Source organism: Curtobacterium sp. MCBA15_007, assembly GCF_001864905.1.
Taxonomy (GTDB): Bacteria; Actinomycetota; Actinomycetes; order Actinomycetales; family Microbacteriaceae; genus Curtobacterium; species Curtobacterium poinsettiae.
Map to the genome: position 1 here is coordinate 1 of NZ_MJGM01000006.1, position 43483 is coordinate 43483.

Genomic DNA, 43483 nt, shown 5'->3' on the forward strand with positions numbered 1-43483 from the left:
CCGCACCGTGCGGGCTTCGCCACCCGGTGCGAGCTTGCCCGCCCCGTGCGCGCTCACAGCGCCGCACCACGCAACCAACCCCGCACCCAGTCACCACACACGCACCGTGCGCACCGCCGGACGGGAGGCCCGTGGCGGGCCCGCACCGCGCGCGATCAGGTGAGGGCGAGCAGGTTGTTCACCTGCTCGTTCACCCCGGTCAGCGTCGAGACCGGCTTGCCGTTCGCGTAGACGTCGTCGAAGGCGGGCTGCAGCAACGCCTGCACGTCGGCGGGGTTCTTCGTGACCGGGAACAGGAACGTCGTTTCCTCCTCGACCTGCCGGGTGAACGCCGAGACGTCCAGTCCGCGCTTCCGGAACGACGCCACCGCGGCCTCGGTGCCCGCGGGACGAGCGGGGAACACGATCCCGCTCCGACCGACGATCCGCTGCGCCTCGTCGCTGCCCAGGAACGCCACCCACTTCGCCGCGGCCTCGGGGTCCTTCGCCTGCTTCGTGATCGAGTCGCCGAGCCCGTTGAACATCGACGCGCGGTGTCCCGCCGGACCGATCGGGGTCGGGGCGACGGCGACGTCGAGGTCGTCCATGCCGAGGTACGAGCCGATCATCCACGAGCCGTTGAACGACAGCGCGCACTTGCCAGCGCCGAGCTGGACCTCGGGCCCGGTCGTGGTGGAGAACACCCCGTACTTCGCCATGTAGCCCTTCTCGGCCAGCCGGTAGTACCAGGCGAGGGTGTCCTGCACGACCCGCTCGTCGTAGCGGAACTTGTCACCCCAGGGGTTCTCGTTCGTGTAGAACCAGTCGACCGACCCGGTGAACGGCGACCACTGGGTCTGTCCGAAGCCGTCGCCGCCCGACCCGTTCGACGAGATGCCGTAGACGGCGACGTCGTCCTTGTCGAAGCCGTCCTCGTCGCCGCGTCGACCCTTGGAGTCCACCGTCAGCCGGGCGAGCATCCGCTCGAACGTGCCGCCGTCGTCCGGGTTCCACTCGAGCGACCCGAGTTCCTCCGCGGAGACCCCGGCCTTCGCCATCGCCTTCTTGTCGTAGAACATCGCGACGGTGTCCCAGTCCTTCGGGGACCCGTAGCGGTGGCCGTCCTGGCCCTTCCACAGTTCGGCGAGCCCGGACTGGTAGTCGTCGTCGCGGATGCCCTTGGTCGCGTCGAGCTCGTCGAGCTTGTAGAGCACGTCGAGGTCGGCGTACTGCGGGAACTTCGTCAGGTGGTCGGTGAAGACGTCGGGCGCGGTGCCGGCGATGAACCCCGCGGTGAGCTTGGTCCAGTAGTCGTTCCACCCGAGCTGGGTGATCTTCACGGTGATGTCCGGGTTCGCGCGGTGGAAGGCGTCGGCGACGGCCTGGTAGGCGGGTTGCTGGTTCGCGTCCCACAGCCAGTAGCTCACGGTCCGTGCACCCGATCGGCTGGTCGTACGCCGACCGGGCGACGAGCAGGCGGCGAGCGCACCGAGGGCCAGGGCAGAGGCGCCGCCGGCGAAGAGCGTGCGGCGGGTCAGTTGGTTCGTCATGGTGTTCGTCCTGTCCGACAGCCGGGTCACTTGATCCCGGAGAAGCCGATGGAGTTGACGATCCGCTTGGCGAAGACGCCGAACAGCAGGATCATCGGGAGCGCCGCCACCAGGGTCGCGGCCATGAGCCCGGCCCAGTCGGTGCCGGACTGCGGGGTCTGCGACTTGAAGACGCCGAGCGCGACGGTCAGCACCCGCGAGCTGTCGGTGTACGACACCATGAGCGGCCAGAAGTAGTCGTTCCAGCTCGTGATGTACGTCAGCACCGCGAGGGTGGCGATCGGGGCGGCCGCCATCGGGATGACGAGCCGGAAGAACACGCGGACCTTGCCGGCGCCGTCGATGAGCGCCGCCTCTTCGACCTCCTTCGAGATGCCGAGGAAGAACTGGCGCAGGAAGAACACCGCGAACGGGGTCATGAACATCGTCGGCAGGGCGATGCCGAGCAGGTTGTCGACGAGCCCGAGCTGCTTGATGAGCGTGAAGTTCGGCAGCAGCGTGAAGATCGCGGGGACCATCAGCCCGGCCAGGAACACCCCGAACACCTTGTCGCGGCCGGGCCAGCGCAGCCGGGCGAAGGCGTAGGCCGCCGCTGCCGAGAAGAACACCTGGCCGACGGTGACGAGCGTCGACACCAGGATCGAGTTGAGCAGGTACCGCCAGAAGTTCAGCGCGGCGCCGGAGCCGCCCTGCGCCAACGCCTCTTCGGTGGACTGCAGGCCGAAGACCCGCTCGAACCCGCCCAGGCTGAACCCGACGGGCAGCAGCGAGGTGGGGTCGGAGTTGATCGCGGTGTTCGACGACAGCGCGGTGCGCAGGATCCAGTAGAACGGGAACAGGGTGACGACGATGACGAGGATCATCGCGACCCAGGCGAGCACCCGGCCGAGCGACGGGCGGCGACGGTGGCCGGCGCCCATCCGGGGCGGGCGGGACGTGGAGACGGAGCGGGTGAGGGTCGTGGTCATGGCGCTTCCGTTCAGTCCAGGTCGGACTCACCCGAGCGGGTGAGTCGGTACTGGATGATCGTGATGATGCTGAGGACGATGAGGAGCGCGACCGAGACCGCGGACGCGTAGCCGAACTGGAACCGACCGAACGCCAGGTTGTAGATGTAGTTCTGCACGACGTTCGTGGCGTTCGCGGGGCCGCCCTGCGTGGTGACGGCGACGGTGTCGAACACCTGGAACGACCCGATCACGGTGATGATCAGCACCAGGGACAGGATCGGGCGGAGCAGCGGCACCGTGATGCGCCAGAACATCTTCCACTCGCTCGCACCGTCGATGCGCCCGGCTTCGTACACGGTCTCGGGCAGGGACTGCAGGCCGGCGAAGATGAGCAGCGCCGTGTAGCCGACGTGTCGCCAGACGTTGATGAGCGCGATCGAGGGGATGCCCCAGACGTCGCTCTGCAGGAACGGGATGCGGTCGAGGCCGAGCGCTGCGAGCATCTCGTTGCCGATGCCGAGCTGGGTGTCGAGGATCCAGAGCCAGACCAGGGCGGCGACGACGTTCGACACCAGGTAGGGCGCGAGCACGATACCGCGCACGAACGTCGACTTGGTCAGCCGGTGCATCATCACGGCGATGAACAGCGCGACGACGGTCTGGATGACGATGTTGATGAGGACGTACTCGATCGTCACGACCATCGAGTGCCAGAAGATCGAGTCCTGCACCAGTCGGGCGTAGTTCTGCAGGCCGGTGAACTCGGGCTCGGTGAGCAGGTTGTACGACGTGAAGCTCAGGTAGATGCCCCGCACGGTCGGCCAGGCGAGGAACACCGCGAACCCGACGGCTGCCGGGGCGATGAAGACGAGCGCGAGCCACAGGTCGTTCCTGGGGCGGCGCCGCGGTGCGGTGGTGCGGGCACGGGCGAGGTCGGCGGACCGACTCCTCCGTCTCGTGCTGGCGGTCGTCAAGGGTGACGACACAGGGCTCTCGGTTGCCATCGCGACTCCTTCGTCTGCGGTGGACTGACGTGCAGCAGTCCGTGAGCCGGGAATCTACACGTGGGGACCCCGGCTCGCAAGAGGCTTTTTCCGGGCTGTGGACAGGGGTTGTCACGTGTAGACAGCGTGTGTCAGGATGGCGCTCGATCGCATCGGAGCGACCCGCTCGGCGACGCATCCCACACCCCTGGAAAGGTCACTGATGATCTCTGTCGGAATGGTCGGCGCGGGCCAGTTCGCCCCCCAGTTCGCCAAGCTGTTCAAGCTCCACCCCGACGTCGACCGGGTCTACGTCACGGACCTGGTCGACGAGCGGGCGTCCGAACTCGTCGAGACGCAGCACCTCGACGGCACCTTCGACGACTTCGACGCCGTCCTCGCCTCGGACGTCGACGCCGTCGCGATCTTCACGCAGCGCTGGACCCACGGCCCGCTCGTGGTCAAGGCCCTGCGCGCCGGCAAGCACGTGTACTCCGCCGTGCCGATGGCGATCTCGGTCGACGAGATCCGCGACATCATCCAGGCGGTCCGCGAGACCGGCCTGACCTACATGATGGGCGAGACGAGCTACTACAACCCCGCGACGGTGTTCGCCCGCAAGCAGGTCGCCGCCGGCGCCTTCGGTCGGGTCTTCTACGCCGAGGGCGACTACGTGCACGACATGGACCTCGGTTTCTACGCCGCGTACCAGTACAGCGGGGGCGACGAGTGGAAGCGCACCGCCAGCTACCCGCCCATGCTCTACCCGACGCACTCCGTCGGCGGGGTCCTCGGCGCGATCCCCGGGCACGCGGTCAGCGTCAGCTGCATCGGCGTCAAGGACGACCGCGGCGACGGCGTCTTCGACAAGGACGTCAGCCAGTTCGACAACGACTTCTCGAACGCGACCGCCCTGTTCGAGCTCGACAACGGCGGGGTCATGCGCATCAACGAGATGCGTCGCGTCGGCTACCCGTCGCACATCCGCGAGTCGCGGTTCCGCTACTTCGGCACCGAGGCCAGCTTCGAGCAGCTCGCGAAGACGAGCGTGTGGCAGGACAAGGAGGACTCGTACGACATCAGCGACAAGATCGACACCCAGGCGACGATGTCCCTCGACGACCCGCGCCTGGCCGACGTCGACCCGTCCCTGCGTGACGCGTTCGTGTCCGGCTACGCCGAGGTGCACGACACCGACCGTCTGCCCGCCGAGTACGACGGCGTGCCGACCGGGCACGAGGGCAGCCACCAGTTCCTGGCCGACGACTTCGTCCGCGCCGTCGTCGACCGGATCGTGCCGCCGGTGAACGCCTGGACCGCCGCGCGCTTCACCCTGCCGGGCATCATCGCCCACCAGTCGGCGCTGCAGGGCGGCGCCCGGCTCGAGGTGCCGGACTTCGGCGACGCCCCGGAGACGACGAACGCCGGAGCGACGAGCGCGACGCCGAGGAGCGCACCGACGTCAGCCAGCAGCACGTCGTCGGCTACGATCGCGTCCGAGTAACACGTGTCGTTCGGGTGCCGGTCCGTCGTGGCCGGCACCCGAACGACGCTCCCGGACCCGACGAAGGTGGCACCCGTGACCGTCCCGACGAACCCGAGGGCGGTCACCCGCGCGGACGTCGCCCGCTACGCCGGTGTCAGCACCTCCGTCGTCAGCTACGTCGTGCACGACGGCCCCCGCCCCGTCGCCGCCGCCACCGCCGCACGTGTCCGCGAGGCCATCCGCGTCCTCGGCTACCGCCCGAACGCGAGCGCCCAGGCCCTGCGCACCGGCTCGTCGAAGATGCTCGGCCTGATCGTTCCGGAGCTCGACAACCCCTTCTGGTCCGAGCTCGCCGTCGCCGTCACGCACGCCGCCGCAGCACGCGGCTACGACGTCCTGCTCGCCAACAGCGACGGCGATGCCGCCCAGGAGCGTGAGCGGCTCCGCAGCCTCTCCGCCCGCCAGGTCGACGGTGTCATCGTGACGAGCATCATGACCCACCCGGACCTGTCGACCGTCACCGACCCCGGCCTGCCGATGGTCCTGCTCAACACGTTCTTCGAGGTCCCCGAGTACGCGAGCATCGGTGTCGACGCCCTGCGCGGCGCCCTCGACGGGACCCGCCACCTGGTCGAACACGGCTACCCCTCGATCGGCCTCGTGATGGGGCACACCGGATCGATGGAGCTCCGCGAGCAGGGCTGGATGCGTGCCCTGCGCCAGGCCGGCCTGCCCGACGGGCCCATCGTCCGTACCGACTTCACCCGCCGCGGTGGCTACGAAGCCGGACTCCGCATGTTCGCCGACGAGACCGGGCCCCGAGCCGTCTTCGTCAGCTCGGACATGCAGGCGATCGGCGTCATGCGGGCACTGTGGGAGCTCGGTCTGCGGGTCCCCGAGGACGTCGCGATCGTTTCGTTCGACGGCGCGGCCGAAGCGGACTACACGAACCCGCAGCTCACCACGGTCCGGCAGCCGATCGAGACGATGGCGGTCGCCGCGGTCGACCGCGTGCTCGGCCTCGACGCCGACAACCAGTGGCACCGTGACCTGGTCCCCGCCGAGTTGGTCCTCGGCGCGAGTTGCGGCTGCGACGTGCGTCGCTGACGCACCCAGAAAAGCGGACGGGAGGCGCGGGGCGGGGCCACCACGGGCCTCCCGTCCGTCAGCTGGTCGCGTTCAGGGCGCCGGCTCCATGACGGCGCGCAGGCGCGCGGTCGGGATGCGCTGCTGCGCATCCACCGTCACGGCGGCGGCCTCGACCGCCTCGCCGCTGTCGGCGTCGACGAAGCGCAGGTCCGACGGCCGCTCGGACGGGCGGTGCCGGTCCGCCCAGCCGCCGAGGGCGAGCAGCACGAGCGACAGGTCGCGGCCGGCGCCGGTCAGGACGTACTCCTCGCGGGCACGGGCTCCCTCGGGCTTGTAGGTCGTGCGCTCGAGCACTCCCCCGTCGACGAGTGAGGCCAGGCGTGCGGTCAGGACCTCGCGCGGGATGCCGAGGCTCTGCCGGAACTGGCTGAAGCGGGTCGAGCCGCCGAGGGCGTCGCGGACGATCATGAGCGTCCACTTCTCACCGAGGACGTCGAGGGAGCGTGCGATGGGGCAGCGCTCGTCGCCGCCGAGGATGCCGAGCATGTGTTCATCCTAGCTGGGTTCGATTTCCGGACACATCGTGCTAGGTTCGATTTCCGTACTCAACTTCTCTTCTCTGGAGCACTCATGACCAACCTCACCAACGCCGTCGTCCTCGTCACCGGAGCGAACGGCGGCCTCGGCGCCGAGTTCGTCCGCCAGGCACTGGAGCGTGGCGCCACCAAGGTCTACGCGACCGCCCGCAACCCGCGCACCTGGGACGACGAGCGCATCGTCCCGCTCGCCCTCGACGTCACGAGCCAGGAGAGCGTCGACGCCGCAGCCCGCGCCGCTGCTGACGTGACCGTCGTCGTGAACAACGCCGGGATCGCCGGCTCCGACCCGCTCGTCGACGTCTCCGTCGAAGAGGTCGAGCGCATCTTCGCCACCAACGTCTTCGGCGCACTCCGCGTCGCCAAGACCTTCGCCCCCTCGATCGCGAACGGTGCACTGATCGACGTGCACTCCGCGCTGAGCTGGGTCGCCCTCGCCGGCGCGTACTCGGCGTCGAAGGCTGCGTTCTGGTCGATCACGAACTCCCTGCGCCTCGAGCTCGCGCCCCAGGGCACCCAGGTCGTCGGCGCCCACCTCGGCTACACCGACACCGGCATGATCGCCGACCTCGACGTCGAGAAGTCCGACCCCGCCGACATCGTGCGTTCGATCTGGGACGCGGTCGAGGCGGGCGAGCACGAGGTCCTCGCCGACCAGGTCAGCCGCGACGTCCGTGCCGGCCTGAGTGCCCCGCTCACCGCGCTCTACCCGATGCTCACCAGCGCCTGAAGCAGGTTCCCGTTCGGACGGTGACGGTTCTGGTTCGCGAACACCCGGATTCGTCAACCAGAACCGCCACCCGCCCCGATCGCGTCAGCCGCCCGCGCCGCGGTCCGTGATCCGACGGTTCGTGGCGGTGATGGCGGCGCGCTCGTCGTCGGACAGGCCACCGACGCGCAGGATCCGTCCCAGCACCTCGCTCTTGCGCTCGATGTAGTCGTCGATGTCCTCGGCCTCCGTGGCTGCCCGGCGCTTCACGGCGGCGTACTCGTCGCGGAGCGCCGGGTCGGCACGCAGCACGTCGCGCACGGCCAGGTGGTTCCGCAGTGCGAGCGACCCGGCCGCGACGACGTAGGTGTTGGTCGGGGCGAAGCGGTCCGGCGCCCGGAACGCCTGCCGCCAGGGGACGCCCAGTTCACCCCGCGGCTCGAAGCCGATGGTCGCCATCGCCGCAACTGCAGCCGGGACGTCGGCAGCGTCCACCACGACGTCGACGTCGAGCACGGGCTTCGCCGCCAAGCCGGGCACGGACGTGCTGCCCACGTGCTCGATGCTCCGGAACCGCACGTCAGCGTCGTCGAGTGCGGCGGCGTACGCATCGCGCAGCTGCCGGAACCGCTCGGGCCACGACGACCGGTACTCGACGACCTCGATCACGGGACCGGCGTGGGGGCGAGGAGCTGGAACATGACGTGGTCGCGCCAGACCCCGTCGATCTTGATGTACTCCGGCGCGAAGCCGTAGCGGGTGAAGCCCGCCGACTCGAGCGCGCGCTGCGAGCCGACGTTCTCGGGCAGGGTCTCGGCCTGCACGCGGTGCAGACGGAGCACGTCGAACGCGTGATCGGCAGCCGCGCGGACAGCGCGGGACGCATGGCCCTGGCGCGTGCGGTCGGCGCGGATCCAGTACCCCATCGCGCACGACTGCAGGGCGCCACGGACGACACCGCTCAGCGTGATGCGGCCGAGGAGTTCCCCGTCGGTCGACTCGATGACGAAGGGCACCGCGTTGCCGGACCGCTGCGCGGCGAGGGCCTGCGTGATGACGTCCCGCTGCCCGGACTCGGTGAAGTACGACGGCGCTCGGGACGGTTCCCACGGTCGCAGGTGGTCGGCGTTCTCGGTGATGACCGCAGCCAGGACGGCCGCGTCGTCGAGGCGGAGTGGGCGCAACCGTGTGTCCATCGCGGAGGGTGTGGGATTCGAACCCGCCCCGGAACCGTGTGGGAGCCGGGTCTCGTCGCCGCGGGCCCGGTTTTCGGACGGTCCTGGGTGTTGCTCAATCACGAGTGCGCGCTCCGATCACGGGCATATGTGGGCAAAATAGTGGGCAGAAGCAACGGTCACTCCCCCGGCTCGAAGTCCACACCGTCGGTTGCGGCGTCGAGCTCTTCGCGCAGCTTGGCGACGAGCCGCTTCTGGGTCGGCTGAGAACCTCAAGTGCGCGACGAGCGACACTGGTGGACCGCCGAAGCCTGTCCAGCAGATCTCGCCGCTCGCGGAGGTCCGCCGTGCGCTTGGCACCGACGATCGACCGGAGTCGGTCGAGGCGTGGTCGTTCGCGTTTCTCGAACCGGGCTCGGACGTCGTCCGGTGACAGGTGATGGTCGACGCCGTCGGGCCCGGTGATTACTGTTCCGTCGATCAAGTCGTCGTTGAGCTGCTGCTCGGCCTTCTCGATCTCCCGGAGGATCCGGTGCGGGTAGCGGGCCGCTGCGGCTCGAACAATTGCCACGGTGGTCTGCCACGGCACGAGCAGGTCGCCCTCGTGCTCGTGGGCCGGCGCCGCAATGAGATCCGACACTGGCAGGCCGACCAAAGCGGCGAGCGCATCAACGTCGTGAATCGTCGCCGTGCCGGCCGTATCGGCGTTGTACTCAGCGATGTCGAGCGGTACGAGCAGGAACAGCACCTCGTCCGCTGCCGACCGCTCCTCCTTGGAGGGCGATGCGCGACGGAGGGCGAGCAGGTTCCGTTCGGCCGCGATGTGTTCGTCACGCGCGTCCCACTGCACCTCGAGGCGGGCCGGTGACACCCACTCTCGCTTGCCCTCCCAGCGGTCCGCGACGAGCTCCACCTGCACCTTCTTGTCGCCGACCTTCGCGACTGCAGCTTCGCGGACCGTGGCGGACGACCGCGCGATTCGGTACGCCCACCGCTGCCCGCGCTGCAGTTCACCCAGCTCCGCCATGCCAGGCATCGTCGCAGCAGATACGGCTCGGACGCTAGCGCTGTGCCGTGATCCAAGCAACCGCGGCTTCGGGGAGGCGGAACTCGTAGTCTTGGCCCTCCCACGAGGTTCCGGGCACGATGCCCCCTGCTGCCACGACGCGATGGAGCACTTCAGTCGGGATCCGCTCCTCAGCGTGCTCGAGGAGCGATGTGCGGGTGCGCTCATCGAGCCTCGGCCACCAGTTCTGGACGTCGAAGATGCCGCGATCGTGCCACTCGCCGTCGACGAGCTCCGAGACCACGTTGCCGGCGAAGATGCTCACCTTGTCGCCCTCGTCGCGGACCACGATGTTCGCTAGCCCTTCCCTAGCCGCCAGCCGGTCGCCAGCAGCCTTCGCTTCAGCGACTGTGTTGTACACGCCAGTCCGATAGGGGCCGTCTGCTTGGCCGTCACGGTTGTTGTCGTGTTCGACTGCGTAGCTCATGCTCGAAACCTAGTCGGAGGCACCGACGGCATCGGAGGCGAGTCAGCGGAGCGTCGGCGTGACCGAGTTCTTCTCGTTGACGTCGATGATCTGGCCGTCGAGGGTGAAGACGTCGACGAGAACACCGATGCCGAAGAGACCTCCGGTGAACGTGTAGAGGATGCCGGTGCCGATCTTGCCCATGTAGTAGCGGTGCGCACCGACGATGCCAAAGAAGAAGATCCACTTGTATGCGGTGCCGATGTGCTTCTGCGGGCGGGCGTTGGAGTAGGCCTGCTGGGGTGCGGGAGCGGTGCTAGTCATGAGTTCTCCTGGTCGGGTCGCTGGTGAGCGATCCCCACCTCGGGAAACGTACAGCGAACTCGGTCATCGATCGACGCCCCCAACAGGGGCACCTTCTGCGCCGAAGTGTCGGAGGCTGCTCCCTACCGTCATCCGGTGCCGAAGCGACGACGGGACCCGTGGAGCCTCGGACCAGCGCTGAGTCTGCCCGAAGCGGCCTACGGCGGCCCCGTCTACGACCTAGCAGAGCCGACCCAGTGCTGGCGTCGGTGACGTTTCCCGATCGGTCTCTCGAGGTGCAGGCGCGCGTCATCGCGTGGGCAGAGCGTGCGGTGCTTGTCGAGTGGGGCTTTCCGCAGGCCGCCGAGTGCACGTGGGTGTGGCGGGATGCTGTACGGCGTCCAAGCTGAGATAGGGTCAAGCGTTTTCGACCGATCCTGAGGATGGCATGACGCAAGCCGCAACGTCGCCGCGCGCTCGGCTGCACGAGACGCTGGACAGTGTCTTTGATCGCTTCCGGTTCGCCCCATCGGTCGCGATCGGCCTCCTGAACATCGGGGGAGGTGTGTGCATCGGTTTGATCGGGGACCTCAGCACTCTCGGTCAACGCATCCGCTTGGCCGTTGGGATCGTCCTGCTCCTTCTGGGGCTCGGAGTCAGTGTCTTGGTCGAGTGGTGGCGTCGGCAGACCGAGCTGGGCCAAGGAATCGAAACTGCGCAGTTCACTGTCGCTGTATCCAACGTGCTACAGCCGCTCTCCTCGCGCATCAGCGCGCTCGCCCTGAACGACTCCGCGACCCGCCAACGCCAGCTCGAAGGGATCATCAGCGAGGCGGCGAACTCGCTGCTGCTGCTCTTCAAGAACGCCGACACGCCTCGTGCCACGGTCTACAAATTAGACTCGACCGGTCGGAAGATGACGTCGGCGTTCCACTGCGGGCGCACTGACAAGCCGGGGTCGTTCAAGAACGACGGCGGAGCTCGCGGTGCCGGCGCGTTCGACATGGTTCTGCACGGCTCCTCGAAGCTCGTGCCCTCCATCAACATCGCCGGCAAGAGGTACCACGGGTACGTGTCTGCTGCGATCATCTGCGAAGACATGGGCTACGGGATGCTCACGATTGACAGCCTCAGCCCCGACGACTTCACGCCCGCAGACGAGCAACTCGTTGTGCTTATCGCGACGCTTCTCGGAGCCGCGTTCGCAGGAACCTACCGGTCACGCGACGCGCTAAAGTTGTCGGGCAATCCGTAGAGTCAAGCTCTACAGTTAGTACGACAGTCCTTCACGTAAATGAGGTGAGCAGCATGGTTTCGATCAAGATCAAGCCGAAGGCAGCGCCGAAGCGTCGAGACGTCAGCGATCCTGAAGTTCAGAAGCAGATCTGGGACGCCGCTGGACGAGCAGCACGTGCTGAGGTTCAAGCGAACGTTCGCCGGGCACTCGCCGCGCGCCACCGCCACCGTCACGCGCACTGATTGACCCCGAATCGACACAGACCCCCTCGAGCTCCCGGAGGAACCCGAGGGGGTCTTGTTGTTGCCCGACTACTCCTTGGACAAGGCGGCCAGGTGCCACTCTCTAGAGAGGTCAAACCGAGCACCTTGCCAGCAGCCGCCAGGATCTCCCGGATCTCGGGGTGGACGTCACCGAACCCGGCCCGCTCGACTGATGGGCTCAATTGAGCCGTACACGACGAAGGCCGGCCGCCGGTACCGAGTCCGCTACCGAACGCCTGAACGAACGCACACCGACAAGCGCGGGTTCACGACGAAGCGCGACGCGGAGCTGTTCCTTGCCTCGGTCGAGGTGTCGAAGGCCCGTGGCGAGTTCGTACGGCCGGAGGACGCAGGGAGACTATCGGCGCACTCGGCCCGGTATGGCTGGCGAACCAGACGCACCTGAAGCCGTCGTCGTTCCGACCCCTCGAGATCGCCTGGCGGCTCCACGTCGAGCCGGTGTGGGGCGCGAAGAAGGTGTCCGAGGTGAAGCACAGCGCGGTGCAGACCTGGGTGACGTCGATGAGCTCAGTGAGCGCGACGACGGTGATCCGCAATTACGGGGTGCTCGCCAGCATCCTGGACACCGCGGTGAAAGATAGGCGGATCCTGAGTAACCCTGCGCGCGACGTGAACTTGCCGTGGAAGAAGCGCAAGGCGCACGTCTACCTGACGCATGAGCAGGTGTCGGACCTCGCGCTCACTGCAGGTGACTGATCGACGCTTGTCCTAGTGCTGGCGTACACGGGCCTGCGGTGGGGAGAGGCCGTCGGACTCAGGGTGAAGGACGTGGACTTCGCTCGTCGGCGCCTCAACGTGACGGTGAACGCGGTCGAGATCGCGAACGTCATCACGGTCGGGACGCCGAAGACGCACAAGCGGCGCTCCGAGCCCTCCCCTGCTCTGTTGGCTGCGGCGCTACGAGAGCGCTGCGCCGGGAAGGGCGACGAGGAGCTGGTGTTCGCGACGAAGAACGGCACGCACGAGCGCCGCTGGCACAACGACCACGGGTGGTTCCCGGCGGCGGTGAGGGAGGCGGGCATCCCCTCGACGACACCTCACGGGCTCCGGCACACAGCCGTGAGCCTCGCCGTCAGCGCCGGCGCGAACGTGAAGGCCGTGCAGCGGATGCTCGGCCACGTGCCCGCAGCGATGACACTCGACGTGTACGCCGACCTGTTCGAAGACGACCTGGACATCGTTGCGGGGCCGCCTCGATGACGGCTCGCACGGACGGTTGTGGGCAAGATGTGGGCAGAGGCCGCCCGGAACGAAGACGAGGCCCGCTAGATCCGCTTATTGCTGCGGATCAACGGACCTCGGTAGTGGCGGAGGGTGTGGGATTCGAACCCACGAGACATCTCTGCCCACCTGTTTTCAAGACAGGCTCCATCGGCCGCTCGGACAACCCTCCAGTGACGCGACCACGTGGCGAGACGTGATCGCGTCCCTGGAAGTCTAACGGGCCTCCAGGCAGGGGTGCGCGCGCAGGCGGACTAGCGCGGAAGCGAATCGAGCGCCGCTGCCAAGCCGTCGTCGGTGATGCCGCCGGTGAGCTCGTTGCCGGCGTCGACGACGTCGTCGGGGGCCTGGCCCATGACGATGCCGCGGCCGGAAGTCGAGGCCCAGCGGAGCATGTCGATGTCGTTGCGGCCGTCTCCCGCGGCGAAGACGCGGGAACGCGGGATGTCGAGCCACTCGCGGACGCGTTCCATGGCGGTGGCCTTGGTGACGCCCTCGGGGGCGATGTCGAGCCACGAGGTCCAGCCGACGGAGTAGGAGACCTTGTGCAGGCCCATCTGCTCGACGATCTGCAGGAAGTCCTCGGTGTCGTGGCCGGGCGAGATGACGACGACGCGGGTGGCCTCGACGCCGAGCAGCTGCTCGAACGGCACGTGCTCACCCTCGACGGTCATCGTGTCGTCGGGGAAGTTGCCGGACAGCAGGAAGTGACCGGTCTCGTCCTCGACACCGAACGCGGCGTTCTCGAGCGCACCGTGGATGGTCTGCAGCACCTCGGACGGATCGAACCGCTCGACGTGTTCACGCACGTAGGAGCCGTCGGCGCGACGGGCCAGGACGAGCGCACCGTTGGCGCAGACCAGGTACTTCGGCCGGATGCCGAGGGTCTCGAGCAGGGGCACGGTCATGCCCTCGCTGCGGCCGGTGGAGAGCATGACCTCGTGCCCGGCGGCCTCGGCGTTCCGGACGGCGGCGACCACCGCCTGTGTGATGACACCGTCCTCGCGCATGGTGGTGCCGTCGATGTCGAGCGCGACCAGCCAGCGCTTGGTGCGCGCGGGTGCCTCGGCGCCCGCGCCCTGCTCGGATCCGTCCACGAACCGCCCCTGGGTGCTCATCGGGGCTCGATCACCTCGACGCCGCCCAGGTAGGGGCGCAGGACCTCCGGCACGACGACGGAACCGTCGGCCTGCTGGTGCGTCTCGAGGATCGCGACGATCCAGCGGGTGGTGGCGAGGGTGCCGTTCAGGGTGGCGACCGGGGCGGTCTTGCCGCTCTCGGTGCGGTAGCGGATGTCGAGGCGGCGGGCCTGGTAGGTCGTGCAGTTCGACGTCGAGGTGAGCTCGCGGAACGTGCCCTGCGTCGGGACCCAGGCCTCGATGTCGTACTTCTTCGCGGCGCTCGTGCCGAGGTCACCGCCGGCGACGTCGATCACGCGGTAGTGCAGCCCGAGGTCCTGCAGCATCTGCTCCTGGTACCCGACGAGCTTCTCGTGCTCGGCCTCGGCCTGGTCGGGGTGCACGTAGGTGAACATCTCGAGCTTGTTGAACTGGTGCACGCGGAGGATGCCGCGGTTGTCCTTGCCCGCCGACCCGGCCTCACGCCGGTAGCAGGTCGACCAGCCGGCGTAGCGGTGCGCGGTCTTCTCGATGTCGAGGATCTCGTCGGCGTGGAAGCCGGCCAGGGCGACCTCGCTCGTGCCCGTCAGGTACAGGTCGTCGGCCTCGAGCCGGTAGACCTCGGCAGCGTGCTCGCCGAGGAACCCGGTGCCGGCCATCGTCTCGGGGCGCACGAGCGTCGGGGTGATGAGCGGCTCGAAGCCCGCGGCGATCGCACGGTCGAGGCCGAGCGACATCAGCGCGATCTCGAGCCGGGCGCCCATGCCGCGCAGGAAGTAGAAGCGTGAGCCGGAGACCTTCACGCCGCGCGGGATGTCGATGATGCCGAGGTGCTCGCCGAGGTCGGCGTGGTCCTTCGGCTCGAAGTCGAACTCGGGCTTGGTGCCGACGGTGCGGAGCGTGACGAAGTCGTCCTCGCCGCCCTCGGGGACCCCGGGGAGCACGACGTTCGGGATGCCGCGGACGACGGTGTTGAAGGTGTCCTCGGCCGCGGTGACGGTGGCCTGCGCCTCCTTCACCTTGGCGGCGAGGGCCTGGGCCTGCTGCACGAGCGCGGCCTTCTCGTCCTTCGGGGCCTTGGCGACGGTCTTGCCGAACGCGTTCTGCTCGGCGCGGAGCGACTCGAACGAGGTGATCGCGCTGCGGCGGGCGGAATCGGCGGCCACGGCTTCGTCCACGACGGCCTCGGAGGCACGGCGTGCCCGCTGTGAAGCCTTGATGACGTCCGGGTTGTCGCGGAGCAGCTGTGGATCGATCACCGCTCCATCCTAGACAGGGGCAACCGCACGCAGCCTCGATCGGTAGCGTGGACGTATGTCGAGCCCTTCGGAGACCGCGCCCGCGGACCAGGACGCCCTCCCCACCGAGCAGCGGACGGCCGCGGTGGTCTACAACCCGGTCAAGGTGCACCTGCCGACCCTCAAGCGCACGGTCCAGGAACACCAGGAGCAGGCCGGTTGGGCCGAGACCCTGTGGTTCGAGACCTCCGAAGAGGACCCGGGCGGCGGCATGGCCCGCGAAGCGATCGAGGCCGGTGCCGACGTCGTCGCGGCGGCCGGTGGTGACGGTACGGTCCGTGCGGTCGCCGAGGTCGTGCACGAGGCCGGTTCGACCCTGGCCCTGCTGCCGAGCGGTACCGGCAACCTGCTCGCGCGCAACATGAAGCTGCCCCTCGACGACCTGGCTGCGAGCGTCCGGACGATCTTCCACGGCGACGACCGCAAGATCGACTTCGGCATGCTCAAGGTGGAGCGTCCCGGCGGCGAGCGCGAACGCTTCGGCTTCCTGGTGATGGCCGGCCTCGGGCTCGACGCCCGGATGCTCGTGAACACCCGGCCCGAGCTGAAGAAGAAGGTCGGCTGGCTCGCCTACGTCGACTCGCTGTTCCGCTCGGTGCGCGACGCGAACGCGTTCGAGTTCCGCTACCAGCTCGACGACGACGGCAACCACTCGCTCCGGGCGCACTCGCTCATCGTCGGCAACTGCGGCATGCTGCAGGCCGGCGCGATCCTGCTGCCCGACGCCGAGATCGACGACGGCGTGTTCGACATCGCCGTGATGCGTCCCCGCGGGTTCTTCGGCTGGGTCCGGATCGGGGCGCGGGTGTTCTGGGAGAACGGGATCCTGCGGGCGTTCCGCCGGTCGAACCTGGGCAAGACCGCCGTCGGCAAGAAGATCGTGTCGCGTTCGCGCGAGGAACGGCCCCTGCGCTACCTGCGTGGGCAGGAGTTCACGGCGCGGCTCGAGCGCCCCGACGAGTTCGAGATCGACGGCGACCCGGTGGGCGAGGTCATCGCCTTCCGCTCGCGGATCGATCCGATGGGGCTCTCCGTGCGCGTGCCGGACCCGGCGGACGACCGCCACGGCTCGCGCCAGGTGCCCTGAGCCTGACCCTGTCGTGCGGGCCGCGGGCCGCGGTCCGCGCTACCGCGCCCCGGGCTCGCCGGACACGATGGCGCGCAACCAGTCGCGCGCCTCGACGAAGGCGGCGTCCGAGTAGCGCGCCGGCACCTCGGGGCGGGCACCGTCTGCCCGCGGGTACGACCCGAGGAACGTCACACGCGGGCTGAACCGCCGCAGGCCGAGCAGCGCGTCCGCCACCCGCTCGTCGCGCACGTGCCCGTCGAGGTCGATGACGAACCGGTAGCGGCCGAGCTCGTCACCGATCGGCCGTGACGACAGCAGCCCCATGTTGATGCCCCTCGTCGCGAACTGTTCGAGCATGTCGACCAGGGCGCCGGGGTGGTCGGCGGGCAGCTCGACGATGACGCTCGTCTTGTCGGCTCCGGTCGGTTCGGGCAGCGCGAGCGTCTTCGACACGAGCACGAACCGGGTGACCGCCGAGGCGTTGTCGCCGATGGATGATGCGAGCACGACGACGTCGTGGTGGTCGGTGATGCCGGGCGGTGCGACGGCGGCGTCGGCGGTGGGGTCCGCCTCGAGCAGGGCGAGCGCCGCGGCGACGTTCGACGACGCCGGGATGTGGCCGTGGCCGGGCAGGTTCGCCTCGAGCCAGTTGTGGGTCTGCGCGTAGGCGACCGGGTGTGCGTTCACGGTGCGGACGTCGGCCAGGGTCGTGCCGGGTCGGGCGACGAGCACGAAGTCGACCGGGACCAGGTACTCCCCCACGATCCGCACGCCGGGGATCCGGGCCAGGGCGTCCTGCGTGGCGCTGACTCCGCCGTCGACGCTGTTCTCGATCGCGATGACGGCCCCGACGGAGCGGCCGGACATGACGTCGTCCAGGGCCTCACCGACGTTGTTGACGCTCCGCCAGGGCTTGCCGGCGGCGGCCTCGACGAGCTTCAGGGCCGCCTCGGTGAAGGTGCCGGCGGGTCCGAGGTAGGAGTACGTGTCGGACGGCGCGGCGGGGTCGGTCATGGGGCGAGCCTATTGCAAGCACCACGACCGACGATCGGCCGCAGCGCACCGCGCAGGGCCGCTCAGTCCGTCGCCGCACCCGTCAGCCGCTGCTCGCAGATCGCGGTGTCGTCGTCCTCGCGCGGGTAGGTCAGCGCCGCGAACCGCCCCTCGGGGTCGAGGCGCGTCAGGAGCGACGCCGCGATGCCGTCGAGCTGCGCGACCTGCTCGTCGGAGAGCGCGTCGATGACCACCCGGCGGGCGGTGCGGACGTGGTCCGGAGCGGCGTCGACGATGGTGGCGTATCCGGCGTCGGTCAGCCGGACGTCGGTGGCCCGGCGGTCGGAGGTCGACGGGCACCGGGTGACGAGCCCGCGCTTCTCGAGCCGGGACACCACGTGCGACAGCCGCGGCAACGAGGCGTTCGTGGCCGAGGCGAGCGCGGACATCCGCAGGGTCCTGGTGTCGGTCTCGGAGAGCATCGCGATGACCATGTAGTCGAAGTGCGTCAGGTCGGCGTCACGCTGGAGCTGCTGGTCGAGCGCCGCCGGCAGGAGTTCCATGACCGCGACGAGCTTCATCCACGCGCGCAGCTGCTCGCGGGTGAGCCACGGGGTCTCCTCGGTCATGGCCTGATCATACCGAAAGGTTGTCCCTTTAACCAGTGCTGCGTACCGCGGACGAACCGGCCGAACCAGACGGCCCACCTGCGCGACGCGACCGCAGCACCCCGACCACGAGCACGACCACCACGACGACGACGAGCGCCCCCTCGACGAGCAGCAGCCGCGTGCCGTAGTCGAACGGCAGCACAGTGGGGTTCTTCTGCCCGTGGTCCTTGGCCGCGATCTCCGGCAGCACCACCAGGGCGAGCACGCTGCCGAGCACGATCGCCGCCTGCACGACGACGAGCACCCAGGCCCGCAACGAGCGTCCGGCCCGACGCAGCAACAGCCCGGCACCGACCACGAACGGCGACAGGATCGCGTCGTGCAGCACCACCGCCGCGAGCAGCCACACCCCGAGCCCGCCGATGCGCTTCGGCGTGACGGACGTCACGAGCACGTACGCCCCGAACGCGATGACCAGCACACCGATCACCACGAGCACGATCCGCGCGGCCTTCACCGGAGCACCTCGATCTTCTCGATCCACTTGGTCTGCAGCACACCGGGCCGCCCCGGAGCGATGATCCGCGCCGGGAACCCGTGGTCCAGGTCGAGTGTCGCGCCGTTCAGTTCGAGGGCGACGAGCGTCGTCGGGTCCTCGGCGTACTCCGGCCCCATGTCCATGATCCGGTAGCCGCCGTGCCGTTCCAGGCTCGTCACCCGCACGTGCGATCCCTGCGGCGCCTGCACGGCGTCGAGCAGGTCGCGCATCCGCACGCCCTTCCAGGTACCCATCTGGCTCCAGCCCTCGACGCACGAGATCGGCAGGTCGACCTGCGCGGTGCCGAGCGCCACGAGTTCCGCCCGGACGAAGGTCCGGCTCACGTCGTGGCCGACGACGGTGAGCGTCCAGTCGGCTGCGGTCGCGCTGGCGAGCACGCCGGCGGCACGCGCGGTGCGGTTGACCGGCAGGCCGTTCGCGCCGATGCCACGCCCACGGGCGCCGAAGACGTTGAACGGCTCCGCGAGTTTCGAGGACTGCCCCGCCGTGAGCGCGACGACCCCCACGGTCGCCGCCGTCACACCGGCGAAGAACCCGCGTCGGGCGATGCGCTGGCGTCGTCCGGTGGCTGCTTCCGGCGTCGGCCGGGAGGCCCGGTCCGGCTCCGGCACGTCGGCCGTCGGCTGGGCGGGACTCGGCTCCTCGGACACCTCGCGGGTCTCCGGGGCCGTTTCCGGTCCGGTGGGACGGGACTCGGCGCCGCCGGCGGCGTCGACGCCGTCGACGCCATCGATCCAGCGGAACACGCGGCCCAGCAGGCCGGGGGCGGTGGACCCGGCGGTCTCGGCGACCGCAGCGCTCGGGGCGGACGCACCACGATCCTCCAGGCCCGGTGGGAGCAGCTCACTGCCGGACGCGGGGTCCGCGATGAACCGGCCGTGCACGTCGTAGGAGTCGCGCTTCCGCCAGTAGCGGGCGATGACCCGCAGCTTGGCCGCGATGTGGATGGCCAGCGAGCCGATGATCACGTACGCCATCGCGTTGTGCACCTGGCGGAACGGGAACGGCCACGGGTACCACTGGTACGTGTTGAGCAGGCCGGTGACGACCTGGATGATCGACGCGGACACGAGCACCGCGATCGACAGCCGCTCGAGCAGGTGCAGCACGCCGCGCACCGGCGGTACCTGCACCAGGGCGGGCATCACGGTGTTGAGCTTGGCGAGCAGCAGCGGGATGATCGCGATCCCGGTCGTGATGTGCAGGCCCTGCGTGAACTGGTACAGCTGCGTCGGCCGTGTCGGGAACCGCATCCAGCCGAGCGGTTCCTGCAGCAGGTGGCTGTAGATCCCGGTACCGAAGCAGATCAGGAACGCGATGCCGAGCAGGCGTCCGAGCACCACCGCCGAGCGGGCGTTGCGGTTGGGGGACGCCAGAGCTGCTCGTCCGTCGTGCAGCAGACGCTGGACGCCGGATAGCCTCGACGCACCATGAGCGACCGACTGCGTGCCCTCCGACCGTCCCTGGCCGACGGCACCGCCGCGCGGATCGGCACCGTGCTGGCCGTCGTCGGAGTGCTGGCCCTGTCGGGCGTCATCGCCGTCGGCGTCACGCATCTGGGGTTCCTCCGATCGGGCCATCGTTCTGCATTCGTTGCGTGGACGCTGATCGCTTGGACCGTCTTCGTCATCGCCGTGCTCGCGGTGCGCTTCGTGCCCGTCCGGTGGATGACCACCATGGTCATCGGCGGAGCGGTGGTGATCGGCATCGCTGCCCTGGTCGGCCCGCCGAACACGAGCACCGACTCCGCTCGGTACGCGTGGGACGGCATCGTCCAGCATGCCGGTGTCTCACCGTACGCGCACACCCCCCAATCCGCGGCACTGTCCGGTCTGCGACCCGACTGGTTGTTCCCCGACAAGGTGGACGGCACGTGCGACCCGCTGAAGCCCCGGTTCCGCGGACTCGGCGACGGCGCCGACGGACACTGCACCGCGATCAACCGGCCGGACGTCACGACGATCTACCCGCCGATGGCGCAGCTGTGGTTCGCGGCGGTGCGGTTCTTCGTGCCGGCGACGGCGCAGTACCTGCCGTTCCAGGTCGCCGGCCTGCTCGTGTCGCTCGGCGTGACCATCGGGCTCGTCGTGGTGCTCCGCCGGATCGGCCGTCCGACCTGGTGGGCGGCGCTCTGGGCCTGGTCGCCGCTCGTCGCGTCCGAGGCGGTCACCAATTCGCACGTCGACGTCGTCGGCGCCGCACTCGCCACGGCCGGTGTCGTGCTCGTCGCGTTCGGCCGGCCGATCTGGGGCGGGATCGCACTCGGGGCCGCGACCGCGACGAAGCTCATCCCGGCGATCGTGTACCCACCGTTGCTCGGCCGCGGGCGGGCGTGGTGGGCGATCCCGATCGGCATCGCGGTGTTCGGGCTGCTCTACGTGCCGTACGTGCTGACGACCGGACTCGACGTGCTCGGGTACCTGCCCGGCTACCTGAACGAGGAGGGCTACGAGGACGGCTCCCGCTTCGCGCTGGTGTCGCTCGTGGTCAAGGGCGACGCCGGGACCCTGGCGGTCGGGCTCCTGGTCCTGCTGGCGGCGTTCGTCGCGTGGCGGTTGTCGGACCCGGCGCGCCCCTGGTCCGGCGAGGTCCTGATGATCGGCGTGACGTTCCTCGCCGTGACCCCGCGCTACCCCTGGTACGCGCTGCTGCTCATCCCGTTCGTGGTGCTGTCCGGGCGGTGGGAGTGGTTGTCGATCGGTCTGGCCATCGCGCTGCGCGGGGTGTGGCCGTCGGCGGACGCCTACCGGTGGTGGCTGCTCGCGGCCGTGGCGGTCATCGTGGTCGTCACGCTGCTGCGGACGAGCCGGTCGGACTGGCGCCGGTGGTGGGAGCGGCTGACGTTCCGACGCGTGGAGCACGTACGCTGACGACCATGGCACCCGCGACCCTGCTCGGCACGACCGGCTCCGTGGACCCGGCTCCCACCGGGCTCGTCGACCGCTTCGGGCGTCGCGCCGTCGACCTTCGGGTGTCGCTCACCGAGCGCTGCAACCTGCGCTGCACGTACTGCATGCCCGCGGCAGGGCTGCCGTTCGCCCCCGACGAAGCCCTGATGACGGCGACCGAGATCGAGCGGCTGGTCCGGATCGGCTCGGCGCGGTTCGGTGTCCGCAAGGTCCGGTTCACCGGCGGCGAGCCGATGCTGCGGCACGACCTGGTCGACGTGATCGCCCGGTGCGCCGCACTGCCCGACGCCCCGGAGCTGTCGCTCACCACGAACGCGATCGGCCTGGCCCACCGCGCCCAGGGCCTGTACGACGCCGGACTGCGACGCGTGAACGTGTCGCTCGACACCGTCGACCCCGACGTCTTCACCACCGTGACCCGACGCCCGTTCCTCGACAAGGTCATCGCCGGGCTGTCGGCCGCGCACGACGCCGGGCTCGACATCAAGGTGAACGCGGTGCTGCTGCGCGGGATCAACGACGAGGCCGCCCCGGAGCTCCTCCGCTGGTGCCTGGAGCGTGGCTACGAGCTGCGGTTCATCGAGCAGATGCCGCTCGACCCCGACCACGCCTGGGACCGCACCGAGATGATCACCGCGGCCGAGACCCGCGCGCTGCTGGCGACGTCGTTCGTGCTCACGCCGGACGACGCCCCGCGCGACGGCGCCCCGGCCGAGCGGTACCGCGTGCACGATGCCGTCACCGGCGAACCGCTCGGCACCGTCGGGATCATCGCGAGCATCACCGAGTCGTTCTGCGCCGACTGCACCCGCACCCGGCTCACGGCCGACGGCCACGTGCGCAGCTGCCTGTTCTCCGACGAGGAGACCGACGTGCTCGGGCCGATGCGCTCCGGGGCAGACGACGACCAGGTCGCCGAGCTGTGGCGGCTCGCGATGTGGGCGAAGCCCCGCGACCACGGTGACGACAGCGACGAGCTCGTGCACCCGACCCGCGGCATGAGCGCGATCGGCGGCTGAGCCATGACCACGATCCGGTTCTTCGCCGCGGCCCGGGCTGCCGTGGGTGTCGACTCGCTGACCACGTCGGGCGCCACCATCGACGCGGCCCTCGGAGCGATCGACACGGCTGCCGTGGCAGACCCTGCGCGCTGGAGTGCGTTGCAGGAGCGCTGCTCGTACCTGGTCGACGGTGTGACCACGCGCGACCGGGCGACCTCGCTGTCGGGCGTGGAGGTCGTCGACGTCATGCCGCCCTTCGCCGGGGGCTGAGTTCGGCGGCTGAGCGGCGCGCCCGTTCCTTCCCAGAACACCCGCGATGCCTGGTGCTTCCGGGCATACCTGGTGCGAACTTCCGACCAGGTACGCCCGATTCGACCAGGTACGCCCGCCCCGCGCCCGCCCCGCCCGCGCCCTACGGCGAGACGGACAGCACGATGAACGCGGCGAAGATCACCAGGTGCACCCCGCCCTGCAGTCGCGTCGCACGACCGGGCAGCACCGTGAGCACCGCCGCGACGATCGTCAACGCGAGCAACACGATCTGCGACGGCCCGAGCCCGAGCAGCAGGGTCCCCGGCATGAACAGCGACGCGACCGCGATCGACGGGATCGTCAGCCCGATCGACGCCATCGCGGACCCCATCGCCAGGTTCAGGCTCGTCTGGATCCGGTTCCGTGCGGCGGCCTTCGACGCCGCGATGCCCTCCGGCAGCAGGATGAGCAGCGCGATGACGACACCGACGAACGACGGCGGGAACCCGACGGCGGCGACCCCGGCCTCGATCGCGGGCGACTCCACCTTGGCGAGTCCGACCACGGCGACGAGCGCGACGACGAGCAACCCGAGCGACACCATCGTGGTGCGGCCGGACGGGCGTGCGGCGTGGGCGTCCTCGGACTCGACGAGCACCCCGCCGGCACGGTTGACCGGCAGGAAGAAGTCGCGGTGCGCCACGGTCTGCGTGACGACGAACAACCCGTAGAGCACGAGTGACGCGATGGCGACGAACACGAGCTGCGTCCCGGTGAAGGACGCGTCGTCGGTGCCGGTGGTGAACGTCGGCAGCACGAGGGTCAGCACGGCGAGCGCGGCCACCGTCATGGTGGCGGCGCTCGCGCCCTCCTGGTTGAAGCGCACGGTGTTGTGCCGCAGGGTCCCGATCAGGATCGCGAGGCCGACGAGCCCGTTCATCGTGATCATCACCGCCGAGAACACGGTGTCGCGCGCCAGGGTCTCGGCCTGCGCACCGCCGGAGCTCGACAGCGAGATGATGAGCGCGACCTCGATGATCGTCACGGCGACGGCCAGCACGAGCGACCCGAACGGTTCCCCGACCCGGTGCGCGACGACCTCGGCGTGGTGGACGGCCGCGAGCACCGTGACCGCGAGCACGACGGCGACGACGACCACCACGGCGGTGCCGAGTCCGTAGCGGCCGTACGAGAACGCGAGCACGACGGCCGCCAGGATCGGCGTGGCCACGGGCCACACCTTGGGGAACCAGGAGGTCATCGGACCATTGTCTCAACCGCGGGGCGCGTACACCGCCACCTCGGCCGCGGGGACGTCGATGCACACCGCGTCGCCGGGGACGATGCCGAGCGCGGTCAGCCGGGCGAGCGTCAGGTCCGCCACCAGGTCGCCGGCGCGGACGCGGACCAGTCCGTCGCGCGGCTCGAGCGACGAGACGGTGCGCGCGGCTCCGGCGCCGTCCCGCGTCAGCACGGCGGCCGTCGGGTGGAAGGCGGCCAGGGCGGGCCGGCCGGGAGGCACGGCGTGCGTCCCCGACGCCAGCGCACCCCCGCCGTCGATCGCGATCCCACCCCCGGTGGCGGTCCCGCGCACCAGCGCGAGCCCGGAGAACGTCGCGGCGAACGCGCTGGTCGGACGGCCGAGCACGGCCGCGGGGGTGCCCTGCTCGACGACCCGGCCGCCCTGGAGCACGACGACGCGGTCGGCCAGGGCGACGACCTCGACCGGGTCGTGCGTGACGAGCACGGCGGGCCGGCCGGCGACCGCGGTCCGGAGCGCTGCGCGGACCTCGTCCTGCGCGCCGACGTCGAGCGCCGAGGTCGGTTCGTCGAGCAGCAGCACCGCGGGGTCGGTGGCGAGCGCGCGGGCGATCGCGACGCGCTGCGCCTGACCGCCGGAGAGCGTCCGGGGGTCGCGGGCGGCCAGGTCGGCGACCCCGACGGCGTCGAGCGCATCGCGGGCACGCTCCCGGGCGGCGGCGCGACCGGCGCCGGCGGCACGGGGTCCGAAGGCGACGTTCCCGACGACGTCGAGGAACGGGAACAGGTCGGGCCGCTGTGCGACGAGCCCGGTCCGGCGGCGGTGCGCGGGGACGGTGTGCCGAGGGTCCGACACCCGGACGCCGTCGAGTTCGATCCGGCCGGCGTCGATCGGCAGCAGTCCGGCCAGGGCCTCGAGCACCGTGGACTTGCCGGCACCGTTCGGCCCGATGACCGCCACGCACTCCCCCGCACGGACCTCGATCGTGACGTCGACGTCCCGCGACCCGACGACGACGTGCGCCCGGACGGCCACGGTTTCCGCGCCCGTCACGCCAGTGCTCCGCGGGTGCGGATCGACGACGCCCCGATGACCACGACGGCGACCACCACGAGCACGACGGCCAGGGCCACCGCGGTGTCCGGGTCGACCTCGCGCTGCAGGTAGACCTCGAGCGGCAGGGTCCGGGTGACCCCCTGCAGGCTGCCGGCGAAGGTCAGGGTCGCGCCGAACTCGCCGAGTGCCCGGGCGAAGCAGAGCACGAGCCCGGACACGATCCCCGGCAGGACCCGCGGCGTCGTGACGGTCAGGAAGGTCCGGGTCGGCCCGGCGCCCAGGGTCGCGGCGACCCGCTCGTACCGGTCGCCCTCGACACGGAGCGCCCCCTCGACCGAGGACACCAGGAACGGCATCGCGACGAAGGTCTGGGCGATGACCACCGCGGTCGTGGTGAACGCGATGTGCAGCCCGTGGTCGTCGAGGAACGCTCCGACCACCCCGAGCCGACCGAAGGCCGCGAGCAGCGCGAGGCCACCGACCACCGGCGGCAGCACGAGCGGCAGGAGCACGACCGCCCGTGCGACACCGACCCAGCGTGAGCGTGACCGCGCGAACAGCACGGCGAGCGGGTACCCGAGGACGAACGCGACCCCGGTGGCCGCGAGCGCCGTGCCGAGGCTGAGCCCGAGCGCGGTCAGCGACGCGGTGGAGGTCACGAGCCCGACGAACGACGACCAGTCCACCCGACCGAGCATCGCGAGCACCGGCACGACGACGAACAGTCCGCCGAGCACCGCGGGCAGCGGGAGCCACCACGCGACCGGCGGCCGTCCGTCAGTGCGCGGCGCCACGGGTCAGGGCTTCCCGAAGCCCGCGGCGGACAGCACGCGCTGCCCGTCAGTGGAGCGGACGTACTCCGCGAACGCCTTCGCGAGCTCCGGGTCGGCGGACTGCTGGAGCACGCCGATCGGGTAGGTGTTGACGGCGTCCCCGGACTCGACGAAGGGCACGCCGTCGACCTTGCCGTCCGCGCCGCGCACGTCGGTCACGTAGACCAGCCCGGCGTCAGCCTGCCCGGACTCCACCTTGCCGAGGACGTCGGTGACGGACTGCTCCTCGCTGACCGGGCGCAGGTCGACATCGGCGGCTCGCTCGACCTTCGCGGCCGCGGTACCGCACGGCACGGGGGCGGCGCACGTGACGAGTTGCACCCCCCGGGCGCGCAGGTCGTCGAGCCCCGAGATGCCCTTCGGGTTGCCGGGTGCGACCGCGATCTCGAGCGTGTTCGTGGCGAAGTCCTGCGGCGATCCGCTCGCCAGGTCGTCCGACGACAGCTTCGCCATGTTCGCCTCGTCCGCCGACGCGAACACGTCGGCGGGAGCGCCGTTCTGGATCTGGCTCACGAGGTCACTCGACCCGGCGAACGAGAACCGGATCGAGGCGCCGGGGTGCGCCTGCTCGTACTCCTTGCCCAGGGTCGTGAAGGTCTGCTGGAGCGACGCCGCGGCGAAGACGGTGATCGAGCCGGTCGGTCCCTCGGTACCGGAGCCCGACGGCGTCGACGCGCCCGGGCCCGTGTCCGCAGCGCAGGCGGCGAGCCCGGTCGAGACGGCAACCGCGAGGGCCAGCGCGGCGGCGGACCGGAGGCGACGACGACTCATCGCTCGTCCTCGTGTCGGGTGGGGGCCTCGACCGCGACCATCGTGGCCTTCACGGACGCCACCGCGACGGACCCGATCTCGAGCCCCAGGTCGCGGACGGCCTCGGCGCTCATCAGGGACACCACCCGGTGCGGGCCGCACTGCAGTTCGACCTGCGCCATCACGGTGTCGACGACCAGGTCGGTGACGATCCCGACGAAGCGGTTGCGGGCCGAGCTCGTCACCGCCGCTGCCGGGTCGGTCAGCTCGGAGCTGCGTTCCCGGGCGTACGCGGCGACCTCGCGCCCGTCGACCACCGCCCGCCCCGCGTCGTCCGTGGCACGGGTGAAGGTGCCGCCGTCGACGAGCCGACGCACGGTGTCGTCACTGATCCCGAGGAAGGCCGCAGCGTCCCGTATCCGCAGTTGCGTCATGATCCACCGATCCTAGCCGCGGATGCGGCGACCGGGCAGTGCTGGTGACCGGGCTGGGTCAGGACCGGTGCTCGATCGCCACGGGCAGCCCCTCGCGACGCCAGGCCTCGAACCCGCCGTCGAGCACCGCCACGCGCCTCCCGGCCGGCTGTCTGGCCGCCCACGCGTCCGCACGGGGTCCGCGTGCGCAGTAGACGACGACCTCGTCCCCGCCGGTGTCGTCGGTGACGGCACCGGCGACCACGCCGGCCGCGCGTTCCTCGGCGGTCCGGACGTCGACGACGACCAGCGGGTCCGCCGGGTCCGCCACCCGTACGGCCAGGGCGGACGGCGCGATGCGCGGCGGCGTGGCGGCGGCCGCGGGTGCCGGGCGACGCGAGGCGGGGCCGCGACGGACGGGGCTCTCGGTCCAGCGCCAGCGGCGGGCGTCGACGGTCACGACGCGGCCGAGCAGGGGGTCGCCGGTGCCGGTGACCAGCGCGAGGACCTGCCCGGCCATCACCGCGCCGACCGCACCGCACAGGGCGGGGACGACCCCGTCGAGGGCGCACGACCCCTCGTCCGGCAGGGCGTCGGGGTGCAGGTCGTGGAAGTCGACACCGTCTCGTCCGGCGTCGCGGAAGACGCTGACCTGCCCGTCGTGGCCGAGCACGGTGCCCCACACGAAGGGCACACCGGCTGCGGCGCAGGCGTCCGAGACGGCGCGGGTGACCACGACCGAGTCGGCGGCGTCGACCACGACGTCGTGCCCGGCGACCAGGTCCGGCGTGAACGACCCGACCACCGCGACCGCGTCGAGTTCCGGGTCGACGGCGACGGCCCGGGCGACCGCGACCCGCGCCTTCGGCGAGCCGACGTCGGCCGCCGTGAAGAGCGTCTGCCTGGCCAGGTTCGAGGCGTCGACGACGTCCGGGTCGACGACCGTGAGCCGACCGATCCCGGCGAGGTACGCGACCACCGGCGCCCCGAGCCCGCCGGCCCCGACGACGAGGATGCGCGATGTGGCCAGGCGTCGCAGCCCGGTCGTCCCGACGTCGGCGAGCGCCGCGGTGCGCGAACCGAGCTGCGCCCGCCCCGGGGACAGCGCGGAGACAGGGGCGACGAGGGGTTCCATCCCGTCATTCTGGCCCGTCGCACCGAACTCGTGCATGTGAGAGTTCAGCGCCCGGACGCGGCGGATCCCCAGAGCAGATCGGTACGGTCGCGGGCGTGAGTTCCCCGCGTACCGGCACCGTCCCGATCCGACGCACGACGTCGGCTTCGTCGGTGCGCGCACGCGCCTGGGCGCTCGTCGTCGCCGCTGTCCGGGCCCTCGCACGGACGCCCGAGATCACCGTCGGCGCGCTCGGTGTCGTCGTCGTGGCCGCCTTCGCCTGGGTGCCGTCGGTCTGGTACGACGAGGCCGCGACCGTCGCGAGCGCACAGCGGAGCTGGCCGGCGCTCTGGGCCGAGCTGCAGAACGTCGACGCGGTGCACGGTCTCTACTACGCGGTGATGCACGTGTGGTTCACCCTGGTCGGGTACTCCCCCTTCACCCTGCGGTTCCCGAGCGCACTCGCCATCGGGGTGTCGGCCGGACTCGTCGTCGCCCTGGGCCGGCGGCTGGGCGGCGTCCGCCTGGGCGTCGTCTCCGGCATCGTGTTCCTGCTGCTGCCCCGCGTCGCCTGGGCCGGCGGCGAAGGACGCCCGTACGCCACCGTCACGACCTTCGCCGTCGCGCTGACCCTGGTCGGCATCACCGCGGTCCGACGCAGCCGGTCCGGGCACCACGCGACCCGGTGGTGGGTCGTCTACGGGCTGCTCGCCGTGCTGGCCGTGCTGTTCAACGTGTACCTGGCCCTGGCCGTCGTCGCGCACGGGGTCGTGCTGCTCTGGACGGCCGTCGCCGACCGTGCCGCGCGGCGCGACGCCGTGCTGTCCGAGCGCACCGGTCCGGTGCCGGCGCCGATGGTGGACCGCGCGGCGTTCGTCCGCTGGGGCGTCGCCGCCGTCGGGGCCGCGCTCGTGGTGTCACCGTTCATCGTCCTGGCGGCCGGGCAGGCCAAGCAGGTCGGCTGGATCACCGGCGTCGGCTGGGCGACGGTGCGACAGGTCGTCGCGACCGCCTGGTTCGGGGCCGTGTGGCCGTACGCGGCGCTCGGGTGGGTCCTGATGGCCGTCGCCGTCGTGCTCGCCGTCCGCGCGTCCCGGGGCCCCGCCCCCGCGGCCCGCGAAGCGCTGCGCATGCAGGCGGTCCGCGTCGCAGTCCCGCTGACGATCCTGCCCACCGCGCTGCTGGTCGGCGCGACCGCGGCCGGCGAGCACCTGTACACGCCGAAGTACGCCAGCCTGAGCCTGCCGTTCGTCGCGCTGCTCATCGGCCTGGCGATCACCGCGATCCGTCCCCGCCGGTGGGTGGCGCTCGCGGTCGTCGGCATGCTGCTGGTGTCCGCGCCGACGAGCACGACCGTCCGCCTGCCCCACGCCAAGCAGGACTCGCACTGGGCGAACGCGGCGGCGATCATCGATCGTGAGCGGGACTGGCGCACGGACCAGGAAGAGGGCGTCGTCTTCGGCAGCGTCTGGGGGCACCCGACCACCACCACGCAGGTCATCGCCGACACCTACCCCGACGCGTTCACCGGCATGCGGGACCTCGCCGTCACGGAGACCGGCGCCGCACGCGGGCAGCTCTGGGACGTCAACGGCGACGTCGCGGAGACGGTACCCGCGCGGCTCTCCGGCATCGACACCGTGTGGTTCGTCGGCGGCAAGTCACGGAACATCCGGCCGCAGGTCACCGAGACGCTCGTGGCTCAGGGCTTCCACGTCGTGCGCTACTGGCACACCGGCACGGTCATCCTCTGGAAGTACAGCCGCTGACGGTGGGACGCCGACCGTCGGCCGACCGGGTCGAGCGACGGGTCAGTGCACCACGCGTGCGCCGTGCACCGGTCCGGTGGCACGGAGTGCGACGAGCCCGGCGGCACTGAGCTCGACCTGCAGCTCGAGCGCGGCGTCGCGGTCCCCCACCAGGAACGCCACGGTCGGGCCGCTGCCGGACACCAGCCCGGCCAGGGCACCGGACTTCTCACCGAGCTCCAGCGTCGCCGCGAGCCGGGGCTGCAGGCGCATGGCCGGTGCCTGCAGGTCGTTGTGCACGCAGTCGGCGAGCAGGTCGGGGTCGCCCGCGCGCAGGGCCTGCAGCACGTTCGCCTCGACCACGGGGTGCGAGGGCGCCGGGGAGATGTCGGCGCGGTACCGCTCCCGGTGCTCGTCGAGCGCACGGTAGACGGCGGGGGTCGACAGGCCGTCGTCGCTCAGGGCGAGGACCCAGTGGAACTCGCCCTTGGCCAGCGCCGGGCTCAGCTCGTCACCGCGACCGGTGCCCACGGCGGTGCCGCCGGCGAAGGCGAACGGCACGTCGGCGCCCAGCTGCGCGGCGAGCCGGAGCAGCTCTTCGCGCCCCAGCGCGGTGCCCCAGAGCGTGTCGACCGCGAGCAGGGTCGCGGCCGCGTCTGCGGAGCCACCGCCCATGCCGCCGGCGACCGGCACCTGCTTGTCGATGGTCAGCCGCACCCCACCGCGGTGTCCGGCCGCGTCGGCCACGAGCCGGGCCGCACGGATCGCCAGGTTCGACTCGTCGACCGGCACGGCACGCGTGTCGATCGGGCCGGTGAAGGTGACCGAGAAGTCGTCGGCGGCCTCGGCGGTGACGTCCTCGTACAGGGACACGGCCTGGTACGCCGTGGCGACGTCGTGGTAGCCGTCGTCCTGCAGCGCCCCGACGGACAGGAACACGTTGATCTTGCCGGGGGCGCGCGTCCGCACGCGGGTCGGGGCGGCCAACGTGGTCATGCCCCCAACCTATCCCGCTGCAGCTGCCGTGAAGCCCCGCGCCAGGTCGGCGGTGATGTCGTCGATGTGCTCCAGGCCGATCGACAGGCGGATGAGTCCGTCCCCCACCCCGGCGGCCGCCCGCTCGGCGGACGTCATCTGCACGTGCGTGGTCGACGCCGGGTGCACGACGAGCGAGCGGACATCCCCGAGGTTCGAGACGTGGTCGAACAGCTCGAGCGCCGCGACGAACCGCCGGCCCGCAGCGACCCCGCCGGCCAGGTCGAACGACAGCACCGCCGACGGCCCCTTCGGCACGTAGCGCTGCTGCAGGTGGTGCCACGGCGAGGCCGGCAGCCCGGCGTAGTGCACGTGCTCGACCTGGTCGTGCGCGTCGAGCCAGGTCGCCACGGCGGCGGCGTTCGACACGTGTCGGTCCATGCGGAGCGACAGGGTCTGGATGCCCTGCAGCACCAGGAACGCGTTGAACGGTGCGATCGCGGGCCCGAGGTCGGCGGAGAGCTTCGAGCGGGTGCGCTGGATGAACGCCCGCCGCCCGAACTTCTCGGCGAAGTTCGTGTTCGCGAACCCGGACTGCTCGGTCGTGGCCAGCTGCGGGTAGGCGTCGGCGTGGGCCGCCCAGTCGAAGTTCCCGCTGTCGACGATGAGCCCGGCGATGGCGCTGCCGTGTCCGGCCAGGTACTTCGTCGCCGAGTGCACGACGATGTCGGCACCGTGCTCGATCGGGCGGACCAGGTACGGCGTCGCGATGGTGTTGTCGACGATGAGCGGGACACCTGCCCGGTGCGCGACGCCGGAGACCCCGGCGAAGTCCAGGACGTCCCCGCGGGGGTTCGGGATGGACTCGCCGAAGAACGCCTTCGTCTCCGGACGCACCGCCGCCGCCCACTCGGACAGGTCGGTCGGGTCCTGCACGAACGTGAAGGTGATGCCGAGGTCCCGCAGGGTCGACGCGAACAGCGTGTAGGTCGCGCCGTACAGCGAGGCGCTCGACACCACGTGGTCGCCGGCGCGTGCGACACCGAGGACGGCCAGCGAGGTCGCCGCCTGCCCGGACGCCAGCGCCAGCGCGCCGATCCCGCCCTCGAGGTCGGCGATCCGGCGTTCGAGCGCTGCCGCCGACGGGTTGTTGACCCGCGTGTAGGTGTGGCCGGGGGCGTCGAGCATGAAGCGCGCGGCCGCGTCCTCGCCCGAGGGGTACACGTACGCGGCGCTCTGTGCGATCGGCGGCACGTTCGTGCCCCAGCCCGGGTCGGCCTTGAAGCCGGCGCGGATCTGGCGGGTCTCGAAGGCCCAGTCGTCCTCGGTGCTCACGAGACCGGCTCCGAGACACCCGCGGCGGTCGGGGTGGTCGGGGCCGTCGTCCGGACGAGTGGGATGACCTGCTCGCCGAAGCGGTCCATCTCCTCGAGCTGTGGCGAGAACTGCAGCAGGAGCGTGTCGACGCCGGCGTCCTCGAACTCCTTGATGCGGTCGGCCACCTGCGAGGGGGTGCCGACGAACCCGGGGCGCAGGCCGCGGTTCGACACCGAGTAGTCCTCGAGCGAGGGCACGTGCTCGAGCTGCGACTTCGAGATGAAGTCCTGGTACGACTCGTACGCCGTGCCGTGCTGCACGTCGGTGATCCGGGCGAACTCGGCCTGCGCCTCTTCCTCGGTCTCGCGGACGATGACGTAGGCGGCCATGCCGAACGCCTCGAACGGCGGCAGCCCGGCGTCGACGCGGCGGCGCTTCATCTCGTCGATCTTCGCGCGGAGCTCCGGGGCCGTGCCGCCGTGGGTCAGGTAGGCGTCGGCGTACCCGGTGATCGCGGCCTTGCCGGCCTCGCTCTCACCACCGGCGTAGATGCGCGGCGTCACGCGGGGCTTCGGCTCGAGGTGGGCGTTCTCGATGTCGTAGTACTCACCCGAGAACGAGTACGGGGTCTCGCGCCACAGGCCCTTCATGACCTCGACGAACTCCGCGGTGCGCTTGTACCGGTCGTCGTGCTCCGAGAAGATCCCGCCGTACTGCTTCGCCTCCTCCGCCCACCAGGCGCTCACGACGTTGAAGGTGAACCGGCCGCACGAGATGTCGTCGATCGTCGCCGCCTGCTTCGCCGTCACCGCGGGCAGGTGGTAGCCGGGACGCATCGCCGCCATGATCTCCAGGCGCTCGGTCGTCGCCGCGATCGCCGCCGCGAGGGACCACGCCTCGAGCGAGGGCGCCGCCGTGCCCTTGATGTCGTTGAGGTTGAGCTCCGGCACGAGCGTCAGGTCGAAGCCGATCCGCTCGGCGCGCTGCGCCAGGCGCTTCACGTAGTCGAAGGTGACCGGCATGTTCTCGTTGTCGACGTTGCGCAGCCAGCCGCCGAAGAGCGGGGTCCAGTATCCGAATCGCACGTGGGTTCCTTGGGGGTGTGGGAAAGGGGACTGGAGGCCCGTGGCGGGCCCGCCACGGGCCTCCAGTCCGGTGGTCCTTGCGGTCTCAGGCCGTGAGCTCGGCCGCGTACTCGGCAGCCAGCAGGCCGCCGAGGTACTCCGCGATGGAGCGCGGGCCGGAGGCCGGCGCGGACTCCTCGACAGCAGGGTTGTAGTTCGTGTTCGTGTTGATGTCGTAGACGACGGTGCGGCCGTCCGTCGTCTCCATGAACTCGACGCCCGCGATGGTGATTCGCTGGTCGGCGAGGAACGTGCGGAGCTGCTGGACCAGCGGGTGGCCAGCGGTGATCTCGGTCCGGACGGCGAACGCCGGGGGCGCACCGGCGGTCTCGGTACCGGGCACGTCGCAGACGGCGCCGGCAATGGCCTGGGGCACCTCGCACGCGTCGGCGGGGCACAGTTCGAAGCTGCCGGCGCTGGTGTCGACACGGACGGCGTAGACGAACTCGCCGCCGACGAACTCGACGCGGGTGATGAAGGGTTCGCGAGCCGTCAGGTACTCCTGCAGCAGCGTGATGCCGTCGACCGGGGCCTCGAACTCGGGGCTGTCGACGTAGGCGTCGAACTCGGCGAGCGAGTCGAAGCGCCGCACGCCCAGGCCCTTGCCGCCCTGGTTGTGCTTCGTGATGAACGGGACGTCCTGGCCGTTCGTGAAGTCCTTCGCCGCCTGCTTGAGCGTCGTCGTGCCGAACACGGCGGTGGTGCGGGGCACGTCGAAGCCGGCCTGCTGCAGGAGGCCGTGCTGGGCGACCTTCGACACCTCGAGCTCGAGCACGTGACTGCCGCCGACGACCTGGCGACCCGCTCGCTCGAGCCACCCGAGGACGGCGCGGGTGTACTCCTTGCTGTGCTCGTGGCCGCGGGTGTGGGAGCTCGCGGACATGCGGCTCCAGTACACGCCGGGTGCCGGCTCGGCCGCGAGGTCGATCTGCCCCTCGGTCAGCAGGATCTCCTCGACCGGGACGCCCTCGGCCTCGAAGGCGGCGGCGAGCGGCGGGAACCACTCGGGGTTCTCGTGGATGACGTACACGCGCGGAGTGCTCACGCCCCCACCCTAGGCACGGTATACCGCACGCGGCCAAGTGTGTGACGCGGCGTTGCTTCTCGGTGGCGGGGCGGTGCGGGTCGGGCGGGCGGGGCGGGTCGCACGGTGCGCGCTTGTCCGGTCGGTGCGAGGTTGGCCGCTCGGTGGCGGACTGTAAGGCGGCACCAAGCGGTCGACGATGCACGGGCTCACCAACCTGGCACCGTGCGGGGTCGACCAAACTCGCACGAGCCGAGCGAACGCGCACCGTGCGAGGTCGTCAGCCGGCGAAGGTCTGCTGTCCGACGACGCCGAGGAGCTCGAGCTTCTGCGCGTCCTCTGATCCTGGAGGCGCGGTGAACAACAGCAGTGCCTGCGCCTGGTCGTCGGTGTGCAGCACCTGGCAGTCAACGGTGATGCGCCCGAGCTCCGGCTGCACGATGGTCTTGTTGTCCGACCAGCGGGTGGCCACCTCGTGCTTGGCCCAGAGGTCGCGGAACTCGGGGCTGCGCGTCTGCAACTCGGCGACGAGTTCGGTCGCCCGACGATCGCCCGGGCCCGCGAGCCCCACCGCCGCCCGCAGCGACGCCACCACGACCCGGGCCAGTCGCTCGTGTTGCTCCGGCGCGTACTTCGCGAGCTCCTTCCCGGTCACGAACCACCGCCACGCCTGGTAGCGCTCGTTGCCGGGCAGGCTGACGGACGACCCGAGCAGTGCCGCCGCGAGCCGGTTCTCGACCAGGGTCTCGCCCAGATGGCTGACGACGATCGCCGGGGTGTCCTCGAGCCGGTCGAGCACCCGCAGGATCGCCGGGTCGACGTGGTCGGCGCGGTGCATCCGGGTCGGGGCGTTCTGCCCGGCCAGGTGGAACAGGTGGTCGCGCTCGTCGAGGCTGCACCGCAGGGCGCGGGCGATCGCGGCGATCATCTGCTCGGACGGCTGCGGGCCACGCTGCTGCTCGAGTCGCGTGTAGTAGTCCACGGACATGCCGGCGAGGGCAGCGACCTCTTCACGGCGGAGCCCCGGAGTCCTGCGTCGCGGGCCCTGCCCGAGGCCGACGTCCTCGGGGCGCAGCAGCTCGCGGCGACGGCGGAGGAAGTCGGCGAGTGCGGCACGGTCCATGGGTCGATCATGGTCCGGTTCGTGGCGAGGTGCCAGGGATCGCCGATCCCCCGATGACTGCGCTCTGGTTGGGACCCCGTCCGCGGAGCATCGTGGTGGTCATGGACATCACGAACTCCACCGTCTTCATCCCCGGCGCGACCTCGGGCATCGGTCTCGCGCTCGCCCAGCGCCTGCGGGCCGCCGGCAGCACCGTCGTCATCGGCGGCCGTCGCCAGGCTCTCCTCGACTCCCTCGCCGCCGAGCACGGCTTTGGCACCGTGCAGATCGACGTCGCCGATGCGTCGTCGATCGAAGCCGCTGCCACCTCGGTGCTCGAGGCCTACCCGTCGCTCGATGCCCTGATCACCATGTCGGGGATCATGCGCGACGAAGACCTCCGCGACCCCGGGCACATCCACGATGCCCTCGAACTCGTCCAGACGAACCTGGTCGGCACGATCCGGCTCATCGACGCGTTCCTGCCGCACCTGCTCGCCCAGCCCTCGGCCACCCTGATGACCGTGACGTCCGGCCTCGCGTTCGTCCCGCTCACCGCGTCGCCGACGTACAGCGCGACGAAGGCCGGTGTGCACGCCTACACGCAGGCCCTGCGCCAGCAGCTCGTCGGTTCGTCGCTCGAGGTGCTCGAGCTCGCCCCGCCGGCCGTCATGACCGACCTGATGGGCGGCGCCGACTTCGGTGGGATGCCGCTCGACGCCTTCGCCGACGAGGTCATGGCGCTCATCGAGTCCGGTGCTGCACCGGAGATCCTGGTGCAGAACGTGCACCCGCTGCGCTTCGCCGAGCGGAACGGCAACCACCAGCAGATCCTCGAGATGATGGCGTCCCGCGAGCACTGACCCGGGTGCCTCGAATGGTGCGAGGTTCTGTGGTCCGGTGCGAGCCACTTCGGCTCGCACCGGACCACGGAACCTCGCACCATCGCGGTCAGCTGGTACGCAGGCGTCGCGCCAAGAGAGCGCCCTCGACGTCGATCATCAGCGGGAGGCGTGCCCGGTCCACCACACCGAACGAAGGATCGACGGTCACGAAGCCGTCGACCTCCCAGTGCTCAGCCGTGGCAACAAGCGCGGCACCTGCAGCGGTCAGGCCGAACTCTTCCATGAGGCCGGGGACGTCATCGGCGACCGCGTCGACACTGGCCCAGTGCATCTGGGTCGAACTCAGCAGGTCCCGCCAGGCCGATTTGTGCTGACGTGCCGCCCGCGGTCCCTTGCGATGCGCTGATTCGAAGATCTCGAACTCGGCGAACCCGCTGTACACGATGCTCGTGTCGGCCAGGTCGAGGTGATCCCAGAACGCCGCAGCTCGGGCATGTTGTGGCTCCGCACGGTGGAGAACGCACTCGATGAAACTCGTCTCCACGAGGACCGCGGCGGGTCGGCCGGAGCATCTGTGGAACTCCAGGACCCGGTGCTCGTCGAAGTCATCGGAACCGAGCGACTCGAACACGGTCAGGGCACCCGGCGCAGACGCTCGATCGGCTCGACGCGGCAGTCCGGATCGATCGCCTCGATCGCACGCCGCCGACGCTCGCGGCGCTCTTCGAACGTGCCCTCAGGCCGAGGCGTCCGTGCGAACAACGCTCGGCGCTCGGCTGCTGTGGACGGGCTCGGCACCCGGCGGGGCGAGAGGGGCGACTCGGTGGATCCCATGATGCCTCCTTGGTTGATGCGATCAACCGTAGGAGCACCGACCGGACACCCCGAAACATTCCGTATTTCGCTCGCGGGGAGGGACGGACTACTCCGCAGCCGCCAGGACCGTCCGCCCGAGCCGCACGAAGTCGTCCACACCGATCGCCTCGCCCCGGGCGGTCGGGTCGATGCCCGCCGCCGTCAGCACCTCGGACGCGTGCGCACTGCCGCCGAGCACCCCGGACAGGCTCTGCCGCAGCATCTTGCGCCGCTGCTGGAACGCGGCGTCCACCAGCGTGAACACCCGCGACCGCAGACGCTCGTCACCCGGGGGCTCGTGCCGGTCGAAGGCCACCAGGACGCTGTCGACGTTCGGCACCGGCCAGAAGACCTGCCGGCTGACGAGCCCGGCGGTGCTCCACGACCCGTACCAGGCGGCCTTGACGCTCGGCGAACCGTAGACCTTGCTGCCGGGGCCGGCGGCGAGCCGGTACCCGACCTCGGCCTGCACCATCACGAGCGACCGCTCGATCGACGGGAAGGTCGCGAGCAGGTGCAGGAGCACGGGCACCGAGATGTTGTACGGCAGGTTCGCGACGAGGTGCGTCGGCTCGACGTCGAGGTCCGCGGCGGCGACGGTCATGGCGTCCTGCTGCACGACCGTCAGTCTGGCGTCGGGCTGCATCGACGACACCGTCGACGGCAGTTTGGCGGCCAGGCGCTTGTCGATCTCGACCGCGGTGACGGGGGCGCCGGTCTCGGTCAACCCGAGTGTCAGCGACCCGAGCCCCGGGCCGATCTCGAGCACCTGCGCCGACCGGGTGACGCCGGCGACGGACACGATGCGCCGCACGGTGTTGGCGTCGTGCACGAAGTTCTGGCCGAGCTTCTTCGTCGGGGTGACGTCGAGTTCGGCCGCGAGTTCCCGGATCTCTGCCGGGCCGAGCAGGGCACCCACGACTACTCGTCCACCGTCACGGGCTCGGCGTCCCACGCACCGTAGACGAGCTCGGTGTTCGAGGCGATCTGGGCCGCGAGCATCGAGGCATCGGTGCCCAGGGTGTCTGCCATCGACCGCAGGGTGAGCGGGATGAGGTACGGCGCGTTCGGACGACCACGGAACGGGGTGGGCGTCAGGAACGGCGCGTCGGTCTCGATCATGATCAGGTGCCGCGGGGCAACGACCAGGGCTTCTCGCAGCTGCGCGGCGTTCTTGAACGTCACGGTGCCGGCGAAGGACATGTACCAGCCGCGCTCGGCGCAGAGCCGGGCCAGGTCCGGTCCGCCGGAGAAGCAGTGGAAGACGGTGCGTTCCGGGGCACCCACGCGGTCGAGGACCTCGACCACGGCGTCGTGCGCATCGCGGTCGTGGATCGTCAGCGCGAGGTCGTGCTCCTTCGCGATGCGGATGTGCTCCTCGAACGAACGGACCTGGGCGTCGCGACCGTCCTCGCCGGTGCGGAAGAAGTCGAGGCCGGTCTCACCGATCGCCCGGACCCGCGGCAGCGCGGCGAGCCGTTCGATGCCGGCGAGGTGCTCGTCGAGCAGCCCCTGTTCCTGCAGTACGGGCGCTTCGTTCGGGTGCAGCGCGACGGCCGCCAGGACCCGGGGCTCCCGAGCGGCGATCGACGCGGACCACTCCGAGGTGGCGAGGTCCGTGCCGACCTGCACGACACCGCGGACGCCGACGCTGGAAGCACGGTCGAGGTGCTCGCGGTACTCGAGCGGACCGTCACCCCCGTCGCCGACACCGTCGGCGATCTCCATGTGGGTGTGGTTGTCGTACACCGGCACGACGAGCGCCTGGGGAAGCGGCGGGTACGTCAGGTCGCGCTTCGAGGCCCCGGACGCCCCGTCACTGCGGGACCGGACGTGCGACTCGGCGTCGGTCACTCGGAGACCTGCTCGATCCGGGGGAACAGCCCGCTCTCCAGTGGCACCACGTGCGACGCACCCTGCCACTCGTACGCGCGGTCGACCCGCTGCTCGGCGACGGACCCGCCGGCGCCGATCGAGGCCCAGAGCTTCTCGGTCGCCTTCGGCATGACCGGGGACAGCAGGACGGTGACGGTGCCGAGGCCGCGGAGCGCGGTGGTCAGGACCGTGCCGAGGCGCTCGCGCTCGGCGTCGTCCTTCGCCAGAGCCCACGGCGCCTGCTCGGTGATGTAGCCGTTCAGGGCGTCGACGAGCTCCCAGACGCTGGCGATCGCCTCGTGCGGGGCGAAGGCGGCGATCGCGGCGTCGGCACGCTCGGTGACCGAGACGGCCAGGGCATCGATCGCCTGGTCGGACTCGGTCAGTTCGGCGCGCGCCGGGACCTCGCCGTCGAAGTACTTCTGCAGCATCGCGACCAGCCGGGACGCCAGGTTGCCGTAGCCGTTCGCGAGTTCGGCCTGGTAGCGCGCCGAGATGTCTTCCCAGCTGAAGTTGCCGTCCTGCCCGAAGGTGATGGCGCGCAGGAAGTAGTAGCGGAACGCGTCGGACCCGAACGTGTCGGTGATCTCGGACGGCGCGATGCCGGTCAGCTTCGACTTGGACATCTTCTCGCCGCCGACGAGCAGCCAGCCGTGGCCGAAGACGCGCTCCGGCACGGGCAGCCCCGCGGCCATGAGCATCGCCGGCCAGATGACGGCGTGGAACCGGGCGATGTCCTTGCCGACGATGTGCACGCTCGGCCAGAGGCGCTGGAAGGCCTCGTCGTCGTCGGTGCCGTAGCCGAGCGCCGTGACGTAGTTGAGCAGGGCGTCGAACCACACGTAGAGCACGTGGTCGCTGTCCCAGGGGATCGTGATGCCCCAGTCGAAGCTGGAGCGCGAGATCGACAGGTCGCGCAGCCCCTGCTTGACGAACGAGATGATCTCGTTGCGGACGCTCTCGGGCTGGATGAACAGCGGGTTCGACTCGTACAGGTCGAGCAGGCGCTGCTCGAAGTCGGACATCCGGAAGAAGTAGTTGCGCTCGGCCAGGACCTCGACCGGGATCGAGTGGATCGCACAGACCTGCTGGCCCTCGTACGCACCGGTGCCGGCCACCAGGTCGCTCGGCTGCTTGTACTCTTCGCAACCCACGCAGTAGAAGCCCTCGAACTCACCGGCGTAGATGAAGCCGTCGTCGTAGAGCTTCTGCAGGAACGCCGTCACGCCACGCTCGTGGCGCTCGTCGGTGGTGCGGATGAAGTCGTCGTTCGCCACGTCGACCGTGTCGAGCAGTGGCTTCCAGGCGTCGTTGACCAGGCGGTCGGCCCATTCCTTGGGCGAGACGTCGTTCGCCGAGGCGGTGCGCAGGATCTTCTGCCCGTGCTCGTCGGTGCCGGTGAGCAGCCAGGTGTCGTCACCACGCTGCCGGTGCCAGCGCGCGAGGAAGTCCGCGGCGACCTCGGTGTAGGCGTGCCCGATGTGGGGCACGTCGTTCACGTAGAAGATCGGCGTGGTGATGCTGAACGAGGACCCGGCGGACATGCGGACCATCCTACGGGCGCTCCGAACGCTGATGACGCGTGCTGCGGTGGACTGTGGAGAACCGGGTCCGGGAGGCCCGTGGCGGGCCCGCCCCGCGCCTCCAGACCGGCGGACGCGAACGTGACGAGCCCCGCTCAGCGCGCCGCGAGCGCCCCTTCGTACAGGTCGCGCTTCGACAGCCCGGTCGCGTCCGCGACCGCCGCGGCGGCCTCCTTCATGCGCATGCCGGCGGCCACCCGCTCGAGCACCAGGCGCACCCCGTCGTCGAGCGATGCCTCTTCGTTGGCCTCGGCGGCCCCGGCGACGACGATGCAGATCTCGCCCCGCACGCCCTCGGATGCCCACGTGACGAGTTCGTCGAGCGGCCCGCGGCGGACCTCTTCGTAGAGCTTGGTGAGCTCACGGCAGACCGCAGCGCGGCGGTCGCCCCCGAACCCGATCGCCATGTCGGCCAGGGTCTCGGCCAGCCGGTGCGGCGACTCGAAGAACACCATGGTCCGCTGCTCCCCCGCCAGCGCCTGGAAGACGCGGCGGCGTTCCCCGGCCTTGCGGGTCGGGAACCCCTCGAACGTGAAGCGGTCCGTCGGCAGCCCGGACACGGCGAGCGCCATCAGCACGGCCGACGGCCCGGGCAGCGCGGTGACGGTGACCCCGGCTGCGGCTGCGGCCTCGACGAGCGGGAAGCCCGGGTCGCTGATCGCGGGCATGCCGGCGTCGGTGAGGACGACGACGTCCTCGTCACGGGCGAGCTCGACGACCTCGGACGCCTTCGCCCGCTCGTTGTGCTCGTGCAGGGCGATGAGCCGCGGACGGTTCTCGATGCCCAGGGCGCGCATCAGGTGGATGGCGGTCCTGGTGTCCTCCGCCGCGACGACCGTGGCGTTGGAGAGGGTCTCGACGAGACGGCGCGAGGCGTCCCCGAGGTTGCCGATGGGGGTTGCTGCGAGGACGATCACGCACCCATTGTCCCCGCACGGCGACGCCGGCGCGGCCCGGCGCGGCGACGCCGGCGTCGTCCAGCGCGGCCGCGCGGCGCATGCACGCCCGTCGCAGCGGGGACAGAGGTCGATCCGTAGGATGCTCAGCGATGACCAGCGAGCTGACCGACGACCGCACGGCCGTGCCCGACGGGCCGGTCGGCTCGCGCCTGGACGACTGGTGGGGGCGGGTGCTCTCCACGTCGCAGCGGGTCGCCGTGTGGCGGTGGACGGGTCCGCTCGCCGTGACGCTCCTCGCCGCCGCGCTGCGGCTGGTGAACCTCGGCAACCCGCACTCGCTCGTGTTCGACGAGACGTACTACGTCAAGGACGGCTGGTCGATCGTGCACCTGGGGTACGAGGGCACCTGGCCCGCGAACCCGAGCGGTGACGGCGCCCCGACGACCGACGACCGGTTCGTCCGCGGCGAGACGGACGTCTTCACGAGTGCCGCTGAGTTCATCGCGCACCCGCCGCTCGGCAAGTACCTGATCGGCCTCGGGATGCTGCTGTTCGGGGCGGACAACTCGTTCGGCTGGCGCTTCACGGTGGCCGTGCTCGGCATCGCGACGGTGTTCCTCACCGCGGTGATCGCCCGGTCGCTGTTCCGCTCGACGATGATCGGCACGCTCGCCGGCTTCCTGCTCGCGATCGACGGGCAGGCCATCGTGATGTCGCGGGTGACGCTGCTCGACGGCATCCTGACGTTCTTCGTGATCCTGGGCTTCGGCGCGCTGTTGCTCGACCGGCGGCACAGCCAACGACGGCTCGACGCGTGGGTCGCCGCCCGCGCCGCCGCCGGCCGGACCACCCTGTGGGGGCCGGTGCTCTGGTGGCGACCGTGGTTGTTCGCGATGGGCCTGGCCCTCGGGCTGGCGGCGGCGACGAAGTGGTCGGGGATGTACTTCCTGGCGTTCTTCGCCGTGTACTCGGTGCTGAGCGACATGATGATGCGCCGCCGGGCCGGGGTGGAGTTCTGGTCGTCGAGCGCGCTGCTGCAGCAGGCACCGGTGTCGTTCCTGCTGACCGTGCCGATCGCCGCGGTGACCTACGTGGCGTCGTGGACCGGATGGTTCGTGTCGAAGGACGGCTGGGACCGCAACTGGCTGTCGTCGGGCGGCGAACGGTGGACGGGGCTCCTCGCCTGGGTGCCGGACAGCCTGCAGAACTGGTGGCACTACCAGTCGGAGATCTACGCCTTCAACATCGGGCTGCACACCCCGCACTCGTACCAGGCGAACCCGCTGCTCTGGCTCGTGATGCAGCGCCCCACGTCGATGTTCTACGTCGGCACGGACGCCGGGCAGGACGGCTGCTGGGCGGACCGCTGCGGCGAGGCGATCACCGGCATCGCGAACCCGTTCATCTGGTACGCCTCGGTCATCGCGACGGTGGCGCTGCTCGTGCTCTGGGTCCTGCGCCGGAAGTGGGAGTACGGCTTCGTCCTGCTCGGCGTCGCGGCGGGGTACCTGCCCTGGCTGATGTACGTCGACCGGACGGTGTTCCAGTTCTACACGATCGCCTTCGAGCCCTACATGCTGATGGCGCTGGCCGCCGCGATCGGGTTGGTGCTCGGCAGACGGAGCGACGAACGGTCACGCCGGTCGCGGGCGATCCTGTGGGTCGGCGTGTACCTGGGCGTCGTCGTGCTGGCCTCGGTCTACTGGTACCCGATGTGGACGGCGATGCAGGTGCCGTGGGACTTCGTCCGGTCGCACTACTGGATCCCCAGCTGGCTCTAGCCGGCCAGGCAGGTCCGGCCGGTCCGGCCGCGCCCGTCGCGGTGGGCGCGCTGGTGGCGACCACCGCCGGTCTGGAGGCCCGTG

The 43483-nt window shown here is 70.6% G+C and carries 46 protein-coding genes and 1 tRNA gene; 15 read left to right on the forward strand and 32 right to left on the reverse strand.

The genetic code is table 11. The features are described from left to right. Positions 1-155: 155 nt before the first annotated feature. From BIU95_RS04540 to BIU95_RS04550, 3 genes are read right to left on the reverse strand one after another with little or no spacing between them, the layout of a single operon-like run. Entirely contained in the window at positions 156-1529 is a 1374-nt protein-coding gene (locus BIU95_RS04540; protein WP_056071014.1) for a sugar ABC transporter substrate-binding protein, read from the reverse strand. A gap of 26 nt (positions 1530-1555) precedes the next feature. Continuing rightward, positions 1556-2449: a carbohydrate ABC transporter permease gene (locus tag BIU95_RS04545; protein ID WP_035808970.1), complete on the reverse strand. Its 894-nt coding sequence runs from the start codon at positions 2447-2449 to the stop codon at positions 1556-1558. A gap of 59 nt (positions 2450-2508) precedes the next feature. Further along, positions 2509-3483, reverse strand: a complete 975-nt coding sequence (locus BIU95_RS04550; RefSeq protein ID WP_081612346.1) for a carbohydrate ABC transporter permease — start codon at positions 3481-3483, stop codon at positions 2509-2511. Between the two features lie 199 nt (positions 3484-3682). Here BIU95_RS04550 and BIU95_RS04555 point away from each other — a divergent pair, with 199 nt between their 5' ends. Further along, positions 3683-4966, forward strand: coding sequence for a Gfo/Idh/MocA family protein (locus BIU95_RS04555; RefSeq protein ID WP_254783268.1), 1284 nt, complete (start codon positions 3683-3685; stop codon positions 4964-4966). A gap of 75 nt (positions 4967-5041) precedes the next feature. Continuing rightward, complete coding sequence (locus BIU95_RS04560; protein ID WP_231564122.1) at positions 5042-6055, forward strand: LacI family DNA-binding transcriptional regulator; 1014 nt, start codon at positions 5042-5044, stop codon at positions 6053-6055. Between the two features lie 72 nt (positions 6056-6127). Here BIU95_RS04560 and BIU95_RS04565 read toward each other — a convergent pair whose 3' ends face one another. Next, positions 6128-6583, reverse strand: coding sequence for a helix-turn-helix domain-containing protein (locus tag BIU95_RS04565; RefSeq protein WP_071250638.1), 456 nt, complete (start codon positions 6581-6583; stop codon positions 6128-6130). Between the two features lie 84 nt (positions 6584-6667). Here BIU95_RS04565 and BIU95_RS04570 point away from each other — a divergent pair, with 84 nt between their 5' ends. Next, on the forward strand, positions 6668-7363 hold the full coding sequence (locus BIU95_RS04570) for an SDR family oxidoreductase (protein ID WP_056070240.1): 696 nt from the start codon (positions 6668-6670) through the stop codon (positions 7361-7363). 84 nt (positions 7364-7447) lie between these two features. On the opposite strand, the gene BIU95_RS04575 is transcribed toward BIU95_RS04570, so the two are convergent. The 5 genes from BIU95_RS04575 to BIU95_RS04595 all read right to left on the reverse strand — a co-directional run bounded on the left by BIU95_RS04575 (position 7448) and on the right by BIU95_RS04595 (position 10313). Further along, positions 7448-8011: a GrpB family protein gene (locus BIU95_RS04575; RefSeq protein ID WP_071250640.1), complete on the reverse strand. Its 564-nt coding sequence runs from the start codon at positions 8009-8011 to the stop codon at positions 7448-7450. Next, a complete protein-coding gene (locus tag BIU95_RS04580) occupies positions 8008-8538 on the reverse strand; it encodes a GNAT family N-acetyltransferase (protein ID WP_071250642.1) in 531 nt (176 codons plus the stop codon). Before BIU95_RS04580 ends, BIU95_RS04575 begins: the two co-directional genes overlap by 4 nt. 94 nt (positions 8539-8632) lie before the next feature. Then, on the reverse strand, positions 8633-9430 hold the full coding sequence (locus tag BIU95_RS04585) for a hypothetical protein (protein WP_139179654.1): 798 nt from the start codon (positions 9428-9430) through the stop codon (positions 8633-8635). Positions 9431-9578: 148 nt separating this feature from the next. Further along, a complete protein-coding gene (locus BIU95_RS04590; RefSeq protein ID WP_139179655.1) occupies positions 9579-10010 on the reverse strand; it encodes a hypothetical protein in 432 nt (143 codons plus the stop codon). Positions 10011-10052: 42 nt separating this feature from the next. Next, positions 10053-10313, reverse strand: coding sequence for a TM2 domain-containing protein (locus BIU95_RS04595; protein ID WP_071250648.1), 261 nt, complete (start codon positions 10311-10313; stop codon positions 10053-10055). Between the two features lie 427 nt (positions 10314-10740). On the opposite strand from BIU95_RS04595, the gene BIU95_RS04600 reads away from it, so the two are divergent. From BIU95_RS04600 to BIU95_RS19040, 5 genes are all read left to right on the forward strand, one after another. Next, on the forward strand, positions 10741-11547 hold the full coding sequence (locus tag BIU95_RS04600; protein WP_071250650.1) for a hypothetical protein: 807 nt from the start codon (positions 10741-10743) through the stop codon (positions 11545-11547). A gap of 53 nt (positions 11548-11600) precedes the next feature. Then, on the forward strand, positions 11601-11771 hold the full coding sequence (locus BIU95_RS18555) for a hypothetical protein (protein ID WP_175470720.1): 171 nt from the start codon (positions 11601-11603) through the stop codon (positions 11769-11771). Between the two features lie 193 nt (positions 11772-11964). Beyond that, positions 11965-12198, forward strand: a complete 234-nt coding sequence (locus tag BIU95_RS19030) for an Arm DNA-binding domain-containing protein (RefSeq protein WP_254783264.1) — start codon at positions 11965-11967, stop codon at positions 12196-12198. Positions 12199-12278: 80 nt separating this feature from the next. Continuing rightward, the gene (locus BIU95_RS19035) at positions 12279-12509 is read left to right on the forward strand and encodes a hypothetical protein (protein WP_254783266.1); all 231 of its coding nucleotides are present in this window, start codon (positions 12279-12281) and stop codon (positions 12507-12509) included. Between the two features lie 63 nt (positions 12510-12572). After that, entirely contained in the window at positions 12573-13013 is a 441-nt protein-coding gene (locus tag BIU95_RS19040; protein ID WP_254783269.1) for a tyrosine-type recombinase/integrase, read from the forward strand. A gap of 105 nt (positions 13014-13118) precedes the next feature. Here the strand turns inward: BIU95_RS19040 and BIU95_RS04610 are convergent. The 3 genes from BIU95_RS04610 to serS all read right to left on the reverse strand — a co-directional run bounded on the left by BIU95_RS04610 (position 13119) and on the right by serS (position 15411). Continuing rightward, positions 13119-13206, reverse strand: a tRNA-Ser gene (locus BIU95_RS04610). Between the two features lie 82 nt (positions 13207-13288). Further along, on the reverse strand, positions 13289-14152 hold the full coding sequence (locus tag BIU95_RS04615) for an HAD family hydrolase (RefSeq protein ID WP_175470721.1): 864 nt from the start codon (positions 14150-14152) through the stop codon (positions 13289-13291). Continuing rightward, a complete protein-coding gene (gene serS, locus BIU95_RS04620; protein WP_017888296.1) occupies positions 14149-15411 on the reverse strand; it encodes a serine--tRNA ligase in 1263 nt (420 codons plus the stop codon). The genes BIU95_RS04615 and serS overlap by 4 nt, the downstream gene beginning before the upstream one ends. Positions 15412-15466: 55 nt before the next feature. Here serS and BIU95_RS04625 point away from each other — a divergent pair, with 55 nt between their 5' ends. Next, on the forward strand, positions 15467-16537 hold the full coding sequence (locus tag BIU95_RS04625) for a diacylglycerol kinase family protein (RefSeq protein ID WP_052481911.1): 1071 nt from the start codon (positions 15467-15469) through the stop codon (positions 16535-16537). A gap of 39 nt (positions 16538-16576) precedes the next feature. Here the strand turns inward: BIU95_RS04625 and pheA are convergent, their stop codons facing one another. The 4 genes from pheA to BIU95_RS04645 form a co-directional block, all read right to left on the reverse strand. Continuing rightward, positions 16577-17533, reverse strand: a complete 957-nt coding sequence (pheA, locus tag BIU95_RS04630; RefSeq protein WP_017888294.1) for a prephenate dehydratase — start codon at positions 17531-17533, stop codon at positions 16577-16579. Between the two features lie 62 nt (positions 17534-17595). Then, the gene (locus BIU95_RS04635; RefSeq protein WP_042540579.1) at positions 17596-18141 is read right to left on the reverse strand and encodes a MarR family winged helix-turn-helix transcriptional regulator; all 546 of its coding nucleotides are present in this window, start codon (positions 18139-18141) and stop codon (positions 17596-17598) included. 28 nt (positions 18142-18169) lie between these two features. Then, positions 18170-18640 (reverse strand): hypothetical protein, encoded by a 471-nt coding sequence (locus tag BIU95_RS04640; RefSeq protein ID WP_017888292.1) that lies wholly within the window; start codon positions 18638-18640, stop codon positions 18170-18172. Then, positions 18637-20025: a molybdopterin-dependent oxidoreductase gene (locus tag BIU95_RS04645; protein WP_071250652.1), complete on the reverse strand. Its 1389-nt coding sequence runs from the start codon at positions 20023-20025 to the stop codon at positions 18637-18639. Before BIU95_RS04645 ends, BIU95_RS04640 begins: the two co-directional genes overlap by 4 nt. Before the next feature lie 87 nt (positions 20026-20112). On the opposite strand from BIU95_RS04645, the gene BIU95_RS04650 reads away from it, so the two are divergent. The 3 genes from BIU95_RS04650 to BIU95_RS04660 are packed head-to-tail and all read left to right on the forward strand — an operon-like array spanning position 20113 to position 22862. Then, positions 20113-21552: a glycosyltransferase 87 family protein gene (locus BIU95_RS04650; protein ID WP_071250655.1), complete on the forward strand. Its 1440-nt coding sequence runs from the start codon at positions 20113-20115 to the stop codon at positions 21550-21552. 5 nt (positions 21553-21557) lie between these two features. Beyond that, on the forward strand, positions 21558-22610 hold the full coding sequence (gene moaA / locus BIU95_RS04655; RefSeq protein ID WP_017888289.1) for a GTP 3',8-cyclase MoaA: 1053 nt from the start codon (positions 21558-21560) through the stop codon (positions 22608-22610). A 3-nt stretch (positions 22611-22613) separates the two neighbouring features. Next, entirely contained in the window at positions 22614-22862 is a 249-nt protein-coding gene (locus BIU95_RS04660; RefSeq protein WP_042540574.1) for a MoaD/ThiS family protein, read from the forward strand. Between the two features lie 142 nt (positions 22863-23004). Here the strand turns inward: BIU95_RS04660 and BIU95_RS04665 are convergent, their stop codons facing one another. The 6 genes from BIU95_RS04665 to BIU95_RS04690 are packed head-to-tail and all read right to left on the reverse strand — an operon-like array spanning position 23005 to position 28292. Continuing rightward, the gene (locus BIU95_RS04665) at positions 23005-24105 is read right to left on the reverse strand and encodes a calcium:proton antiporter (RefSeq protein ID WP_017888287.1); all 1101 of its coding nucleotides are present in this window, start codon (positions 24103-24105) and stop codon (positions 23005-23007) included. A gap of 12 nt (positions 24106-24117) precedes the next feature. Beyond that, positions 24118-25158: an ABC transporter ATP-binding protein gene (locus BIU95_RS04670; RefSeq protein WP_071250657.1), complete on the reverse strand. Its 1041-nt coding sequence runs from the start codon at positions 25156-25158 to the stop codon at positions 24118-24120. After that, positions 25155-25955, reverse strand: coding sequence for an ABC transporter permease (locus BIU95_RS04675; protein ID WP_017888284.1), 801 nt, complete (start codon positions 25953-25955; stop codon positions 25155-25157). The genes BIU95_RS04670 and BIU95_RS04675 overlap by 4 nt, the downstream gene beginning before the upstream one ends. A 3-nt stretch (positions 25956-25958) precedes the next feature. Further along, positions 25959-26765 (reverse strand): molybdate ABC transporter substrate-binding protein, encoded by an 807-nt coding sequence (gene modA / locus BIU95_RS04680; protein ID WP_071250659.1) that lies wholly within the window; start codon positions 26763-26765, stop codon positions 25959-25961. After that, entirely contained in the window at positions 26762-27178 is a 417-nt protein-coding gene (locus tag BIU95_RS04685; RefSeq protein WP_042540563.1) for a molybdopterin-binding protein, read from the reverse strand. Before BIU95_RS04685 ends, modA begins: the two co-directional genes overlap by 4 nt. A gap of 58 nt (positions 27179-27236) precedes the next feature. Then, positions 27237-28292, reverse strand: coding sequence for a ThiF family adenylyltransferase (locus BIU95_RS04690; protein WP_175470722.1), 1056 nt, complete (start codon positions 28290-28292; stop codon positions 27237-27239). A gap of 95 nt (positions 28293-28387) precedes the next feature. Between BIU95_RS04690 and BIU95_RS04695 the strand changes: the two genes are divergently transcribed. Further along, positions 28388-30040 carry a glycosyltransferase family 39 protein gene (locus BIU95_RS04695; protein ID WP_071250661.1) on the forward strand — a complete coding sequence of 551 codons (1653 nt, stop codon included), beginning with the start codon at positions 28388-28390 and terminating at the stop codon, positions 30038-30040. 42 nt (positions 30041-30082) lie between these two features. On the opposite strand, the gene BIU95_RS04700 is transcribed toward BIU95_RS04695, so the two are convergent. The 5 genes from BIU95_RS04700 to BIU95_RS04720 all read right to left on the reverse strand — a co-directional run bounded on the left by BIU95_RS04700 (position 30083) and on the right by BIU95_RS04720 (position 35582). Further along, on the reverse strand, positions 30083-31015 hold the full coding sequence (locus BIU95_RS04700; protein WP_042540561.1) for a 4-(cytidine 5'-diphospho)-2-C-methyl-D-erythritol kinase: 933 nt from the start codon (positions 31013-31015) through the stop codon (positions 30083-30085). A 9-nt stretch (positions 31016-31024) separates the two neighbouring features. Then, positions 31025-32329: an O-acetylhomoserine aminocarboxypropyltransferase/cysteine synthase family protein gene (locus BIU95_RS04705; protein WP_071250663.1), complete on the reverse strand. Its 1305-nt coding sequence runs from the start codon at positions 32327-32329 to the stop codon at positions 31025-31027. After that, entirely contained in the window at positions 32326-33396 is a 1071-nt protein-coding gene (locus tag BIU95_RS04710) for an LLM class flavin-dependent oxidoreductase (RefSeq protein ID WP_071250665.1), read from the reverse strand. Before BIU95_RS04710 ends, BIU95_RS04705 begins: the two co-directional genes overlap by 4 nt. An 85-nt stretch (positions 33397-33481) precedes the next feature. Continuing rightward, positions 33482-34480, reverse strand: coding sequence for a RimK family alpha-L-glutamate ligase (locus BIU95_RS04715; protein ID WP_071250667.1), 999 nt, complete (start codon positions 34478-34480; stop codon positions 33482-33484). A gap of 259 nt (positions 34481-34739) precedes the next feature. Continuing rightward, a complete protein-coding gene (locus BIU95_RS04720; protein WP_071250668.1) occupies positions 34740-35582 on the reverse strand; it encodes a helix-turn-helix transcriptional regulator in 843 nt (280 codons plus the stop codon). A 101-nt stretch (positions 35583-35683) separates the two neighbouring features. Between BIU95_RS04720 and BIU95_RS04725 the strand changes: the two genes are divergently transcribed. Beyond that, positions 35684-36424 carry an SDR family oxidoreductase gene (locus BIU95_RS04725; protein ID WP_071250669.1) on the forward strand — a complete coding sequence of 247 codons (741 nt, stop codon included), beginning with the start codon at positions 35684-35686 and terminating at the stop codon, positions 36422-36424. An 88-nt stretch (positions 36425-36512) separates the two neighbouring features. Here BIU95_RS04725 and BIU95_RS04730 read toward each other — a convergent pair whose 3' ends face one another. From BIU95_RS04730 to rsmI, 5 genes are all read right to left on the reverse strand, one after another. After that, entirely contained in the window at positions 36513-37037 is a 525-nt protein-coding gene (locus BIU95_RS04730; RefSeq protein WP_071250670.1) for a hypothetical protein, read from the reverse strand. A gap of 291 nt (positions 37038-37328) precedes the next feature. Further along, positions 37329-38180, reverse strand: a complete 852-nt coding sequence (gene rsmA, locus BIU95_RS04740) for a 16S rRNA (adenine(1518)-N(6)/adenine(1519)-N(6))-dimethyltransferase RsmA (protein ID WP_071250672.1) — start codon at positions 38178-38180, stop codon at positions 37329-37331. A gap of 2 nt (positions 38181-38182) precedes the next feature. Beyond that, positions 38183-39115, reverse strand: a complete 933-nt coding sequence (locus BIU95_RS04745) for a TatD family hydrolase (protein WP_071250674.1) — start codon at positions 39113-39115, stop codon at positions 38183-38185. Beyond that, on the reverse strand, positions 39112-40680 hold the full coding sequence (gene metG / locus BIU95_RS04750; protein WP_071250709.1) for a methionine--tRNA ligase: 1569 nt from the start codon (positions 40678-40680) through the stop codon (positions 39112-39114). Before metG ends, BIU95_RS04745 begins: the two co-directional genes overlap by 4 nt. A 134-nt stretch (positions 40681-40814) precedes the next feature. Next, positions 40815-41636, reverse strand: coding sequence for a 16S rRNA (cytidine(1402)-2'-O)-methyltransferase (rsmI, locus tag BIU95_RS04755; RefSeq protein ID WP_071250678.1), 822 nt, complete (start codon positions 41634-41636; stop codon positions 40815-40817). Positions 41637-41767: 131 nt separating this feature from the next. On the opposite strand from rsmI, the gene BIU95_RS04760 reads away from it, so the two are divergent. Then, complete coding sequence (locus BIU95_RS04760; RefSeq protein ID WP_071250680.1) at positions 41768-43399, forward strand: dolichyl-phosphate-mannose--protein mannosyltransferase; 1632 nt, start codon at positions 41768-41770, stop codon at positions 43397-43399. The last annotated feature ends 84 nt before the right edge of the window (positions 43400-43483 follow it).

Bases quoted from the DNA above. Each gene is read 5' to 3' on its own strand.
- metG (WP_071250709.1), bottom strand. From the start codon at position 40,680: ATGTCCGCCGGGTCCTCGTTCAGCATCACCACGCCGATCTTCTACGTG.
- BIU95_RS04550 (WP_081612346.1), bottom strand. From the start codon at position 3,483: ATGGCAACCGAGAGCCCTGTGTCGTCACCCTTGACGACCGCCAGCACG.
- BIU95_RS04665 (WP_017888287.1), bottom strand. From the start codon at position 24,105: ATGACCTCCTGGTTCCCCAAGGTGTGGCCCGTGGCCACGCCGATCCTG.
- BIU95_RS04660 (WP_042540574.1), top strand. From the start codon at position 22,614: ATGACCACGATCCGGTTCTTCGCCGCGGCCCGGGCTGCCGTGGGTGTC.
- BIU95_RS04615 (WP_175470721.1), bottom strand. From the start codon at position 14,152: ATGAGCACCCAGGGGCGGTTCGTGGACGGATCCGAGCAGGGCGCGGGC.
- BIU95_RS04760 (WP_071250680.1), top strand. From the start codon at position 41,768: ATGACCAGCGAGCTGACCGACGACCGCACGGCCGTGCCCGACGGGCCG.
- BIU95_RS04600 (WP_071250650.1), top strand. From the start codon at position 10,741: ATGACGCAAGCCGCAACGTCGCCGCGCGCTCGGCTGCACGAGACGCTG.
- BIU95_RS04565 (WP_071250638.1), bottom strand. From the start codon at position 6,583: ATGCTCGGCATCCTCGGCGGCGACGAGCGCTGCCCCATCGCACGCTCC.
- BIU95_RS19030 (WP_254783264.1), top strand. From the start codon at position 11,965: ATGGGCTCAATTGAGCCGTACACGACGAAGGCCGGCCGCCGGTACCGA.
- modA (WP_071250659.1), bottom strand. From the start codon at position 26,765: ATGAGTCGTCGTCGCCTCCGGTCCGCCGCCGCGCTGGCCCTCGCGGTT.
- BIU95_RS04540 (WP_056071014.1), bottom strand. From the start codon at position 1,529: ATGACGAACCAACTGACCCGCCGCACGCTCTTCGCCGGCGGCGCCTCT.
- BIU95_RS04570 (WP_056070240.1), top strand. From the start codon at position 6,668: ATGACCAACCTCACCAACGCCGTCGTCCTCGTCACCGGAGCGAACGGC.
- BIU95_RS04580 (WP_071250642.1), bottom strand. From the start codon at position 8,538: ATGGACACACGGTTGCGCCCACTCCGCCTCGACGACGCGGCCGTCCTG.
- BIU95_RS04595 (WP_071250648.1), bottom strand. From the start codon at position 10,313: ATGACTAGCACCGCTCCCGCACCCCAGCAGGCCTACTCCAACGCCCGC.
- BIU95_RS04625 (WP_052481911.1), top strand. From the start codon at position 15,467: ATGTCGAGCCCTTCGGAGACCGCGCCCGCGGACCAGGACGCCCTCCCC.
- BIU95_RS18555 (WP_175470720.1), top strand. From the start codon at position 11,601: ATGGTTTCGATCAAGATCAAGCCGAAGGCAGCGCCGAAGCGTCGAGAC.
- BIU95_RS04725 (WP_071250669.1), top strand. From the start codon at position 35,684: ATGGACATCACGAACTCCACCGTCTTCATCCCCGGCGCGACCTCGGGC.
- BIU95_RS04590 (WP_139179655.1), bottom strand. From the start codon at position 10,010: ATGAGCTACGCAGTCGAACACGACAACAACCGTGACGGCCAAGCAGAC.
- BIU95_RS04720 (WP_071250668.1), bottom strand. From the start codon at position 35,582: ATGGACCGTGCCGCACTCGCCGACTTCCTCCGCCGTCGCCGCGAGCTG.
- BIU95_RS04700 (WP_042540561.1), bottom strand. From the start codon at position 31,015: ATGACCACGTTGGCCGCCCCGACCCGCGTGCGGACGCGCGCCCCCGGC.
- BIU95_RS04690 (WP_175470722.1), bottom strand. From the start codon at position 28,292: ATGGAACCCCTCGTCGCCCCTGTCTCCGCGCTGTCCCCGGGGCGGGCG.
- moaA (WP_017888289.1), top strand. From the start codon at position 21,558: ATGGCACCCGCGACCCTGCTCGGCACGACCGGCTCCGTGGACCCGGCT.
- BIU95_RS04545 (WP_035808970.1), bottom strand. From the start codon at position 2,449: ATGGGCGCCGGCCACCGTCGCCGCCCGTCGCTCGGCCGGGTGCTCGCC.
- BIU95_RS04635 (WP_042540579.1), bottom strand. From the start codon at position 18,141: ATGACCGAGGAGACCCCGTGGCTCACCCGCGAGCAGCTGCGCGCGTGG.
- BIU95_RS04685 (WP_042540563.1), bottom strand. From the start codon at position 27,178: ATGACGCAACTGCGGATACGGGACGCTGCGGCCTTCCTCGGGATCAGT.
- pheA (WP_017888294.1), bottom strand. From the start codon at position 17,533: ATGACCGACCCCGCCGCGCCGTCCGACACGTACTCCTACCTCGGACCC.
- BIU95_RS04650 (WP_071250655.1), top strand. From the start codon at position 20,113: ATGAGCGACCGACTGCGTGCCCTCCGACCGTCCCTGGCCGACGGCACC.